The following is a 57671-nucleotide window of genomic DNA, read 5'->3' as shown; positions in this document are numbered from 1 at the left end:
GATTTCCCGAAACAGCTGCGCAGGCGCCGCTCCGCCCGTCGTCAAATAATGGGTCTTGTCCGTCTGATCGTACCCCAGCCAAATCGCCGCCGTCAGCTCGGGAGTGAAGCCAACGAACCAGGCGTCCTTAATGCCATTCCGGCCGATGGCCCCGAATTCGGCCGTTGCGGGCAGCTGCGTCGTCCCTGTCTTGCCCGCGGCGGGACGGCTGCCGATTGCGGCGGCGATCCCCGTTCCTTGCGCGACGGTCTCTTGAAGCAGCCTCGTCAGCGTATAAGCGTAGACCGGCTCCGTCAGCTTGGTCGGCTGCGGCTTGGCCTCGACGAGCGTATTGCCGTCCTTGGTCGTAATCTTGATGATGGCGTGGGCGTTCTGCATCACGCCCTGATTGGCTATGCCGCCGTATGCCTGAGCCATCAGCAAGGGCGAGACGCCTTCGGACAAGCCGCCGAGCGCGAGGCTTAAGTTGCGGTCCGCCGGAGGCAGATCGATCCCGGCTTTACGCACGTAGTTCATTCCAGCGTCGATGCCGATTTCATTCAGCAGCCAGACGGCCGGAATATTCCACGAACGCAGTACGGCCTCCCGAAGCGAGACCTCGCCCCTCGTTTGTCCGTCCCAATCCTTGGGACGGTACCCGGAAATGTCGAGCTGCCCGTCATATAAGATCGACTCCGGGGTATAGCCAAGCTCAAGCGCAGGCCCATAGACCGCCAGCGGCTTAAACGCCGAGCCGGGCTGCCGCTTCAGCTCGGTGGCCCGGTTGAAGCCGCGGTAGGTCTGATCCCCTCGCGCGCCGACGATCGCACGGATGCCGCCGGTTCGCTGGTCCAGCACGACCGCTCCGCTCTGCATCAGGCGGTCGGGAGAACTTTGCGGGAAGAGCGCATCGGTGCGGTACACCTCTTCCGCCGCTTGCTGCACCTTAAGGTCCATTGCCGTATGAATCCGCAGGCCGTGCGTCAAAATCTGCTGCTCCGTAAAGCCGTAAAGCTTCTCGGCTTCATCCATGACATAGTCGACGTAAGAAGGATGCCGCCCCTTCAGCGACTCTCCGTTGTTCGGCTTTAGCGCAATCGGCTCGGTGACGGCCTTGTCGTAGGCGGCGTCGCTAATGAAATGCTGCTCCTTCATCAGCGATAGCACGAGGTTGCGCCGCTCCAGCGCCTTGTCCGGATGCCGCGCCGGAGAGTAGAGCGAAGGAGCTTTGGGCAGACCGGCCAGCACGGCCGACTCGGCAAGCGTCAGCTGCTGAACGGATTTGCCGAAGTATTGCTGCGCCGCCCCTTCGACGCCCCAGCGCCCTTCACCGAAGTAAATGCTGTTCAGATACAGCTCCAAAATTTCGTCTTTGCTGTAAGCAAAGTTGATTTTTATCGCGTAGCCGAGCTCCTTGAATTTGCGTTTGAACGATTTGTCCGAGTCGAGAAACAAATTTTTGGCAAGCTGCTGCGTGATCGTGCTGCCGCCTTCCTCCATCGCTCCGGCTTTCAAGTCGCGGACCAGCGCGCGGCCGATCGACCACACGTCGAAGCCGGCATGATCGTAAAAACGCCGATCTTCTACCGCAACGACGGCATTCCGCAAATCCAGCGGAATTTGGCCGATCGGCACCGGCACGATTCGGGAGGAGGACAGCTGTGCCACCGGCTGCCCCCCGGCATCCATTACGAAGCTCGGCTCGGGGAGCGGATGCTCCAGCTTGCTGATATCCAGATCGCGCACCCATACGGCGGCAGCGCCAAGACCGGCCGCCCCGGCCGCAAAGCAGAGCAGCCCTGCCGTCCACAGCCACCGCCGTCCCCGGAAACGGCGCGTTTTCTTCGCCTCTCGCGCTGCGGTGCTGCCACTGCTGCCTGGCGCAGGCTCCTGCGCCTCTCGAACCGCAGCATGGGGATCGCTGGCCGCGTATTCCCGTTCCTTCCGCGCCGCTGCTCCGCCACCGTCGCCCGGCGCAGGCTCTCGCGCCTCGCGTGCCGCGGGTCGGAAATCGCCTGCGGCCTGTCGGCGGCTCGCATCCTCTTGCCCCGCACTGCCTGCTCTGCGCCACATGGACCGTGCTGCCTGCCGCGCTTCGTCCGCCGCGCGGCTTCCTCCACCGGAGGCTCTATACGACTGCCCCTCGCCCGTACCCTCACGTTTCGGCGAAGAGCCCGTGTCTGACTTTGTTTTCGACCTCCAACGAAACATCCGGGATAAGCTCATGGCTGATGGTCCCCCTTTTTGTTTGCCACGGAATGTTCGCTGCTTCGGCGTAAATGAACCAATCTAATAACCTATTCGCGCCGTACGCCTTGTTTCAGCAGGTGGACACGCAAAAAAGGAGCCTCCAGAGGGAAGCTCCAAGCGATCCGATATGTTCCTCCAAGCGATCTCATTGCATGGGGTCCGGGATCATGCCCTTTTCCATCACCTGCGAATTCGTCGGGAGGCTTGCCATCACTTTGCCAAGCTGTCTGACCTCCTTCTCGTTGTTGGCCATCTTGCCGTTCATCGCTTTGCCGATCGGCGTCGATTCGGTCGGCTTCGTCTTGGCTGGGCCGTATTCCATATATTGCTGAAGCTCCGCCAACATCTCTTGGGCTGCGGTGGCAGCCGAAACGGGTATATTGTCCTGCGCAACGAAGCCAGCCTCGTTCAAGTCAACGCGGGTCTGGCCGTTCTCCTGCGTGTGCGTATAGATACGGTACGGATATTCCTGCAGTGAAGCGGAATCGCGAAATGTCAATTCGTACGTGCTTCCTTCCCGGGACGGCAGTTCGGTGAATCCCATCGTTTTGAGCGTGGCGTGCACATGGGAAAAGGGCTTGGTGATCGACGGCAGCGTTTTTTTGCGGGTCATAGAGCAACACTCCTCGATTCGTTATTTTCTGCCGGACGGCATGGCGCATCCGTGTACTCTTTTATTACACCGTTTGGATAAGGATGAAACTAAATATGGTACTAGATCGTCATTCTTCTTCGAATAAGTATAGAAGGACTGGGGGGTGTTGGTATGCGCGGCAAATCGCTGCGGTTTATTTTATTTCTTATGGTGGCGGTGACCTTATCGGCTCTGGTGTACGGGTGCGCGTTTTCCGATAACAACAGCTTTGTCGGTTCCAGCATCAACGAGCAGTTTCCCGTGCCGGCGGAGGCGCGCAAATCGGACGTTCCGTTCTCCAAGCCGGGAGTCGTCTATGTCCGCTACAACATGAAAGGGATCGAAGAAAAGGAAAGTATTCCCGACTTCTACGCGAATGAGATTCGCAAGTGGGGGTGGAAGGAAGACAAGGAGGAGCAGGCGGGAGCCCTGCGCGTTTTTGTAAAGGACCGCAAAACGATGCATATCGTGACGCACACCGGCTTTTTCACTTTGTTTACCAAAAAAAGCTCCGCAGGGCCGCACACTGCGGTTACCGGTTCGCCGCGAGCCGCGGATTCCAAGCCGCAAAGCCAGCCGGAGCGGTAAAACCCTGCGGCCACGGGCCGTACTGAATGTGAGGATTCACGCTATAGGGTAAATGCTTGGCGGCTCCATCCCCGTTAATCTCATTTTTTGCAACGAAAAACCCGCATGGTATAATGAAGCGATAAAGTCAGGACAAGCGGAGTGAGAACGATGAGAATCAACAAATACATTAGCGAAACCGGGGTTTGCTCCCGGCGCGAAGCGGATCAGCTGATCGAGGGAAAGCGCGTCACGATTAACGGCCAGCTGGCCGAGCTCGGAAGCCGGGTGAGCGAAGGGGACGACGTGCGGATCGACGGAAAACCGGTCAGCGATAAGACAAAGCACGTCTACATTGCGCTCCATAAGCCGGTCGGCATCACCAGCACGACGGAACGGCACGTCCGCGGCAATATCGTGGATTTTGTGGGTCACCGTGAGCGCATTTTCCCGATCGGAAGGCTGGATAAAGATTCCGAAGGATTGATTTTGCTTACGAACGACGGCGATATCGTCAACAAAATATTACGCTCCGAGCACGAGCACGATAAGGAATACATCGTAACGGTGAACAAACCGGTCACGCCGATGTTTTTGCAGGGAATGGCGAGCGGCGTGCGGATTCTCGGAACCGTCACCAAACCGTGCAAAGTGAGCCGCATCGACGACCGGACGTTTCGGATCGTGTTGACGCAAGGACTGAACCGTCAAATCCGACGGATGAGCGCCGCCTTCGGCTACGAGGTTCGCCGGTTGAAGCGGGTGCGCATTATGAACATCAAGCTGGCCGGGCTGCCGGTAGGGCAGTGGCGCGATCTGACCCCGGAAGAGCTGGACAAGCTGACGAGCGCCATCGGGCATCAGCCGTAAGCTTTATGCTACACGTTGAATTTGTAGCCGATTCCCCGCACGGTATGGATGTATTTCGGATCGGTAGGGCTCGCTTCGATCTTCTTGCGCAGGTTGCTGATGTGAACGAGCAGCGTGCGCGTGTCGCCGTTGCTGTCCACGCCCCAGGTCAGTTTATACAGCTGTTCGAGCGGGAGTACCTTGCCGGGCGAGCGGGCGAGATGCAGCAGCAGGTCGAATTCCTTGGAAGACAGCGGCACAAGCCCGCCGCTTGCTTTCACGGTCCGGCTGAGCAGATCGATCTCCAGTCCCGGAAACGACAGGTACTGGGAATCTTCCTTGTGTTGCTCGAGCAGCTGGCTGCGGCGCAGATGCGCTTTGACCCGGGCGACGAGCTGGCCGGGACTGAACGGCTTCGTCATGTAATCGTCCCCTCCGATGCTGAACCCCAGAATGATATCCATATCCTCGCTTTTGCAGCTTAGAAATAAAATCGGCGTATTGTAGGACTTCCGGATTTGCCGGCATACTTCGATGCCGTCCATTTCGGGCAGCAAAATGTCGAGAATCACCAGATCCGGATGGTGCTCCCGCACCATGGCAAGCGCTTCCGCTCCATTCCCGGAATGCAGTACGTCATACCCCTCCTTACGCAAATAAAGACTGATTAACTCAACAATCTCGGCTTCATCGTCGACGATGAGTATTTTTTCTCCAGGCATCGATTTCTCCTCCAAAAGATGATGCGGCGAAACATGATGTTTCTTTGAAACGATCAGAATCATACCTCACCGGACTCGATACCGGATTCTGATATGGAAGAAATAAACGTCCCGAAATCCTCCAAAAGTGAGCCGTTTATCCCGGTTTCCAAAAAATGCAGTTTAAGGTACGATAGGAGAATGGAAGCCCATTTGAACAACAGGAAGAAAGTGGTATCCATTTCCAGAAAGTATTTCTATTATTATAAATGGTTTTGGGTGTTTATTTCCATAGTTTTATTGGCCGCCGGTATCGCCGGTATCGGCTATTGCCTTTCCTCAGCCGAGAAGTCCGAGCCCCGTGCCGTTCAAGGGGTCATGGACCTGGGGCGCTACGGCTTGGAATCTCATGGAACGGTCCGGCTGGACGGCGAATGGAAGATGTACTGGATGCGCTTGCTGACGCCGGAAGAGCTGGCCTCCCCGGAGCATGCCGCGGGGGAGCGGGCGACCCTGATCGCTCTCCCCGAGGTATGGAATCGTGTCCATGTGGACGGCGTGCAGCCGGGCGGATCGGGTTATGCGACCTTTCACTTGAAAGTGATGCTGAATGGCCCCGCCTCAGACCTGGGGCTGAAGCTTCCATACATCCGGACGGCCTACAAGGCCTGGGTGAACGGCGAGCCGCTCGCAAGCAGCGGCACGGTCGGAGAAGACATCCTGACTTCCAAGCCTCTGTATACCCCGAATTTGATCCGGTTCCGTCATGCAGGCGGGCCGCTGGATATCGTCATTCAGGTTTCCAATTACCACCACCGACTCGGGGGCATCTGGAAGCCGGTCGAGCTCGGCACATGGAGCGCGCTCGACAGCAAGCTCCGGAGAGAGCTTGCGATCGAGACGTTTGTGATAGGAAGTCTGCTGTCGATGGGGCTGTACCACATCGGTTTGACTGCCCTCAGGCGCAAAGAGAAAGGGTCGCTGTATTTCGGTCTTTTTTGCTTTTTGATCGGCATACGGGCCTTTTTTACGGGCGAAGGCGTGATGTATTATTTTATCCCCGAGGTGCATTGGCTGACGGAGCTGCGCATTGAGTACGTATGCTTTTACATGGGCGTACCCGTCATGATCATGTTCATGCACTCGCTGTACCCGCAGGAGGTGCGCCCCGGCATCGTCCGGACGATTCTGGCGCTTGGCGTAGCGTTCTCGGCCGCGGCATTTTTGATTCCGCCTCCATGGGTGACCTATACGACGCCGGTGTTCCAGCTCATTACGCTGCTCACCAGCGGATGCCTGCTGTTCGGCCTGGGACGAGCCCTGCTTCACAAAAGAGACGGGGCTCTGTTCGCCGCGATCGGCGCGGGCGCTTACGTCGCCACGGTGATACTGGACATTATGTACTATAACCAGTGGATCAAGCTTGGCGAGGTATCGGCGTATGGCTTGCTTGTCTGCGTGTTCATGACCTCATTCATTCTGAGCGCCAAATCGGCCAAGGCTTACGTGGAAGTGGAGACGCTATCGCGGCAAATGCGCGAGATGAACACCGGTCTGGAGCACAAAATTAGCGAGCGGACCGCCGAACTGGAACGCATCAACCGCAGTCTGGAGCGGATGAACGACGACTTGGCGCGAATGGAAACGTCGAGGCGGCACCTGCTCAGCAATATCTCGCACGATCTGGGAACGCCGATGACGCTGATTCAAGGGTACGTGGAAGCGCTCATCGACGGCGTCGTCTCGCAGCCCGACCAGCAGCAAAAGTATTTAAAGCTCATCCACAACCGGATTACGGGCTTGAACCGGCTCATCGCCGATTTGTTCCAGCTCTCGAAGCTGGAGGCCAGACAGATGGATTTCGACATCCAGCCGGTGAACGCGGCCGATTTTATCCGCTATTTCGACGAGCGCTATGAGCTGGAGCTAGCCGGCGCCGGGCTTAAGTTTGAGACGGTCGCCTACTCGCTGCGGCCCGAAGCCCACCGGCAGGCCGTGGTCAAAATCGACGTCGACCGCATCAATCAGGTGCTGACCAACGTGATTTACAATGCGGTCAAGCATACGCCGCGCGGCGGGCTGATCCAGCTTCATTTTATTGTGGACGAGCATTCGCTTGTCGTGCGGGTGCAGGATAACGGCTCGGGCATCGACCCGGAAGACTTGCCGCATATTTTTGACCGTTTCTATAAAAAAGACAAGTCCCGCAACACGGCCGGCGGCGGCAGCGGCCTCGGGCTGGCTATCGCCAAAGAGATTGTCGACTACCATGGGGGCCGGATCTGGGCGCAGAGCCACGTAGGTCAAGGCGCCTGCATCGCCTTCATGCTGCCCCTCGCGAAAGGGGGTGAATAGAGACTCGTACGTCAACGCCGCCAGAAGCGAATCGCATGCGCGACGCTTAATCGCCGGAGCCTGGGGGATGCAGCAGCGAGCTGCGGTAATCGGTCGGCGAGAGCTGGTAGTGCCGCTTGAACTGCTTCGAAAAGTACAGCGGGTCCTGGAAGCCGACCGAAGACGCGATCTGCTCCACGGTCAGCTCCGGGCGCTCCCGCAGCAGATGGCGCGCTTTGTCGAGCCGAAGCCGGAGCAGGAACGTCACGGGCGTCAGCCCGGTCTGCCGCTTGAACAGCGTCGAAAGATACGCGCGGTTGTAGCCGAGAGACTCGGCCATCAGCTCGATCGTGATCGGCTCCGCATACTGCTTGGATAAATATTGCAGCGCCCGCTGCACCGTTTGCCCGGCGGCGGTCGCCTGCTCCGGCTCGTCCCCGCGTAGGGGGTGAAGCGCTTCCGCGAACTCGGCGAACAGCAGGTGCAGGCAGCCGTTTGCTTTCAGATTGGCGCCTGCGCCGCGGTGCTGAAACGCCAATTGCACTTGGCGGAACAGGGCGCCGATCGAGCGCTTTCGTCCGGTATGGACGACCGGCTGGTGCGAGCTCAGGCCCGTATCCAGCAGCAAGCGCCCGGCGAGCTGCCCTTCGAAGGCGACCCAGCGGTAGTGCCACGGATCAATCGCATCGGCCATGTAATTGACCAGCTTTCCCGGCTCGATCAGGAAGCTGTCGCCGGCGCCGAGCTCGTAGGTCTGTCCCTGGCAGACGTAGGTGCCTTTACCGGATAGCACATGATGCAGCAAATAATAATCGACCACCTTCGGTCCGGGCTTATGCCCCGGCTTCGTCTGGCTGTGGCCGGCGAACAGGACGGTCAAAGGGCTGTCTTCCGGCGCGGGGTACGGGTTGGATACGACAAAGTAGGTATCGGGACGTTTGATGGGCCCGGACACGGCGCGATTCGCCTCCTTTTGGGGCATTGGGGCATTGCCCCGGATACGTTCAGTATAGCACGAAGGAGGGCGTCTTGTGCGTTCATGATCTAACATTTTTCCATGCCGTTCTGACATCGTTCCATAGTGAAAACCGATGGTCCGGTCTATACTTGAGGCAAAGCTTACTACAGAAAGTTCGCTATATCGAACGTGTCTTCTTAAATCCATAACGAGGTGAACCGTCATGACGGAAGTCAAAGCATTGCAGGAGCAGTTTGTCGAGCTGTACGGAGGAGATCGCTCCAATCCGATTCGGGCGTTTCATGCGCCGGGGCGCGTCAATCTGATCGGAGAGCACACGGATTACAACGGAGGCTACGTTTTTCCGGCCGCGCTGACGTTTGGCACGACGATGCTGATCCGGAAGCGGGAGGACGATCAGGCGGGCTTCGCTTCCACCAACTTTCCGCTGCGCAAGCATATTTCCATTCAGCAGGTCGAATTTCGCGCCGAGGACGATTGGATCAATTATCCGAAGGGCATTATCCGCGAGCTGCAAAAGCGCGGGCTATCCGTCGGCGGTTACGATATTTTGTACAGCGGGGCGATTCCGAACGCCTCCGGCCTGTCCTCCTCGGCTTCTATCGAAGTGGTGACGGCCTACGGTTTGCTCGCGATGGAAGGGCAGCCGACGGACAAGGTGGAGATCGCGTTGCTGTCGCAAAAGGCCGAGAACGAGTTCATCGGCGTGCAGTGCGGCATCATGGATCAGTTTGCGGTAGCGATGGGCAAGGAGGAGCATGCGATTTTGCTCATGTGCGATACGCTGGAATACAAGCATGTGCCGTTCGTCAGCGGCGAATACAAGCTGGTGATCGGCAATACGAACAAAAAGCGCGGGCTCGTCGACTCCGCCTACAACGAGCGCCGTTCGCAGTGCGAGCAGGCGGTGAAGCATTTGGCTGCCGAATATCCCGGCCTGACGCTGCTCGGTCAGCTGTCGCTGGAGCAATACCGGAGCGCGCAGCATCTGATTCCGGACGCAACGGTGCGCAAGCGGGCGCAGCACGTCGTCGAGGAGATTGACCGGGTGTTGCAGTCCATCGAGGTGCTCGAACGGGGAGACTTGGCGGCGTTCGGCCGGCTGATGATCGGCTCGCATAACTCGCTGCGCGACTTGTACGAGGTGACCGGCGTCGAGCTGGACACGATGGTCGAAGCGGCGCTTGCCGTTCCCGGCGTGCTTGGCTCGCGGATGACGGGCGCCGGCTTCGGCGGCTGCACGGTATCGTTGGTGCATCAAGACAGCGTGGAGCGGTTTGTCGGCGACGTGGGCCGCGTGTATAAGGAGAAAACCGCCTTGACCGCGGACTTCTATGTGTGCGACATTGGGAATGGCGTGCAGGAGCTGCCGCTTTAGGCATGATCGTCCGGCGATGAACGGACGGAATCAAACATTCGGATGGACGGAAGGAGAGGCTTAACTATGGCCATTATGGTAACCGGAGGCGCGGGCTACATCGGCTCGCATACGGTAGCTGAGCTGCTGGAAAAAGGCGAAGAGGTCGTTGTTGTCGACAATTTGCAGCAAGGACACCGGGAAGCGGTGCTTGGCGGCAAGCTGTACGTTGGGGACATTCGCGATGCGGACTTTTTAGACACGGTATTCCGTGAAAACGACATCGACGCCGTCATTCATTTCGCAGCAAACTCGCTCGTCGGCGAAAGCATGCAGGCGCCCGGCAAATATTATCATAACAACGTCTACGGGACACTCTGCCTGCTGGAGAAAATGAACGAATACGGCGTCAAAAAAATCGTGTTCTCGTCCACGGCGGCGACGTACGGCGAGCCCGAGAACATTCCGATTCTGGAGTCGGACCGGACGCTGCCGACGAACGCTTACGGCGAAACGAAGCTCGCCATGGAGAAGATGATGCGCTGGTTCGATACCGCGCACAGCATCAAATACGTTTCGCTGCGCTATTTCAACGCGGCCGGCGCGCACGAAAGCGGCCGGATCGGCGAAGACCATTCGCCGGAGACCCATCTGGTGCCGATCATTCTGCAAGTGGCGCTCGGCAAACGCCCGCATATCTCGATTTACGGCGACGATTATTCGACGCCGGACGGCACATGCATCCGTGACTACATCCATGTGAGCGACCTTGCGGACGCCCACATTCTCGCGGTGGAAAAGCTTCGCGCAGGCGGGGACAGCAGCGTGTATAATCTTGGCAACGGCAAAGGCTTCTCCGTCAAAGAAGTGATCGACATCGCGCGCGAAGTGACGGGACATGCGATTCCGGCGGTCGTCGAAGCCCGCAGAGCCGGAGACCCGGCGGTGCTTGTCGCCTCCTCGGAGCGCGGCAGAACGGAGCTCGGCTGGAAGCCGAAGCGGGATAGCCTGCAGCAAATCATCGCCTCCGCGTGGGCTTGGCATCAAGCGAATACGGACGGCTACGGCAAGTAAAATCACGGGTGCAGGCGCTCGGACCGAAGGCCGGCCGATCCGAAGGAGTGGAGAACAATGGAACAAAGACAGATGGAAACCGAATTCGGCTCCCCCGACCGGAAGGCGGCCTATCGGGTCGAACGACTGCTGCAATTTGGCCTGAAGCGCGGACTGCTGGAGCCGCTGGATGTGTATGCGGCCCGCAACGGGCTGCTCGATCTGCTGTGTATCGGCGAGCCGTACGAGGGCGAGCTGAACGAGCCGATAGCGGACAGCGCAATGGAGCTGCTGGAGCCGCTGCTCGATTACGCGGCCGAATTGGGCCTGCTTGAAGAGAACAACACGACGGTGCGCGATCTGCTGGATGCCCGCTTGATGGGACAGCTTATGCCTCGGTCATCCGAGCTTGTGCACCGATTCTGGACGACCGCGAAGTCCGCTGGCATCGAAGCGGCGACGGACTTTTTCTACAAGCTGTGCATCGATTCGAACTACATCCGCATGGACCGGATCGGCAAAAACATGTATTGGCTTGCGCCGACGGAATATGGGGATATCGAAATTACCGTAAACCTGTCGAAGCCCGAGAAAGACCCGAAAGAAATCGCGATGCTCCGAAACGCGCCGCAGAGCCATTACCCCAAATGCCTGCTGTGCATCGAAAACGTAGGCTATGCCGGCAAGCTCAATCATCCGGCGCGCCAGAACCTGCGGGTCATTCCGGTGGAGCTGGCCGGGGAAGCGTGGTACTTTCAATATTCGCCTTATGTATACTACAACGAGCACAGCATCATTTTCGACCGGGAGCACCGGCCGATGAAGACGTCGAAGGAGACGTTCGAGCGCCTGCTTGATTTCGTGGAGCGCTTCCCGCATTATTTTATCGGCTCGAATGCCGATCTGCCGATCGTCGGCGGATCGATCCTGAACCACGATCATTTTCAAGGTGGACGGCATAAGTTTCCGATGGAAAAGGCGGGCGTCGAGGAGAGCTTCAGCCATCCGGATTATCCCGGCTTGAAGATCGGCATCGTCAAATGGCCAATGTCGGTCATCCGCCTCTCCGCTCCTAACCGCGATCCGTTGTTGAAGCTCGCCGCGGCGATTCTGGATGCGTGGAAATCTTACAGCGACCCGTCGCAGGACATCTTCGCGTTTACGGAGCAGGCGGGCGTCAAGATGCCGCATAACACGATCACCCCCATCGCCCGCAACAATGCGAACGGGGAGTACGAGCTCGATCTGGTGCTGCGCAACAACCGGACCAGCGAAGAGCATCCCGATGGTATTTTTCACCCGCATAAGGAGCTTCACCACATTAAGAAAGAGAACGTCGGCTTGATCGAGGTGATGGGGCTCGCCGTGCTGCCGGGTCGTCTCAAGGACGAGCTGGAGCTGGCGTTCAGGCTGCTGACCGGGGAGGAGAAGCTGGACGGGAAGATGACGCGCGATCCGTCGCATCCGCTGCACAAGCACGCCGAATGGCTGGAGGAGCTTGTCGGCCGTTACGGTACGGCTATGCCGGAGGAGAACGCGAGGCAAGCGCTCCAGACGGAGACGGGGCGCAAGTTCGCGGACGTGCTGCGTGACGCGGGCGTGTACAAGCGCAGCGAGCAGGGAATGGAGCGGTTCCGGGCGTTTTTGCGGCACCTCGGCGTGCGGGCTTAAGGCGGGAACGGAAGACAGCCCGTGATGACGAAACCTAAAAAGACCCCCATCCGGGACGCCGTGTTGACGGAGTGCCGAATGGGGGTCTTGCGCTTCTGAATGGCATCAGGCCTGTCCGGCCCGGGAGTCTTCGTCGCCGGAAGGCTGGCGCGTTTTCGGCTCGATCTCGATCAGATCGGGCTTCCGGGTGATCTCTTCGACCTCGATGCCGTTTTTGGCGAGCGTGTTGGTCAGGAAGTTTTCATCCTGCGCCGGGAAAATGTACGCCGGATGCCGATCGGTGTTGCTAAGCAACTGTTCGGCCACCTGGAGCAGCTTATCCATCGAGAACGGCTTGCGCAAAAACTTCTCGATATCCCTCTCATGATAATCCTGCGGTGGCTCCAGAGCCGTGGATACGATCACCGGGGTCCGGTAAAACTTCGGATGGCGATACAGCTCGCCGATGAAATTCCAGCCGTTCTTCGTTCCCTCCAAATGAATGTCCACGATACACAGTCTCGGACCGCCCTCTTCGATCCGGTGCAGGGCGAGAACACCTTCCTCGGCCGAACGAACGTGCATCGTCGGGATATGCAGCTTGGCGAGCGCTATTTGAATCAGCTTCGCCAAATTATCGTCATCCTCCAAAATCATAATGCTGTTGTCCGCCGTTCCGACCCGGTAAGCTTGAAGCGTCACCGTGAAGGTCGTACCTGCGCCCATCTCCGATTCGAATGCGACTGTCCCTTCGTGTCCTTCGACGATTTCCCGCACGATGGATAGTCCGAGGCCCGTTCCGCCAATCTGCCTGCGGTCGGAATTGTCGACGCGGTAAAATTTGGAGAACAGCTTATCCTTGGCTTCCTCCGGGATGCCGAGTCCGTAATCCTGGATCAGAAATTGTACGGCTTGGCCATCCTGCCGGAGCGTCAGATCGACGCGGTCCGCCTGAGGCGAATACTTGATCGCGTTGCTGAGCAGATTGTGCGCCACCTGCTTCAACCGGTCCGCATCGCCGCGCACCCATACTTCATGCTGCGGCAGCTGCAGCGAGATGTCGTGGCTTTGCTTGCCCTGCCATTGCTCGACCACCTCTTGCAGCAACCCTCCCAGCTCCACCGGGGCAAAATGATAAATTTGCTTGCCGGATTCCATCCGCTGCAGATCCAAAAAGTCGTTGATCAGCGCCGAAAGCCGGGTCGCCTCTTTATAGACGGTTTGCAGGTAACGCTGCTGCTTCTCCGGCGTAAGCTGGCGATGAAGCAAAATCTCGATGAAACCGAGGACGCTCGCAAGCGGCGTCCGCAGCTCGTGCGAGACGATGCTGATGAATTCGTTTTTCATTTCGTCGGCTTTTTCTTCCTCGGTCCGGTCACGGAACACGAACAGGAAGCCGAGCTCCTCGCCGTGGCGTTCGACCATCATTCGGATAGCGTACAGCTCCACATATCTTTGCTGGTCCTCCCCGTCGGTGAAGGAGAAGCGCTCCGTCAGCTTGTTCGAGTTGCCGCGCAGCAGACTGCGGATCGATTGGGAAACGCGGGCGAAGCTTGGCGAGCTATCGAGCAACTCCTGACTGATCTCGTCGATCGACTCGCCGGTGCGTCCGCTCAGCCGGAGGAAATCGTGCATGCGATGGTTGAAAAACATCAGCTTCCCTGAAGCGTCGCACATCATCATGCCCTCGTGGGTCGATTCGAGGATGTTGTTGATCAGGTCGCGCTGCTCCTTCATGGCTGCTTTCTCTTGTTGAAGCTGCTCGTAGAGCGCCTCCAGACGGGCGGATTGACGGTGGCGCTCCTCGTTCATTTGCTGTGACAGGAAGGCAAGTCCGAATTGGCGGATGAGCCCTTTGGCCAGCCGCGTTTTTTGCTCGTCCGGCGATGCTAGATATCCGGTCAGCAGCAGGAAGCCGGTCGATTCATGCTCATCGTTGAACAGCGGATAATACCGGTCTATCGCGTGGGTGATGCTTTGATGGAAGCCGCCTTCCTGCGCGGTGGCTTGACGCACGCTCTCCAGCGGCATTTTCTCCTTCAGGACGCGCCGCGCCATGCCGAACAGCTCGCTTTCCAGCATGGCGGGCAGCGTCGACGGATAGCCGATGGAATAGGCGACCTGATAAGCCGCTTCCGTCCCGTCGCCACCCGCCGTTTTCAAGACAAGCAGAGCCGCGTCGAGCTGCAGCGTTTCCAGCAGCGCCGGGAGGGAAGCGTTCAAAAAGTCGGCTATGTCCGTCGACCCGGCCAGCTTTTCCTGATAGCTGCTGATGGCCTCCAGTTCCAGCTCGCGCTGCGATAGCTTCTCCAGCGTCGCTTCCTGCTCCTCCTGCTGGGCAACGATCTCTTCGTTCTGCACCTCTAAGCTTTCCGCCATGAACCGGTACGTTTCCTCGCTTTTGCGCAGCGCCGCTTCCGCCCGATTGGCCCGGTTGAAGAGAAAGAGTGAGAACAGGCCGACGATAATGGCGATCCCGCCTCCAATCAAAACGATGACACGCCCCCGTTTATCTGCGGTTCGAGCCGATGTATACGCTTCCGTTGCAATGAGATCGATCTCGGCGGTCAGCTTCGTATGAATTTGGCGAAAGCGGTCCATCTGGTTTTTGCCCATAGACACCCGCTTGATCGCATCGGGCAGTTTCCCGGCGCGAATCAACTCGATTTGGCTGGAATAATGCTCCTGCAGCCGCTGAATTTGCGGAAGGGCATCGCCTTCCATGACACTGCGCAGGCCGGGGTATGTTTTTTGGAGCGCTGCCATAGCAAGCAGGTCGTCCTGCATCTGGGCTTTGCCGAAATCGTAGGGCTCCAAGTATTTCTCGTCTTGCGTCACTTCGTAGCCCCGCAGCCCGGATTCCATATTGACCAGGTCGGCCAGTAAGCTTTCGGCCAAAATGTTTAGCGGAATCACTTCGTTAACGATTCTGTTCAATTCCTTTTCCGTACTGGAGGATGCGACAAAGCTGGAGACGCTGATCATCACGAGCAGGAAAACGACGATGATAACGTAACCGAGTGAAATTTTTGAGCGTGTCATGTTCATGGCGGAGCCACCTTCTCGGTATGTAGACATTTTTTGTACGTTCCTAGTTCGACAAAAGCAGGGTAAATCCTTTATAACGAACGGTGCTTTTTCGAGCCGGAACGCAAAAATTTATTGTTGTTTCGCCGAAAAGGGAAGCTTATGTCAGCGTGAGTCGAAGGATGTCAGGAAGTGAGAGAAAAGGGGAAGGAGGCGCGTCTTCAAGCCGCATGCTGGAGCTGGCGTCCTTGCTTGATTCCGATGAGGTGCGCCGCATTAGATGGTCCGGTAGAGGAGACGCCTGCCTGGGCGGCGAACGGCGGAGCGGCTCAGGCGCGCTCCACCCATTCGCTGCGCAGGGAGAACAACTCTCTCAAGTCGTCCGTCGACAGCTCGGTGATCCACTGTTCGCCGGTGCCGACGATTTGCTGGCTAAGCCCGAGCTTCTTGTCGATCATCTCGTCAATGCGTTCCTCCAGCGTCCCCAGCGTGACGAATTTGTGTACCTGCACATGGCGCGTCTGGCCGATCCGGAAGGCGCGGTCCGTCGCCTGGTTTTCCACGGCGGGATTCCACCAGCGGTCGAAATGGAACACATGATTCGCCGCGGTCAGGTTAAGTCCGGTGCCGCCAGCTTTGAGCGACAGCAGGAAGATGCCGGAATCGTCCTCCTCCGGCGGCGCTTCGCCTTGGAACGTTTCGATCATGCGGTCCCGCTCCGCCTTGGAGCTGCCTCCGTGAAGAAAGGGCACTTTGCCTCCGAACTCTTCTTCCAGCGCCCGCCGCAGCAAGTGCCCGGTCTCCACGAATTGGGTGAAAATGAGGCACTTGTCGCCTTCCTGCCGCAGTTCCTGCACCATTTCCAGCAGCCGTTCGACCTTGTTCGACCGTTCGCGCCACGGAGCCGGGACGGCATCCTTGGCGAGCAGCGCCGGATGGTTGCAGATTTGCTTCAGCTTCGTCAGCGCGGCGAGAATCATCCCGCGGCGCTCCATAGCCGATAGCTTGTCGATCCGCTCGAACATGTCTTGAATATAGTTCTCGTACAGCGTCGCCTGCTCGGCCGTTAGCGAGACGTACGTTTTGTACTCGTACTTTTCCGGCAGATCGAGCTGAATGGACGGGTCCTTTTTGACGCGCCGCAGCAGGAAGGGCCGAATCAGCCGTTGTACCTTGGCGATCAGCTCCTTGTCCTGCGTACGCTCGATGGCGCCGACGTACCGCTGGGTGAAATCGCGCAGCGTGCCGAGATAGCCCGGGTTGAGAAAATCAAAGATCGACCATAGCTCAGTCAGCCGGTTCTCAATCGGGGTCCCGGTCAGGGCGATCCGGTGCTGCCCGTTGAGCTTGCGGATCGACTGCGCCTGTTTCGTATAGGCATTCTTAATGTTCTGCGCTTCGTCGAGGCAGATCGATTCCCATGAAACGGAGCCCAGCTCCGTCTCGTCCAGATGCGACAGCGTGTACGTCGTCAGCACGAGGTCGCTGTCGCCGCAGCTCTCGACGAAGCGGTTTCCTTTGGCCCGGGCCGGCCCATAATGCAGATGCACGCGCAGGTCCGGCGCGAAGCGCTGCAGCTCCTTCTGCCAGTTGCCCAGCACGGACGTCGGGCAGATCAGCAGGGAAGGGGCGGCTCCGCCGGTCTGCGCCGTATCGGCCGCTTGAGTATCGGCGGCCAGCTGTTGCTCCCGGAGGTGCAGCAAATACGTGATCATCTGGATCGTCTTGCCGAGCCCCATGTCGTCGGCCAGACAGCCGCCAAGGCCGCATTCGCGCAAGAACACGAGCCACGAGATGCCTTCCACCTGATACGGCCGCAGCTTGCCGCGGAAGCTGTCGGGCGGCTCTAGCAGCGGAGGGCGCTTCGCGTGGTTGAGCAGATCGACAAGCTCCAGAAGCTGCTCGTCAAGCTCGACTTCCATGTTGATCGTACGGTGGAAGTCTTTGTCCTCTTCGCCTTCGCTGGAGCCGAGCAGATGAAGCTCTAGCACGTCCCGGAACGACAACCCCTGCTTTTTCTCCACCTGATGTATGACGCGCTGGAGCTGGGCGAGATGTACGGGGTCAAGCTGTACCCACTGCCCGTGGATTTGCACGAGCCGCCGGTTTTGCTCCAGCAGCTCGCGGAACTCGGCTTCGGTCAGCTCGACGTCGCCCAGCGCGATTTTCCAATCGAACTGCATGAGCTGGTTCAGGCCGAACATCGACTGCGGGCCGGAGCCGACTGACGATTTGATCTTCGCTTTGAGGCGCGGACGCCATTTGCGGATGCGTTCCCACCATGCGGGCAGGATGACCGAATAGCCCGCTTCCATCAGGCGCAGGCTGCCTTTGGCCAGCAGGTCCCACGCCTCGTCCGGCGTCAGCGCGCTGCGCAGCCCGGCTTCGCCCTCGGCCAGCCACGGCAGCATGCGCCGCCATTTCGCCGCATCGCGCGCTGCGCGGCCGAGATGCGGTCGCCACTCGGCGGGGAGCGTCTCTGCCGCGGCGTTGTCCGCGGGCGCTTTCGCTTGCGCCGTTATGCCGCCTGCCGCATCGCTCGCGGCCTCGTCCGCGGTCGTCCCGCCGGATTCCGGCTCCGCCGCGGCCCAATCGGCGACGGCGGACGGGGCCACCTCGTGCTGCACGTCCTTGTCGCTGCGGTCCTGCAGCACGACGTGCAGCGGCCACGCGCCGCCGGGCTCCGCCGGCTCTTCGAGCTTCAGGCACGTGCGGAACGGCGTGCCGTCGGACTGCCAGCCGATGGAGATGAGCCAGTCCTCTTCGTCCATCCACAGCTCGGCTGCTTGCCCGCCCCCGCGTCCAAGCAGCGGAAACGAGCGTTCCAGCTGCTCCAGACTCTGGCGCATAACGCCGTCTTCCTGAATCCACGCCGGAATGAGCTGGTCCAGCCAATGCTGCGCAACCGGCGAGGCGGACCAAGCCGCTGCTGCTTCGGGCAGCTGGAGCTTCCAGCCGAGCTCTCCGGCCTTCCACTTGGCGAAATCCGGCATGAAGCGGCCGTGCGTCAGCGCTTCCTTAACATAGGGCGCAAGCTGCGTCAGCTCTTTCAGCTCGCGGCCGAAGGCGAGCCGCTGGTGCCGGACGATACCCGGCGCCGCAAAATAGTCAAGCGCTTCCAGCACAGGCAGCAGCAATCCTTCGACGTTCTGCGACTCGACGACTTCGATGAACGTTCCGTAGAAGGAAGGCTCGTGCCAAGCGAACAGCCAGTCCCGCAAATCATAAGCGTCGCAGACGCCGCCGTTATAGCGGGCGCCCCATAGGAAGAAGCCGCCCTGCGGCGCCCAGCGCACATGGACGTGGGTGAGGCCCGTATCGGTCATGGAATCCATTTTCCTTTCCTTAGCTCTTCCTGCAACGCGCGCAGGCGCGAATATTTCATCGCCAGCCGGTAAATGAAATCTTCCCAGTCGTTCGACCGGTTCAGTTTTGTGTACAGGGCGTGCAGCTTTTTCAGCAAGTGAACGGCTTTTTTGTAGGCTATCCGGTTTTTCTCCGCGATGCCACGCTCTACCGCCTGGTGAAACAGAGGCAGCATCAGCGACGGGTCGTGCGTTTCGACCGTTTGCAAATCCAGCGAATACAAATCCAGCGGCGAGACGCGATTCGAGAGCTGCAAGTCGATCCAAGCCTTATAGCGCTCCGCCTGCATCAAGTAAGCCGTATAGAAACCGTACGTCCGCGGCAGCAGCGCGACCATGACCGACACCCACTCGCCGTCGTCGGTCTGCCGCTGCACCGCCTCCATCCAATATTGGCAAAACTGCCGCAGCTCCTCCTGCTGGGCCCGCTGCACGACCGGCAGCAGCCAGCGCAGCCAGGCCAGCATTCGGTCCCACGCTTCTTCCTCGTAGCAGCGGTGCAGATACAGGAAGTAGTCTCGCGCTTCCCGCTTGGTCAGCGCTTCGAGCTTCTGCCGCGCCGCGTCGTCGTCGCCTTCGATCACGGCAAAATGCGCCTCCGCCAGCAGCAGCGCATCCCGTCGCCTCGGCATCAGATCGGACGCTTCCAGCATGAGCCGCAGCCGGGCGCGCTCCTCCGCCATCCACACGGGATAGCTTGTCATCCGCCACCAGATGCTGCGGTATACGGTAGACCACGACAAAGGCGATTCCTTTCCCGACAGCGCCGCTTCCGCCAGCAGGCCGAGCGTCTCCTTCCAGGAAGCCGAAGCTTTGTCCGCCAGCAGGGCGACATCGAGCCGGGGCACAAGCCGCAAAAGCTCCTCCAGACATTGGCGGCTGACCGTCCGGCAGCCCGTTTCAATATAATAAGAAAGGTAAGACGTTTTCGTCTCCTGATAAAATTGTTCGATTTTCCGCATCACGAAGAACAGCACATGAAGCGCGTACAGATCCCGCAGCGGCTGCTCCCAGCTTTTGCCGTAGGACGGCAGCTTTTCCTTGACTGCGCTGTAGAACAGCTCGATCGACTGCTGCTGGTTAAGGGAAAAGCCGTAAAACTGCTGGTCGAAAAACTTGTGCCACTGGGCCGGCGTATGATCCGGAGCCGGAGGCTCGAACCGGTCCTGCCGCTTCTCCGCAGCCTTGGAGACTGCCGTCTGCTTGGCTTGCTGCCGTGAACGCACGGCGATAGACTGCTTGAGATGCTGCAGCAGCAGCTCCGGACGGCCGAACGGCGCGTACAGAGCAAAAGCGACTGCGGCCATATGCTTGCAGTTGTCCCCGTCCGGGCAGCTGCATTCGCTTTTGCGGAACTGGTCCAGATCGAGGATCACTTCGTAGCGCTTCGTACCGCGCACCAAAGCATGCACTTCCACGCCATGCTTCAGCTCAAGCTCCGCCACTTGTTCCTTGTGGTAATAAGCCCATCCGCGCTCAAGCCTGGACGGGTCGAAATTGTCGCGCAGATGCCCGATCAGTTCGTTTATTCGATTTTTCGGAATCTGCAGCTTCAGCATGTTTCGCCCACCGCCCTTTTAGTCTATCCTTATAGTGTACCAGATTTTGCATCGAAATGCGTGTCGGCTCAAGACCGAAATTCGACTTTTTTCCTTGTACACGGCTTTATGTCTGCGGTTGCGGGCGGTCCGGTTTCCGAGTACAATGAGTCAAAAGGATTGCCAAACAGGATTGCAGTTGCCGTCCGCCCGGCCGCGAGCCGCCGTCTCTTCGGAGAGCATGGACCTGCGGACACGGCGAATCCGATACGCGGAAACGACGGTGGCAACGGGAAAGGCGGAGAACGATGGGCATTAAATTCGGCAGGGAATACCGCGACATTATCGACGATTTCACGAATGCGCTGCAAGAAATCGAACGGTGCCACGAGTTTCTGGACATGTCGGCCGAGGACTGGGACGAATTGAACGAAGGCGAGCGGATGGAGTGCATCAAGACGCTGGCCGACGATTTATTTTACGGGCTCGGAACGGAAGCTCAGATGAGCGTCGGCGACTGTACCGTCACGCACGACCCGAAGCGGCATGTCATTCGCATCGATCAAGGGGAAGCGCTAACAAGGGTCATACGCTTGGTATAAGGGAGGCGGCAGGGCATGGGGAGCAAGCTGACGGCGGAAGAAGTGAAGGCGAAGCTATCCGGCCTTGCGGGCTGGACGGTGGAAGAGGGGAAGTGGCTGGTGAGAAAATACCGCTTCCCCGCCTTCGCAGACAGTATCGCGTTTGTGAACCGGATTGCGTACATCGCGGAAGCCATGAACCATCACCCGATGATCGCCATCGATTATCGGATGGTGACGTTCCGCCGATGAACTCCGATCTTAGCCCGATTGATTCAAAAATTCGCGAATTTGCGCGATATGATGCCGGTCATGCCAGACGAAATCTGGAATGTATTCCGAGATGACGAACGGTTTGCCGTCCAAGTCCGGAAACGAACGGCGGAATTCCGTCTCGGACAACCCTTCCAGCGTATCCACAAGGCGGCTGCGCCATAATATGAGCTCCACTACGAGCTTGCCTCCGGATTGATTCCGTCCGTATTGCGCCGCCCGGGCGTTAAACGCTTCGAAATCCAGATGCTTCAGCGTCAGCGGCTTCCCTTCCGCGATTTTGCCGATTGCCGACTCGTAGAACCGCGAAACTCGGCAAGCCGTTCGGCCTTCGGTCGTTCGTTATTCCCCATTGTCTTGTCCTCCTTTGTTCATTGTATCCGTCCATACCATGCAGTGAAACTCCCCGGTTCCTTCCGGCGTCGGGCGTTCATACGTATCCATGATGACAAAACCGGCCCGCTCGTAAGTTCGGATGGCCCGTCGATTCCACGTCAGCACTTCCAGATCGATTTCGTTGTCGGGCGCGCTGCGTTTGGCCTCGCGGACGATGGCGCGAACAAACGCCTCACCGCTGCCTTGGCCGCACAAGTCCGGCCGCAGTCCAAGCCCGAGGCGCGTGACGCCGACCATCGGAAAAAACTGCGCAAAGCCGCACAGCTCCCCGGCTTCGTCAAGCACGGCCCGGTACTGCGCTTTACGGATGCGCGGATCGGCGAATTCCTCGCCGCGCGCAATCATTTGCTCCCACGAGTTCCAATGGTACAAATCGTAGGGAGTCGGATAACTCCATGTACAGACATCGGGTCCGTGATCTTCCTGCATCGGAACGAGATGAAAGCTTTTCGGTTCGTTTTGCATTGTCCCTCCTGCTTGTTGCGCCGACGATTGCGCTTCCGCCGGGCATTTTTCCGTTGTATACTGATAACTATACCGTATTTCATCCCATCTAAGGAAGTGATTGGTTTGAAACATATTGTAAGCCAACCGTGGCTCTTCGAACATGGTACGGACGATCACATCGTCATCGCGGACTGCCGGTTCACGCTAGGGAAGTCGGAATCGGGGAAGCAAAGCTACGACATCGATCACATTCCCGGCGCAGTATATTTTGACCTGGAGCGAGACTTATCGGGCCCGATCAAGGAGCACGGCGGCCGACACCCGCTCCCTGACGTGCAGGAGCTTGCGGCGAAGCTGGGCCAAGCGGGCATCCATGCCGGCTCCACCGTCGTCGCTTACGACGATCAGGGAGGAGCGATGGCTTCGCGCCTGTGGTGGTTGCTCACCTACCTTGGTCACGACAAGGTGTATCTTTTGGACGGGGGCTACAGCAAGTGGAAGGAAGCGGGCTACCCCGTCACCGACGAGCCGCCGATCTTGCGCGAGGCCGCATTTACGCCCCGCGTGCGTGAAGACTTGGCTGTCAGCGTCGAGCAGGTCAAGGAACGGCTGGGCAAGCCCGGCGTGGCTTTGATCGATTCCCGCGAAGCGAAGCGTTACCTTGGCATCGAGGAGCCGATTGACCGGGTAACTGGACATATTCCCGGCGCGAAGTCGTATTTTTGGAAGGACGCCTTGGACGAGACCGGCGCTTGGAAGAGTGAAGCCGCGCTGGCCGAGCGTTTCGACGGGCTCCGTCAGGCGGAGGAGATCATCGTCTACTGCGGCTCCGGCGTTACGGCTTGCCCGAATGTGATCGCGCTAAGCGAAGCGGGGCTGAACAATGTGAAGCTGTACCCCGGAAGCTGGAGCGATTGGATTTCGTACGAGGGGAATCCGATTGCGACGGGGGAAGAGTAAGAGCCGAAAGGCCGCGTCGGACGCGGGTTGGAGGGCTGTGACAGGTTATGAGCAAGTGACCTGTCGCAGCCCTCTTTGGGCTTTTCTGTCAACAGTTTGCAAACAAGAACCCGACGAAAGCAGTTGCAAGCGGCACGGAGCCAGCCATAGCAGGGTAGTCGGGTCAGGTGGTTGTTGAACGCTTGGAGGCTTTGCTTCCGGTCATCCACAAGCGGGTTTGGCTTCGCCGTCCGTGCCGAGCAGGAGTTTGATCGCCTTTGGGAACACTTTGGGAGTGGTCGCAACGGAGCCAGAGTCGTTCCGCCGCGCAAACCGTCACGACTGGGATCCGTACGGAGCAAGAGTCCTCCCGGAGTCCAACACCGCCGGAACCAAACGGAGGAACAGCAAGAGCAAGCTAGATTCAGCCACAGCATGGGTGCTCGCTTGGCTTCTCTTGCTTGCTCTTGGATTATTATTCAGCCACTCCCCCTGCAAGGCATCGCTTTTGTTGCTGTTGGGGATTGCCGGGGTACGCTTGGGGTACGTCGGGGGTAACATTGCCTCATGATCGCTCGTGACGGCTTTGGCGCTTGGGGTATGCTAGGAGTCTGTCCGACGAAACAGGAAATCACCCATGCCGTCTCGAAACCGGCAACCTGTCACAGCCCCTAAACCCGCGTCCGACGCGGCCTCTCGGCTCTTATTCTTCTCCCGTCGCGATCGGGTTCTCGCTATATGAAATCCAATCGCTCCAGCCTCCCTCATGAGGCTGGTTTTCGCTTCAGGAGCAGCTGCGCAAGCAATTCCAACTGGCCTTCGATGGAAATCGGATCGAAATAAGAAAAGCTTGCTTTATCCAAGACATGAACCTGGCCTTGCCAAACTGCCGGAAGACTGTGCCAAACCGGGCTGTTCTCCACGTATTTGATCCCCTCTCCTTCATCCGCAACGAAAAGGTAATCGGCATTTCCCGCATATAGCGGCAGCTTGTCAAGCGGCAGATTCTGAACAATTTGCAGACCGCTGTCAATCGCTTCGCGTTGTACGGGGTCGGGAATACTGAGCTTCAGACCACGGTAAATTGGCCAACCGCCGCGGCCGTAATTGTCGCCGAACACCGAAAACCGCCGGCCTTCCCGCTCGAATCTCACGATAGCCGCCGTCGCTTGACCGCTCACGATCCCGGCCAGCTTTTCCCTCACCGCCGCCGCCCGTCGCTCAAACCGCGATTGCAGCTCACCGGCGGCATGCGGCTTATTGATCAATTCCCCGATAAGCCTGGTATCTTCGTAAATGCTGCGCCGCCCGTCGTAAGGAAGCATGACGGTAGGCGCTATTTTGGACAAAGACGCATAGTCTGCAAGGTTGTGGTCATTAATTAGGATTAGGTCCGGCTCGAGCTGTGATACGGTTTCCAGCGACGGCACGCATCCGATATCCACGATGTCCTTCTCCATCTCCTGCAAAAAGACGCTGCCACCCCACCATGTTAAATTCGCCCCGATCGGCTTCACGCCGATGGCCAATAATACATTGGCGTAATAGAGCGCAACGACTCGCAGCGACCGACGCGTATGGCGGACATATTGCCTCGGCGATTGCCCAACCATTTGCTTAAACCGCCGGCTAAAATAATAAACATCCTTAAAGCCTGCGCTCTGTGCAATTTGCTGCAGGCTTTCACTGGAAGTAAGCAGCTTCTTCTTGGCCTCGTTAAGCCGCAGCTCCGTCATGTAATCCAAGGGGCTCAGGCCGGTCAGCTGCCTAAATAGATGCGTATACTGGCGCGTTCCGATATTGGCTTGCCGGGCCAGCGCTTCTACGTTCACGGCGGCAGCGTCCAGCCGATGCAAACCGTCGATCGAGCGCCTGACTGCTTCCCTGGATTGCATCTTATCGCTTGGCGAATAATTGCTGCGATACAGCTCATAAAGAAGCTCTTGCAGTCGAAGATGCTGCTTGAATTGTGCAAGCTCGTCTTGCGGCGACCGGTGGCGGTAAAGCTCATCCAGCATGCCGGCAATTCTGCCGAACGGCTTCGCATTCAGCTCGCCGTGCGGCGTAAAGCTTAGTCCGGCAGCACCCGGCGATTCGCTACGCTCGGCACCGGCTTCCGCCGGCATCGCATGAAAGGCCAGCAGATACAGGCAAAGCCCCGAAGCATTGTCTGCTGACGCTTCAAGCAGCGTATTCGGATGAAGCAGGAAGCAGCTGCCCTTAATGACCCGATGACGCCTTCCGTCGATAACGGCGCTGCCGAAGCCCTGCTTTCCGGCGATAAGCACATAGGTTTCAGTGTGCAGTCTGTACGGCTTGCCTGCGTCAGTACAATGAATGTCCATGATATTCGACAAGGTGAACAGGTGGGACCGGAAAGGCAGGGACAAACGGCTCACCCGTATGCACATCCTTTTTAACTTATTGAGAAATATTATCATTTACACCATTGCTCTTATTTTATCCAATCCCTCTCCTATACGCAACAAAGCCGCCATGAAAAGGCGGCTTATGCAAAATAGTAAATTATTCGGCTTGGTGTTTCTGAAGCAAATCCACGATTAGATCCAACTGTGCGGAAATTGAGATGGGGTCAAAGTAAAAATATTGCTTGCCGTCCAACTCGATAACGCGGTTTTCCTTGACTGCGGGTAAGCTTTTCCACACGGAGCTATCTTTTACGACATCCAAACCAAAGCCTTCATTGGAAACGAAAAGATAATCGGCGTCCTGCACGAAATCCGTCAGCTGTTCGAGTGACAGTTCCTGTACGATTTGTTTGCCGCTATCCACGACAGCTTCCTTGATTTTGGCCGGATATTGCATCTGCAGGCCTTTATAGATCGACCAGCCGCCACGCCCGTAATTGTCTCCGAACACAGTGAATTGTCCGCCCTTGCTGTCGATCCGGATAATCGCCGCCTTGACATCGCCGTCCAGCACGCCGCCCAGTTTGGCGCGCGCTTCCGCGGCTTTCTTTTCGAAGTCGGCGGTCAGCTGGTCTGCAGCGTCCGGTTTTCCCAACATCTCCGCAAGCAGCTTGGCATCTTCGTATACGCCGCGATTGCCGTCGTACGGAATAAGTAAAGAAGGCGCGATTTTTGAAAATTGCTCATAATCCTCTGCATTTTGACTGTTCATAATGATAAGATCAGGCTCCAGAGCGGTAACGGCTTCAAGGGACAGGGGACCGCCGACATCCTTTATTCCCGACTCGAGATCCTTAAGGAAAGGACTTCCTCCCCACCAGGTAAGATTGGCGCCTACCGGACTCTCTCCCAATGCAAGCAAAATATGATGATAATACAACGCAACGATGCGCTTAGGCTGTGCGGGAATCTCGACGTCCCCGTTCACCGTGCTGACGGTTCGGGTGGAGGCTGCGTTCTCCTGGTTGCCCGTTTCCGCGGATGAGGTTGAGGAAGCGGGGGCCGGCGTGCTTTCGGGCGTGCTTGATGCAGCAGGAGAGCTTCCGCCATCAACGGCCTTATCGCTTCCGCAAGCGCTGAGAAAGACGACTGCAAGAAGGACCAAGAGGGCTCCGGCTACAAAAGGCTTACGAATAAAATGCATGTTCAAACTCCCTTATCTAGTGATAATGATTCTCATAATGAGCCCTATTATAACAAGGCGGCGCGCGGCCAACAATGGAGTTTTCGGAGCAAAAAAGACGAAAAATTATAAAAGCGATGTTACTTGTGCAAAATTGGTCTGCCACCCGATTTCAAACGGGCTTGTCCACCTTGCCCACTATTAACCTCAAGCTGCTGTTGAATAGAAAACCAAAAAAGGGACTGCGACAGGTCACATGCCCATAACCTGTCACAGCCTCCAAACGCTCGTTCGACGCAGCTTGTTGGCCGTCGTTTGCAATCCGATTTCCATTGAACTAGCGTATCCGTTTTTGTTCAATAATGTTTTTTTTCATTAGACTTTCTGTTTCCTGAATAAGATCGCGCATAAGATAATACCTATCTTAGGCCGAATCACGCCGTGTATGCGGGAACATTATGCGTAAGTATTGCAAGACTTTTTATGGGGGTTAGACATGGGATTATTAGTAGTTGGCGATGTGCATGGTTGTTTTCATACTTTTACTACATTAATTAATGAGCATTGGGATAGCGGTAAACAGATCTTAGTGCAACTGGGTGATTTATTGGATAGGGGGAAATTCTCTAAAGACATCGTCCGTTTCATAGTATAGAGGTAGCGATTTCAACCAAGGAATATAGTTAAACAGATCTAATGATTTTCTTTCAAATTGTTTTAATGTCTCTTCTCCGCATTGTTTTAACCAGTTCTCATTTCCTTCTTCTACATGTACAATAACTTCAAACTCATGATTTCCCTTAAGAAAGTAAACGTTATCGGGATTGTTTTTTTGCAACTCGATCGCATATAAAATTATCTCAGTGCTCCTTTTTACAATGGTAAAACAAAAAGAAACCGTTCCTTAGCAAATGGAAGTATCGCCCATCAGTTACAAAAAGATACGGTTTCTTGGTATATTCAATATACCATGGATCAATCACCTTGGCCATTACGTCGGCAGCTTGAAAAATCGGGTTACGCTGCAGGAGCAATATGAAACATTTGTGCTTCTGGAGGCTTATCACATCAACATTAGAACAACTTATTGAACCCATGCGGGAGCGCAGGTCTTATTATGCCGCAAGACCGGATGTCGTTGACGACATCTTAATGGCCGGGACTCAGCGCGCCCGCGGAATAGCCCAAGAAACGATGAAAGAGGTTCGGGAGGCCATGAGTCTCAACTACTTTGACTGAATTGCGACATGCGAAAAGCTTTTGTAACCTTTGTGCCCTCCTTCGGCACCTTATACTGGAGCGGCGATGAAAGGGGACGAAACTCACATGCTGCACTGGATTGAACAGGCAAAACAGGGAGACCGGGAAGCGTTTGACCTTATCGTCAGGCGATTCACAGCGATGGCTCATGCGGTGGCGTACGAGAGACTGCGTGACTCCTTTTTGGCGGAGGATGCCGTGCAGGAGTCGTTTGCGGAAGCTTTTATCCATTTGCGCAAGCTGAAGGAAGCGGAGGCTTTTCCCGGATGGTTCAAAACGATCGTGATTCGTCAATGCAACCGTCTGGTGCGGAAGAAGCGGCATCCGACGGTGCCGTTCGACCAAATGGTCCAAACGGCCGGGGGACAGCCAAGCGTACCGGATATTGTCGAAAGAAAAGAGTTGCAGCAATGGCTGCATGATTCCATAGCTGCTTTGTCGCCCGGCTTGCGTATGGCGGTCCAACTGTTTTATTTTCACGGCTACACTCTTCAAGAGATTTCCGCTTATTCAGGGACGCCTGTTCCGACGTTGAAAAAGCGGCTGTTCGATGCCCGCGCGAAGCTGAAAGGAACGCTCCCCGTAACCGACTTCGTCTCCGTATTTCATCAATTATACGAAGGAGGAAAACGAATGCTGCACATTGTCAATGGCGATGTCGTCGCGGAGAAGCTGCGGCAGGGCGTCGTTCAAGGCGATATTCTTGTATGGAGAGAGCTATATCCCGAAGGACCGGTATTTACCGATTCGATGGCGGGGGCCAACCGATCCGTCCGAGCACGCTATTTGGAGCAATCCATGGGAATTCCGAGTGCGGAATTTACACGTTCAAGCGAAGAGCAGGAGAAGGTACGCGCAGATTTTCGCAACTACGAGGAAATCGTGCTGTGGTTCGAACATGATTTGTTCGATCAGACGATGCTGTGCTGCTTGCTGCATTGGTTCGCGCAGCAGTCGTTAGGCGCTACGAAGCTAAGCCTGCTGTGTATTGGAGCCTTCCCGGGAATCGAGCTTTTTCGGGGATTGGGGCAGCTGTCCGTGAACCAAATGGCGACCTTGTCGGGCACTTGGCAAACCGTTGGCAAAGAACAGCTCGAACTGGGCAAAACCGTCTGGGAGGCTTACTGCGCCCCGGAACCGGACAAGTTAGTTGAGCTGCTTGAAGAGGGGGATACCTCTGCGCTGCCCTATGTGCAGGACGCCTTTCGGCTTCATTTATCGCGGTTTCCTTCGACCCGGAACGGACTTGGCATTGTAGAACAAACCACACTGGAGATGGTCCGCGGCGGCATGACTTCTCCGCTGGACTTGTTCGATCATATAGGAAATAAGCTTCATGGGCTGGGCATGGGAGATATTCAATATTGGCACCGTTTGGCTAAACTGTCGCAAGGTCCGCACCCCTTGCTGAAGCTCGAAGGCTTGGACGCTTTTCCCGGCTATAAGGACTCGGCGTCGTCGTTACGTCGAAGTACGGTTGCCTTAACGGAAGCGGGCAGAAAGGTGCTGGATGGGGAAGAGGATTGGATTGCTCTAAACGGAACCGATGAGTGGTACGGCGGCGTACATCTGCAGGGCCGATCGATCCCATGGCGCTGGGATGCGTCTCAAAACTCGCTCGTCCCATCGAAGGCCGCTGGCGGGCAGTGAGGGATACGCTCTAAATCCCCGAAGGCATTGACAGCGTACCGAGAGCTGAGAGGAGCGAATAGGGAATAAATCGAAAAAGCCGCAGGGGACGCGGATTGATAGAGCTGTAGCAGGCCGCCATCGGGCGACTGCCGCAGCTCTTTTTGCGTTTTTTCCCAGCAAGGCTTTGATAGTCTAATTCACCGGAAATTTTGACGATTTGTGTCGAAAATCACATTGAAATGTCCTGCTTTTACCAGATATTATAGAGTACATGCCGAATAGACGAGTAACCGTTGAGTGCACGTAAAAATTTTTTAGCGGGAGTGGAAGTTTGGGAATGCTGACAAATTCAGAGCTTCGCCGGATGGCGAGGGAAAGCTTGCAAGGGAACTGGGTGAACGCGGTTCTTGGCTTTATCATTTATGGAGCGATTCTTTCCATGTTGGTCAATATTCCGATTCTTGGACTGATCGGCGTCGGACCCTTGACGCTCGGGATGTACAGTTATTTCCTGGATACGGTTCGTGGTAAATTGACATCTGTCGAAAATTTATTTGACGGGTTCAATAAACGCCAGTTCGGGAATGCCATAGGCTTGAATATTCTATCGAACATCTTTATTTTCCTGTGGTCGCTTCTTCTTTTTGTACCAGGGATTATTGCGGCTCTAAGCTACTCCCAAGCGTATTTCATTATGCGCGATAATCCGGAAATAACGGCCACCGATGCCTTGCGTCAAAGCAAGGAGATGATGAACGGGCACAAGAGCCGGCTGTTCATGCTTTACTTGAGCTTTATCGGATGGTATCTGCTCGGGATAATTTCGCTCCTCATCGGCTTGCTGTGGGTGTATCCATACATCTACGCGTCGCGGGCCGCCTTCTATCAGGAATTGAAAAATCAAAATGTTGATACAATCTATGAGGAAGCGCCTCGCAGCTATACTCTCTAATTTGCCATAAATGGCGGCACAGCCCGGAGTGGGTCGACGTCGCAGAGCGTATCACAAAAACAGAGCTGTCTCCGTCGAATGACGGCAGGCAGCTCTGTTTTTGTGGCGCTCCAACAGGTGTCCATCGCAAATGACAGAAAGCCCTGCAGGCTTGTCTGGTCGGCTGTTCGATTGGAACGAACGCAGAACAGGCAAACGCTGAGGGCTTTCGAAGGTACGGGAAACTTCCGTTCAGGTCATTACTTTACTTGTCCGTCATCACTTGCTTGTACTGCTCGTCCGTCAGGACGCGCTTTGCTGTGACGTAACGCTTCGCGTAGTAGGATTCACTAAGTTTCGTAACGGTGACGCCTTGATCCGTAGCGGAGTGATAGAACTTGCCTCCGCCTACGTATACGCCTACATGGGAAATCCCTTTGCCGTCGGTGTTGAAGAACACCAGATCGCCGGGACGAAGCTGATCTTTGGTCACCTCGGTACCAAGCTCGGCTTGGCCTTTGGACGTATGCGGCAGATCGACGCCGAATTTGTCGAATACCCACGCAGTATAGCCCGAGCAATCGAAGCCTTTGGTCGTGGTGCCCGAGTATTTGTAAGGCGTGCCCATAGCCTCGTTAACCGCTGAGCTTAGTGGGGTTTCTGCAAAGACGCTGCCGACCGAAATGCTGCAAAACAGGGTTAAAGAAAATGCAAAACCTACAAGCTTTTTCAAAGAAGTTTCCCCTTCCGGTGCCTACGAGGTTAGCTTGAGGGTTCGGTTGAAGGTTCCCTATGATCACTCTACAGCGAGATCAATTCACCCAAAAATGGATCCCCCGTTTCCTGCGAACAGAAATTCGGCAAAATTTTCTTTTTTAATTCCGACTACATATATTCGAGTAAACATGACGTTTTCCTCCTATTGTCACATAATTGTCACATAATCAATGTTTATTTATGAAACTTTTTGCTTACAGGCCCCAAAAAACGTCATCTCCCGGCGCTTTCGGAAGATGACGTTCCTGTGTTTTGGCATTATTTTACGTTTAGCCGGGCTCCCGGCTAGGCCTTCTCCGCCCAAAGTGCATACTGCGTGCCGATCGCCCATACCTTGAAAAACATTTGCACCAGCCGGTACGCCTGCATGAGAACGAGCGCTGCGAAGCCCGCCCACCAGAAAGACGACACCATCACGGCGGCGGACAGCACAAGTGACAGAGAGGCGACCGCCAGCGCGGCCAGCGCGATGACCGGCAGATGCCGGAAAGCGAACAACAGCGTGTACAGTGCGGACCTTCCGTCCGCTTTGCCGATCTGCAGGAACAGGAACAACAGCTGCAGCAGGAACAGGTAGGCGGCGTACAAGGCCAAGGCGGGCAGCAGCGCTTGCCCTAGAGAAGCGTAGGATAGATGGATGGCGAATTGCTTCGCGGCGTGAGGTGCGAGCCAGTAAAGCGGGCCGAGCGACAGAGCGAGCTGGAGCGCATACAGCCCGAGGAACGGGAAGTACAGCTTGCGGATGCCGGCCACAAATCGGTAGCCTGCATTCAACTCCCTGTGCCGAAGGGAGTAGAAGACTCCTGCGTTCAGCGCGGGATGCAGCAGCATCCGGAGCCCAAGCAGGCCGAACCCCGTCCACAGGTACGGTACGATCAGGTCGGTTTTCATCAACTGAAACTGTCCCTCTACCCAGAACAGCCGCACCGATTCGCCGGGAAGCGCTCCGCCGGGATACCGGTGAAGGAGGGGAAGCACGACCGACTGAATGAGTTTATACAAGACGACGCCCCAGAGCAGATTGTACAAGAATAGCGCGAAGACGGCGAACGGCTGATGCCAGGCGATGGCCCAGCCCTTTTTGATCCGATTCCACATGTTCATCACCTCACCAGACGACCCAGCCGAATAAGGTCTCCAAAAATTTGACGATCCCCATGTTCCAGCGAACGGACAGCTTGGTGTCGACCACCGTTTTCATAAAGTTGTTGATCCGCTTGTTTTCCAGTACGATCGAATGCTGCGGGTCGAGCGATACCCAAGCGAGCGGAGAGGCGTGATTCAGCTTCATGATCACTTCGCTGTCGATACCGTCCCACGTCTTATCCAGCTCCGAGCCGTCGGCGAAGTGAAAGCGGATCGGCACATTGTGGTAGGTTCCGCCCAGCTTGCGCAACTGCACGCTGTTCTCATAGACGGGCGGTCCGTTTTCGGCTGCTTTCCGGACCTTAATTCCGGTGACGGCGTAGTCGACCATCATGCCGTTATAGATGTATTGATGGAAAAATTCCTGCCAGCTTGTTTTCGTTACGTCCTCGACCGTCTTTTGAAAATCGGCCGTCCCCGGATGCTTGAACTTCCAGCGCTGGAAATAGGTGCGCATAATTTTATCCATAGTCTCCAGCCCGGCCTGCCGTTCCATCGCCTTAAGCACAAGCTTGGCGCGGGTGTAGACGTTCTCGGCGTATTGATGGTGTCCGCCGTAGTGCCATGAATGCAGCTTGAGCGCCGCCGGATTCGTAATGTAGCTCGATTCGACGAGCAGGTTCGGGCGTACGCCGTATTCCGCCTCCATGATCCGGTCTTCGGCATACGAGGTGAAGCCTTCGTCGAGCCACGCTTCCTCGAATTCATTGCTGGCTACCATCCCGTACCAGAACTGATGGCCGATTTCGTGCACGACGACCCGTTCAAGCTCCAGCGTCGGGTTTTCTTCAGCAGCTCCCCAGGCGGTCACGAGCGTCGGATACTCCATGCCTCCGGCGCCGTTGCCGTCTGCGGGCGGCACGACGATCGACAAGGTCGAATACGGATAGCTGCCGTACCATTGGGAGTAGCGGGCGAGCGCTTTTTTGGCGGCGGTCATGTAGCGGGCCTTGAGACGCTCGTGCTTCGGATCGAGATACAGCTTGATGCGGACGCCGGGCAGATGGGGAGTCGCGTAGGGCTCTTCGAAAAAAACGAAATGCGGCGAGGCCGACCAAGCGAAATCATGCACGTCATCGGCATAGAAGGTGTAGGTTCTCGTTTTGCCGTCGTCGGCGACAGGTTTGGTGGGAAAGCCGGTGGCCGCTACGGTATAAGCGGAGGGAACCTTCAGCTTAACGTCGAAGATGCCGAAGTCCGCATAAAATTCCGAGTTGCCGTGATACTGGTGCAGGTTCCAGCCTTCGTCCGCCCGCCCGCGGACACCTTTGGGTTCGTAGACGGCCACTTTCGGAAACCATTGGCCGGCCATGACGAAATCTCCGGCATACCCCATCCGGGCGAACACCTGCGGCAGCTTGACCGAAAAATCGGTGCGCAGCGTCACCTTCTCGCCGGGTGCGACCGCTTTGGGCAGCGGCACCTTGATCAGCGTTCTGTCATCTTTGTTGCCGTCGTCCGGCTGGACGTATTCGATCCGGTCGCTGAGCTCGATTTCGTTGCCGTCCAGCGTCTTGATCGAGCTGACGGTCATGCCTCCGAAGCTGCCTTCCTTGCTCGCGTCCTGCCGCAGCTTTCCGCCGGACTCCTTCATGAAGGTCGATTTCTTCGATTCGAAGGCGTTCGGATACAAATGAAAATACAATTCCTGAACGGGGACGCTCCCAGGGTTTTTCCAAGTCAATGCCGAAGTGCCGCGGATCGATTTGCCCTGGGCGTCCAGCTCCGCACTTAGATGATATTCCACGATTCGCTCGCTAAGCGGCTTCGGAGCGGGCTTCTCCGCTGGGCGTGCAGGCAAGCTTGGCGGAGCGGGCGGAGGCGCGGCCGGCTCGTTCAGACGCGCGCTGGCCGGGAGCGCCCCGCCGGAGGGCAGGAAGATGCCCGTAGACGAGCCGTCCGCTTGTCCTTTGGCGGAAGGCCAGCGGGGCGCGGCGACGACGGCGCGCCCCGTCATCGAAGGGACGGGCTTGAGCATCGTCAGCGGGTTCGCCGGTTCGTCTGCAGGAAAGACGGAAGGCATGGCGGCATCTGCCGGCAGCATCCATCCCGCTGCCGGCTTGAGCGGCTGCGGGCCGGATTCCGGCAGGACGTTCGTCAGCAGCGTGGCCGTGAAGGTAAGAGCAAAGATCGAGCCCCATGTTGCGATTCGGTAGCCGAGTCGTAGTTTCATCCAATATTCACCCCGTTGACAAGCATCTACAGCATGTATATGTGGGGGGGACGAGGATTATTTCTACGGTACCGAAAAAGAATCGATAGCTCTTCGCATGAGCCGAACTTGCCGGGGGAGCCGCTTTTTAGTACAATTTTGATATCCGCAGTTCAGGCTGCCGCTTGGTTGCAGCGGCTCGGGATATTTTGGAATAGCTTATTATCACGTGAAACAGGTGGTGCACGGATGGATATAAATGAACAAAACACGCAGGCGGCGGACACGAAGAAGAAGCTGCCGACCTTGAACATCATCAGCAACAAGGAGACGAAACACCGCGGCTTCGGACAGGGCTCCATCGACCTGAGCCAGCTCTCCAGCGTCATTATCGACGGCGCGGAGGCGTATCTCGATCTGGGGGCGCTGCACGCGAAGAGCAAGGTGGAGAAAGGCATCAAGTTTACCGTAAACGCCGAGGAAGTGCCGAACGGCCGTCCGTGCTGGATCGTATGGGTGGCAGTCGATTTTAAGGAAGAGGGCAAGTACTATGCCGGCGTCACCTCCTGCGAGATGCGGGTCGATACCGAAGCGCGCAAGGGCTGGAAGCTGCTCGTCGAACATGTGAACCGGATGGATTATGCGCTTAAACGCCGCATCATGCTGGATAATCTCGGTCCGGAGCAAAAAGCGGCGCTGAAGCAATTGCTGGTCGATAACGATCCGGACATGTGGCAGCGTTCCGAAGCAGCGCTGCATGAAGCGCTAACCAATTAATTTTTTGTACATTATGTGACGGTTATTGAACCGTTTACAATAACGATGTATACTAATGGCTAGTATATGCATCATATACTAGGACAGCAAAAAGGCAGACCATAGGTCTGCCTTTTTGTGTTTCCGCTATCAGAAGGCTTTCCGCCCCATTTCCAGCCTCATTCGTCCCCCGGTTTTTAGTTGCTCCACCAGCGCTTCAGGTCTTCCCACCAGGAGCGCTTCTGCTTTCCTTTGCCGGCTTTGCCCGCGTCGCTCTTCCCGGGCTGCTGCGTGCAGTATTCCGTCGGCTCCGTTCCTTGAATGAACGTTTCCAGCCGCGAGCCCGGACAGTCGTCGTTCGCCAGCTTGCCTGTCGCCGGGTCGACGTAGACGCTCACGACGCCCTCCGGTACCGGGAACAGCTTCGGCGGCACCGATTCCAGCGTCCGCTCCGTAAACTCTGCGAAGAGCGGGGCGGCCAGGTGTGACTCGACGTTGTTGATGTTGCGCCCTTTGTCGTAGCCCACCCAGACGGCGGTCGACAGCTCGGGCGTATAGCCGACGAGCCAGGCGTCCGTGTCCGTCGTGCCGGTTTTACCCGCTACGGGGCGCTTGAGCACGCTGGACACGCGGCTGCCTGTGCCGCCTTGATCGAAGACGCTCTCCATCAACTGCGTCAGCACATAGGTATATGGGGGCTCAATGACCGTTTCCTGTTTCGGATTCGCCTCGTACAGCACCCGCCCGCGGCGGTCCTCGATGCGCACGATAGCCGTCGGCTCGACGCGCACGCCTTGGTTGGCGAGGATACCGAAGGCCGAAGCCATCTCGTAAGGGCTGACGGGGAACGTGCCCAGCGCGAGCGAAGGCATCGGCTTCATCGGACTCGTGATCCCCATCCGGCGGGCCATGTCAATGACGCGGTCCGGCCCCGCTTCCAGCACCGAATGCACGGCGTAGATGTTGTCCGATTTGGCGATAGCCGTCCTCATATCGATCCAATCGTAATAGGCGCTGCCGAAGTTGTTCGGCGTATACGTTTGCCGTCCCTGATCGTAGGTGAATGTCGTCGGCTCGCTTTTGAAGCGAGTGCCCGGAGTGAATCCTTTTTCCTTCAGCGCCGTCAAATACACGATCGGCTTGAATGACGACCCCGGCTGCCGTGTGCTGGACAGTGCCCGATTGTATTGGTTTTGGGCGTAATTGCGTCCACCGACCATCGCTTTGACGTACCCGGTCCGCGGATCGATGGCGACTAGCGCCGCCTGCAGCTCCGGATATTTTTCCAGCTGCTTCGCTACGACCTCCTCGGCAACGGCCTGCGCCTTTAAGTCCAGCGTCGTATAAATCCGCAGGCCGCTTTCGACGAATTCCTTGTCTTCGAGGCCAAGCAGATCGGCTGCCGCACCCCGCACATAGTCGCGGAAGTAGGGAGCCGTCACCGCTTTTTTATGCTCCTCCAGCGGCAGAATGTGCAGCTTCTCTTTCGCCGCTTGGTCCGCCTCGCTTTGCGGGATGTAACCGGCTTCCACCATCGTCTGCAGCACCGTTTTTTGCCGGTCGAGCGCACTGTCCATATCGTAATAAGGCGAATAATAACGCGGTCCTTTCGGGATGCCGGCGAGCAGTGAGCTTTCGGCCAGCGTCAGGTCCTTGGCCTCTTTCCCGAAGAAGAGCTTCGCCGCCGCCCCGATGCCGTACGTCGCATGCCCGTAATAAATTTGATTCAAATATTGCTCCAAAATTTGGTCCTTGCTCATTTGCAGTTCCATCTGCACGGCGTAATACGTTTCCTTGATTTTGCGGCTCCACGTCCGCTCGTGCGACAAGTACAGATTGCGCGCGAGCTGCTGCGTGATCGTGCCGGCCCCCTGCACCTTGGACATATGCTGCAGGTTGACCCAGGCCGCCCGAACGATCCCCTTCGGATCGAACCCGTAGTGCTGGTAGAACGTGCGGTCCTCCACGGCCAGCGTCGCTTCGAGCAGCTTCGGGGAAATGTCCCGCAGTGATACGCTCTGCCGGTTTTTCACCGCGCCGTACGCTTCGATCAATTCGCCGTGCACGTCGTACATCTCCGACGCCGTCTCCGTCTTGGATACGGGAAGCGCCTGCGAGCGCATGAACAGCAGCAGCACGATCATGATTCCGGCGCCAAGCAGCAGGCACGTAAACGAAAACGACAGCCACGCTTTAAGTCGCCGGGCGAAGCGGAACGCTCCACTGTCTTCCGGCGCAGGCTGTTTTTTGGGCACGTCCGACACGTTCCGTCAGCTCCTTCCGTCTTTCCGCCGATGCGTTTCGTCTCTATTCCCAGTATGGAAAAACATAGCATCGCCTATTCACGCGGGATAAGCGGAAACGTTAAATTTTTTCGTAAAACGGGCGGAACGCCCCTCTTTGTATTTGCAATTTTGGGGAGATACTCTATAATACAATTTGACATGCCAGAGACAAGCTGAAACCTTGGAAAAAGCAGATGTCCGCCCGTCTTCCGGCCCTTGTACGGCCGGCCCTAACGAACCGAACGAAAGGTGGAATTACATATGGAATTATGGTACACGGAGAAACAAACCGATAACTTCGGCATTACGGCGAAAATCAGCAAAACGCACGTCACCGAAAAAACCGACTTCCAGGATCTCGCGATGATCGAAACGGAAGAATGGGGCACCATGCTCGTGCTCGACGGTATGGTCATGACGACCGTGAAGGACGAGTTCGTCTACCATGAGATGGTTGCGCATCCGGCGCTCTATACGCATCCGAATCCGAAGCACGTGCTCGTGGTCGGCGGCGGCGACGGCGGCGTGATCCGCGAAGTCATGAAGCACCCGGAAGTGGAAAAAGCGGTGCTGGTCGACATCGACGGCAAAGTCATCGAGTACTCCAAGCAGTACCTGCCGACCATCGCAGGCGAACTGGACAACCCGCGCGTGGAAGTGATCGTGAACGACGGCTACATGCACATTCACGATCATAAGAACACGTACGACGTGATTATGGTCGATTCCACCGAGCCGGTCGGTCCGGCGGTGAACCTGTTCACCCAGGGCTTTTATAAAGGCATCTACGACGCACTGAAGGAGGACGGCATTTTCGTGGCCCAAACGGATAATCCGTGGTTCAAAGCGGATCTGATCCAAAACGTCAACCGCGACGTGAAGCAAATTTTCCCGATCGTCCGCGTCTACTGCGCGAACATCCCGACGTATCCGAGCGGCCTCTGGACCTTCACCATGGGCAGCAAAAAGCACGATCCGCTCGCCGTCGACGAAACGAAAATTCCGGAGATCGACACGAAGTACTATTCGCCGCGTCTGCATAAGGCGGCTTTCGTATTACCGAAATTCGTGGAAGATTTGACGAAGTAAGCGGAGGAGACCAACGACACATGAAACTCGATCAAAAATATTCCGGCAACGTGTTCATTCTGAGCTCAGACGACTATGCGGCGTCCCGCGCCGTCATCTACGGTATGCCGATGGATTATACCGTCAGCTTCCGTCCCGGCTCCCGGTTCGGCCCTTCGCGCATCCGCGAGGTGTCGATCGGTCTGGAGGAATACAGCCCGTATTTGGATAAAAGCCTGGAAGACATCACTTATTTCGACGCAGGCGACTTGCTGCTGCCGTTCGGCAACCCGGGCCGCAGCCTCGATATTATCGGCGAATACGTGCGCGGACTTCTGGCCGACGGCAAATTCCCGCTCGGCCTTGGCGGCGAGCATCTCGTTTCGTGGCCGGTCATCCAAGAAGTATACGCGAAATATCCAGATCTTGCACTTATTCACATCGATGCGCATGCCGATCTGCGCGAGCAGTACGAGGGCGAGCCGTTGTCCCACTCGACGCCGGTCCGCAAAGCAGCGCTGCTCATGGGCGGCAAGAACGTATACCAATTCGGCATCCGTTCCGGCTCCCGCGAGGAATTCCAATTCGGACGCGAGAATATCAACTTCCATCCGTTCGAGGTGTTGGAGCCGCTCAAGAAGGTGCTGCCGGAGCTGGCTGGACGTCCGGTTTATTTGACAATCGACATCGACGTGCTCGATCCGATGTGCGCCCCAGGCACCGGTACCGCCGAGGCGGGCGGCATCACGTCCAAGGAGCTGCTCGCGGCGATTCATGCGATGGCCGCCTCTGAATTGAACTTCGTCGGCGCCGATCTCGTCGAAGTGGCCCCGGCCTACGACCCGACGGAGCAGACCCAGATCGTCGCCAGCAAGCTGATTCGCGAAATGCTGCTCGGCTTGGTGAAGTAATCGAACAACGCGGAAGTGCCGCCGCCATGTTGCCCCCTTACGGGAAGCATGGCGGCTTTTTGCGTTGGTTTCCCGCCCGGTACTAGGCGAAGTTAGTACTTATCCCTCCCGTTGGCGCGGCCTACAATAGAGCCAACAAGAGAGGGGGCTTACGTTTGAATGCGGCAAAATCATTAGCGGCAACAACAAAACCTGCGTTTCCGGTAATCGTCCTGCTGGCGTATGGGGTATTCTGGGCATGGATGGCGATAGCGCCGGCAAACCGGTTCGACTGGCTGCTGGAAAATTTGCTGGTCTTTCTGTGCGTGGGGGTGCTGATCGGAACCTACCGATGGTTTCCGCTCAGTCACGGTTCTTATGTGGGGATTGCTTTGTTTTTGGCGCTTCATACGTACGGGTCGCACGGCTCCTACGGCGCGACGCCGATCGATCCGCTGCTGCAGCTGCTGTTCGGCGGGGGGCGTCTGCCTTATGACCGGCTGGTGCATCTGGCTTATGGAGTGCTGCTGGCCGGGCCGATCCGGGAGGCGCTTATGAGGCTCGCGGGCTTGAGAGGATTTGCAGCGGATGCGCTTGCCGTCGCCGTCGTGCTGGCCACCGGCGCATTTTACGAATTGATCGAGATGTGGGTCGCCGGATTGGTGGCCCCGGAGATGGGCGCGCTGTTTCTCGGATCGCAAGGCGATCCGTGGGACGCGCAGCACGATATGGAGCTCGAACTGTTCGGGGCTATGGCGGTATTGGGGCTGGGGGCTTTGCTGCGCCGCTTTACCCTTTTCGCAAAGTAAACACCGTGAGCTCCGGACGGCATAGAAAGCGGACGGGATGCGTGGAAACGCCGATGCCCCGGTTGACGAACAACTGCAGTTTGCCAGCGCCAAGAACGTAATGCCCGAGGACATATTTCCTTCCGAATTTCGGCGTCATCACATGCCCGTAGAACGGCAGTCGCACTTGACCTCCGTGGCTATGTCCTGACAGCTGAAAGTCCACCGAATAGCGTACGGCAATATCAGCAAAATCGGGGCAATGCGACAGCAAAATGACGAAGTCCTCCGGTTTAACGCGGGCCAGCGCTTTGTCGATGTCTGGATTTCCTTTCCATTGGTCGTCTACGCCTGCCATGACCATGCTGCTTCCCTGATGTTGAATCCGGACCATCTTATTGGTCAGGAGCTCGAAAGCAGCGCTTTTTAATAGAGATCGGACTTGCCGGGGTTCTTTAAAATCGTGGTTACCCAGCACTGCATATTTACCCAGCGGAGGCTTAAGCTCCGAGAGTACGCGGGCGTAGGCGTCACCGTCGGGTCCGACGGTATGGTCCACCAGATCTCCGGTAAAGCATACGATATCCGGTTGAATCCGGTTGATCAGTCCGATCAGTTCCGACAAGTCCTTCGTATCAAAATGAAAGCCGAGGTGCACGTCGCTGAACTGGACTACTTTTATTCCGTCCATCTGTTGGGGCAGTCTTGCGAAAGAAAGTGTATATTCTGTAACTTCCAGCCATTTCGGCTCGGCGTAACGGGCATATCCGTAGGTGGCCCCGGGCAGGGCAATGAGTCCGGCGGCGGTTAACGTCAATGTTTTCAGAAACGATCTTCTTGACAACTTTGTATTGAGGTTGCTTTCGTTGAAATCCATGGGAATAAGCAATCTCCTCGGGATGGATTGATCGGCGGTCCTTTGCAACTGCCGAAACTTACTATTACAGACGTAGGAAGGCTTCATTTGGTTTCCATAAACGGAGGCCGATCATGCTGACTATACCATCTTAGCAAGAATAAGGAATCTTGCAAACCGCCGCCTCTTGCCCGGTCCGGGCTTGTCCGGGAACGGAAGAAGTCCTGTCCGCGGACTTCTTTTTTTTGTACAATAGGAAGATCACAGCAGGACGGGAGAGAAAGCGAAATGACGGAAAAACAGCAGCCCGGCGCCGGCAAGCGGGCCGTACGCATTACGCTGGAAAGCGACAGCGGCGGGGAACGGATCGTGAGACAGATGATAGGCGAATGGTTCCCAAAAGGACGGCACGCGTACCTCCGGTATGCGGAGCCTCCGGAAGCGGAGATGGGCCGTACGGTAACGACCGTCCGGGTGGAACAGGGGGAAGTGCGGATTATCCGGCACGGGGACGTATCTTTCGAGCAGACGTTCGCTCCGGACCGGCGGCATTACGGCTATCTTCGGACCTCTCAAGGGCGGATTGAGTTGGAGACGGTCACCCAAACGCTGGATGTTGCCGCAGAAGGACCGGACACTCTGCTTGACGTCCGCTGGAGCTATGAGCTGTCGGTGATGGGGCAAGCGCCCGAACGCTGCAGCATATGTCTGACCGCCGTCCCCGTACCGGAGTGAACGTTTATTTGGATACGGCGGATACGCTTCGAAAGGCGTGAATTTCCTTGGCGCCGATTATCGTTTTGCGCGATTTTATGATATAGCGGGCATGCTTGCGTAGCAAATTTTTAATTCGCAGCGGCTTGAGACCGGGCCTTCTCGCAAGCATCAGCGCGATAACCCCCGTGACATGGGAGGTTGCCATGGATGTTCCGCTGAGCTCGTGATACTTGCCCCGCAGCCAGGTGGAGTATACTTTTTCCCCGGGCGCATAAATGTTAATCTGTTTGCCGATATTGCTGAAGGGGGCAATCCGGCCTTTGCGGGTCGTCGCTCCGACGGCGATCACTTGCCGCAGCCGGGCGGGGTAGTCGACCTCGGCCTGATTGCCTTCGTTGCCCGAGGAGGCTACGACGATGATGCCGCTCCGGTAGGCGCTGAGCACCGCCGCTTCCAGCGCTTTGCTGTACGTTTTCATACCGAAGCTCATATTGATGATATCGACGCCGCTGGAGACGCACCAGTCAATGCCTCCGATAATATCGGAGACGAACGCCCCGCCGTGCTGATCGAAAGCCTTTACCGGATGAAGAATGGCCTGCGGCGCCACGCCGATAATGCCCCGGTGCCGGGTGTACGCCGCGATCGTACCCGCGATATGCGTGCCGTGGCCGTTGTCGTCAACCGGCGGCAGCTGACGGTTCAAAATATTGACGCCTCGCGACAAACAATGGCGAAGATCGGGATGCGTATAATCCGCGCCCGTATCGATGACGCCGATGCGGATTCGTTCCCCGCGCGATTTGTTCCACGCCTGCGGGGCCCGAATATGGCGGATTCCCCAAGGGATGACGGCCTTGGCGGGCGATTTTTTTTCTTCGCCGGAAGGCAGAGCGGACGAAGCATGGCCCAGGGCATGCAGCTTGATGCGCGTATCCGGTTCGATTGAGCGGATAAAAGGGGCCGAAACCGCTTCGCTGCCGGTCCGAAGCGTGCAGGAGATGGCGCGGATAAGACGGAGCGGCTGAATCAGATGCAGTAGGGGCAGCGATTTCCGTTGCTGGCCGATTTGCCGGGCGAAAGCGGCATAGTCCCGGACGTTCAGAAACCGGATAATATGCCGCTTTTCGGTACCCTCGGGGCCTTCCATGGCTTCGTGAAGCCATGACACGAACGTCGACGGATTCATGTCGTTCCCTCCCACAGGCTCGGAAATTCCTTTTTGTATCGTATGAGGGACCGAAAGCTTCCGTATGAGCGCATGGCCTTATTCAAAAAATAATTAGGTGCGTGACCGTGTCAAAGCGAAAGCGGGCACATACCATAACTAGGGGAGGGTCTGGCACTCCTCCGTCTTTCATTCAGCAGGGGCAAAAGACAGCGGGCGACGGGTTCCTTGTCTTTTGCGGGTACAGTCGGAACAAGGATCACGCCTGCAGCGGATGGCGCCGAGCGCGAAGGAGCTGCCGTTGCGGTCCTTGTTTCCATTTCGGGAAATGCCGCGCGGCCAGTTGCTTTTTTACATAAAATAAGGTTTACTTATTGATGATAGTGGATAGTTTAGTGGTAGTTAAAGACGTTGGAAGGGATGTGCCCCGAAATGAGTGCTCAAAACTTACTGCTTAAAATCGGCGCAGAGCAAGCCAAGGAAATGCCTATGGTCGATCTCGCCTTTGAGCTTCTGAAAGCGGCCAATACGCCGTATTACTATCGGGATTTGATGACGGAGATTGCCAAAATCAAAGGTCTGTCCGATGACGAAGTCATGCAGGTCATTGCGCAATTATATACGGAGATTAATATCGACGGCCGCTTTGCGTGCGTCGGCACCAATCTGTGGGGATTGAAACGCTGGTATCCTGTCGAGAAGTCCGAGGATACGGTGGGCAGCGGCAAGCGTCCGCGCATCATTAACGACGAGGATGACGATCTCGACGACGAGGAACTGTACACCGAGGAAGAAGACGTGTTCGTCGAAGAAGAATACGATTCGTTCGATACGCCTCGCGACGACGATTTTGACGCGGAAGAAGAAGCTGAGGAAGAAACCGAGTTTTTCGAAGACGAAGAACTCGAGGAAGAGAACCTGGGCGACGCGTTGGACGGGGAAGAGTCTGAAGAGGACCCGGAAGATTTGGGCGATGACGACGATCGTACAGACGACCAGGACGATAAGGGCGACAAGGGCGACAAGAAATAAAATAGGCTTGTCCTTGACAGCCGGGATCGTTCAGAGTAAACTATTTTCTGGGCTTTAGATGGAACATTACGAACCTTAATGACTTTTGATGAAAAAGTGCCCCCTATTTACGGGGGCTTTTTCTTTTTTTTGTTGGAAAAATTTGATAAGTTTTCGTAACTTATCGCTTCGTATCAACCTTGATAAACGTGCTTATCCTTTTAAGATAAGGACGTCGGAGCCTTTTATCTTGGATCGGGATGCAAAACTTTTGGGAGGTATTACAGATGACAAAGTACATTTTCGTGACCGGAGGCGTCGTTTCCTCCTTAGGCAAAGGCATCACGGCCGCATCGCTTGGAAGACTGCTCAAAAACCGCGGACTGAAGGTCACGATCCAGAAGTTCGATCCTTACATTAACGTGGACCCGGGAACGATGAGTCCTTACCAGCATGGGGAAGTGTTTGTCACCGACGACGGCGCGGAAACAGATCTTGACCTCGGACATTACGAACGTTTTATCGACATCAACCTGTCGAAAAACAGCAATGTCACTACGGGGAAAGTGTATTCCTCCGTCATTGCCAAAGAGCGCCGCGGCGAATATTTGGGCGGGACCGTTCAGGTCATCCCGCACATTACGAACGAAATCAAGGAGCGGGTATTCCGCGCCGGACGCGAAGCGCATTCGGACGTCGTCATTACCGAGATCGGCGGTACGGTAGGCGATATCGAGAGCTTGCCTTTCCTTGAAGCGATTCGTCAGATCAAGAGCGACATCGGCCGTGAAAACGTCATGTATATTCACGTCACACTCATTCCTTATTTGAAAGCGGCTGGCGAAGTGAAAACGAAGCCGACCCAACACAGCGTCAAAGAGCTGCGGAGCATCGGTATCCAGCCGCATGTGATCGTCTGCCGGACGGAGCATCCGCTGACTGAGGATATGAAGCGCAAGCTGGGGCAGTTCTGCGATGTCGATCCGGGCGCCGTGATCGAGTGCATCGACGCCGAGACTCTATACGAAGTGCCGTTGATGCTGCGTGAGCAAGGGCTTGACGACATTGTCGTCAACCACCTGAAGCTGTCCACGAATGAACCGGATATGACGGAGTGGGAAAACCTTGTAGGCCGGGTGAAGTCGCTTAAGACGATGACCGAAATTGCGATTGTCGGCAAATACGTCGCTTTGCACGACGCTTATCTCAGCATTGTCGAAGCGCTGGGCCACGCCGGAATCGACTGCAATACCGAAGTTAAGATCCGCTGGGTCAATGCGGAGGAAGTATCCGACCATAACGCGGACGAGCTGCTTTCCGGCGTTCAAGGCATTTTGGTGCCTGGCGGCTTCGGCGACCGCGGCATCGAAGGCAAGGTGACGGCGATCCGTTACGCGCGCGAGAACAAAATCCCGTTCTTCGGCATTTGTCTCGGCATGCAGGTGGCCGTTGTCGAATACGCCCGCTCGGTGGTAGGACTCGAAGGCGCGAACAGCTCGGAAATTCATCCGACGACGCCTTATCCGGTCATCGACCTGCTTCCAGAGCAGAAGGATATCGAGGACCTTGGCGGAACGATGCGCCTTGGCCTGTATCCTTGCAAGCTCAAGGAAGGGTCGCTCGCGATGCGCTGCTACGACGACGAGCTCGTTTATGAGCGCCATCGCCACCGGTACGAGTTCAACAACGAGTACCGCGACCGCATCGAAGCGGCCGGCTTGCAGATTTCCGGCACAAGCCCGGACGGCCGTTTGGTCGAGATTATCGAATGCCCGGACCATCCGTGGTTCCTGGCCGTGCAATTCCATCCGGAATTCACTTCGAGACCGAACCGTCCGCAGCCGTTGTTCAAGCATTTCGTACAGGCGGCACACCATCATTCCAAATAAATCGCTGTGCGCAGCGACCCAGGCAGGAGACGTATCCGGCATGAACCGGACGCGCCTCCTGCTTTTTTGTACCCCAAGAAGCGAACGGTTTGTGCAAGTCTGCTTAATTTGTAAAAGTTTTCAACTTTTTTTGGCGATACGGCAGGAATCTCGGGGACGATAGCGAATACTGTTATTGCGGACATAACAGAACGGGATTTTCAACCTCAGGGAAACGGAATAGGAGGATACCACGATGAAAAAGAAGCTGCTCATAGTTGACGATCAAAACGGCATCCGCATCCTGTTGATGGAAGTTTTCAGCAGCGAAGGCTACGAAACTTATCAGGCTTCCAACGGAAAACTCGCACTCGAGATTGTAAGAAACGTATCGCCCGATCTGGTCTTACTCGATATGAAGATACCGGGCATGGACGGTCTCGATATTCTCAAGCACATTAAAAGCATCGATGCGTCGATCAAAGTCATCATGATGACGGCATACGGCGAGCTGGACATGATCAAGGAAGCGACCGATCTGGGCGCGATCATGCACTTCACGAAGCCGTTCGACATTGACGAACTGCGCCAAGCCGTCAACCAGCAGTTGCGAACTCCTAACAATAACTCTTACGCCGTAGGATCCTGATGAGGGTCCTCTTTTTTTTGATCGTTCCCGGAGCTTATTGTCTTCGGCAGAGTGTGCGATAGATTATTAACGTTTGTCGCGATCTATGATATAATGGGCCAGTATGACAAAAGAGTACAGTACAAGGTACAAGCACTCTGGCACGGTCATTAACGACACAGGAGGAGAGAACCACCATGCCACTCGTTTCAATGAACGAATTTTTACCTAAAGCAAAAGCAAACAAGTTCGCCGTAGGTCAGTTCAATATGAATAACTTGGAATTTGCCCAAGCCATTACAGAAGCGGCGGAAGAATTGAAATCCCCGTTTATTTTTGGCGTATCCGAAGGCGCGCTGAAGTATATGGGCATCGAATTTACGGTAGCCATCGCGGAAGCAGCCGCGAAGAAATCCGGTCTTCCGATCGCCTTGCATCTCGACCACGGCAGCAGCTTCGAAGTTGCGATGAAATGTATCCGCGCGGGCTTCAGCTCCGTCATGTTCGACGGCTCCCATTATTCTTTTGAAGAAAATATCCGTCTGACGAAAGAGGTCGTAAAGACTGCGCATGCGATGGGCGTATCCGTCGAAGGCGAGCTCGGAACGATCGGCGGCGTAGAAGACGACATTAGCGTAGATGAGTCCGATGCCAACCTGGCGAAGCCGGAAGAAGCGATCCGTTTCTACGAAGAGACAGGCGTCGACTGCCTGGCCATTGCTGTAGGTACGGCACACGGCATGTATGCCGGCGAACCGAACATCCATTTCGATATTATCGAGAAGGTGTCCAAAGCGATTCCGGTACCGGTCGTATTGCACGGCGGCTCCGGCGTACCGGACGAAATGATCCGCAAGTCCATTGAAGCCGGCGTAGGCAAAATCAACGTGAACACCGAGAATCAAGTGGCTTGTACGCAAATGATCCGCGAAGTTCTTAATAAAGACGCGAAAGTGTACGATCCTCGCAAATACCTCATTCCTGCCCGCAAAGCCATGGTTGAAGTGGTGAAATCCAAAATCCAGCTGTTCGGGAGCGCCAACCAAGCTTAATCGACCACAGCGGGAAATACATCGGATTTCGGTGTATTTCCCTCTCTTCTTTTGTAAACGTAGGCACGGAACCCAACTTAGATGAGTTTGCACCTGACTGGTAATGCGTTAAAGCAGTGAAGTGGGAGGAAGAACAACGAATGGAGAAATTGATGATCGCCGGTGGGCGCCCGCTGCGGGGAACGGTTCAAATCAGCGGGGCCAAGAATAGCGCGATTGCGCTTATTCCGGCCGCCATTTTATCGGAAACGGCCGTTACGCTCGATAACTTGCCTGCGCTTAGCGACGTGGCGATTTATACCGAGCTGCTTCAGGAACTCGGCGCATCCGTAGAATGGAGCAAGGATCAGATGATGATCGATCCGAGCCGGCTGTTATCCCGGCCGATGCCTAACGGGAACGTGAAGAAGCTTAGAGCTTCCTATTATTTGATGGGGGCCCTGCTTGGGCGTTTCGGCGAGGCGACGATAGGATTGCCTGGCGGCTGCAATTTCGAACCGCGGCCGATCGATCAGCATATCAAAGGTTTTGAGGCACTGGGGGCACGAATAACGAACGAAAACGGCGCCTTGCACATCCAAGCGAAAGAATTGCGCGGAGCCAAAATTTATCTGGACGTCGTCAGCGTAGGGGCGACGATTAACATCATGCTTGCGGCCTCGCGGGCCAAAGGCGTCACGACCATTGAAAATGCGGCAAAAGAGCCTGAAATTATAGATGTAGCTACACTTTTGAATTCCATGGGCGCCAAAATCAAAGGCGCAGGAACCGAAACGATCCGGATCGAAGGCGTCGATGCGCTGCACGGCTGCCGTCATTCGATCATTCCGGACCGCATTCAAGCAGGTACTTACATGATTGCCGCAGCGGCGACGCGTGGCGATGTCATTGTCGATAATGTCATCCCAAAGCATATGGAAGCCTTGACTGCCAAATTACAGGAAATGGGCGTACATATTTACGAAATGGACGAATCGATCCGTGTAGTCGGACAGCCAGAATACGAAAGCGTGGACGTGAAAGCGCTCGTATATCCTGGATTTGCGACCGACCTGCAGTCCCCGATGAGCAGTCTGCTTACGCAGACCCGCGGAGTCAGCATTTTGAGCGACTATGTGTACAGCAACCGGTTCAAGCATGTCCCGGAGCTGATGCGTATGGGGGCCAAGATCAAAGTCGAAAGCCGTTCCGCCGTCATCGAAGGCAGTCCGCTTAGTGCGGCTAAAGTCAAGGCGACCGATCTTCGTGCGGGCGCATCGCTGGTTATCGCCGGACTAACGGTCGAGGGCGGCGTTACGGAAATTACCGGCGTTGAATATATCGACAGAGGCTACGATCATCTGGTAACCAATTTGTCGAATTTAGGAGCGGAAGTTTGGCGGCAGAACGACTAGGAACGGTATAGATTGCTCCAAAATTGGGTAAGGCTAGAGTATATTTTGCGCTGACTTGAAAATTTAATAGTTTGGTGGTTGAAAAATTATGGATATGCATCTTGCTCAGCTTGAAGCGCTTAAGCTCACGGAGCTTTACAAGCTGGCTAAAAAACATCAAATCCCGTACTACGGCCAAATGAAGAAAAAAGAACTCATTTTTGCCATTCTACGCGCACAGGCCGAACAAAGCGGCTTGATGTTCATGGAGGGCGTGCTCGACGTTCTGCAAGAAGGTTTCGGCTTTTTGCGGCCGATCAACTATTTGCCGAGCTCGGAGGATATCTACATCTCTGCTTCGCAGATTCGCAGATTCGACCTGCGTTCCGGCGACGTCGTATCCGGCAAATGCCGGCCTCCCAAGGAGAACGAACGTTACTTCGGGCTGCTGCACGTGGAAGCCGTCAACGGCGAAGACCCGGAAACGGCCTCGGAACGGCTGCATTTCGCAGCGCTTACTCCTCTTTATCCGCAAAGGAAACTGGTTCTGGAAACCTCTCCTACGAAACTATCCACCCGTTTGATGGATCTTCTGGCTCCTGTAGGCTTTGGCCAACGCGGCTTGATCGTAGCCCCGCCGAAAGCGGGAAAAACGCTGCTGCTCAAGGAAATCGCCAACAGCATCTCGACCAATCACCCGGAAGTCAAGCTGTTCGTTCTTTTGATCGACGAGCGTCCGGAGGAGGTTACCGACATGCAGCGCTCCGTCAACGGGGAAGTGATCGCTTCTACCTTCGACGAGGTGCCGGAAAATCATATCAAGGTCGCGGAGCTTGTGCTGGAACGCGCACAGCGGCTTGTGGAGCATAAGAAGGATGTCGTTATTTTGCTGGATAGCATTACGCGTCTGGCGCGGGCTTACAACCTCGTCGTACCGCCGACGGGCCGGACGTTGTCGGGGGGGATCGATCCCGGGGCCTTCCATCGGCCAAAACGTTTCTTCGGCGCCGCGCGCAATATCGAAGAAGGCGGCAGCCTGACGATTCTCGCGACAGCCTTGATCGAAACCGGCTCGCGGATGGACGACGTCATCTATGAAGAATTTAAAGGAACCGGGAACCTGGAGCTGCATCTGGACCGCAAGCTGGCGGAACGCCGCATTTTCCCGGCTATCGATATTCGCCGCTCGGGCACGCGCCGCGAAGAGATGCTCCTGACGAAAGAAGAGCTCGACAAGGTATGGGCGATCCGAAAAGGAATGAACGATTCGCACGATTATATCGATGCGTTCCTCAAAAAATTCGCCGAGACGAAAACGAACCAAGAGTTTCTGGACACCCTCGATCCGAACGGCGGCAGCCCGCAATCGGGCGGAAGCGGCGGCACATCCCGTCGGGTCAAGCACTCCGTCTCGTAGAAGGAGGACCTTATGAATCTGGTTTATGCGGACCGTAACGGCAACCTGTTCGACCATCCGGAATACACCGGCCTTGGCCGCAGCGGCGAGCTGGTAACGGAAATGATGGAAGACGAGCTGATTCCGCTGCCCGAAGGAGCCACGCTCGTCAGCTTGCCGGATACGCGCCCGATCGGCGTTCATAAGCGGTCGGGCGAAATGCAGGTGGTGCCGGGGGACTTCACGGCGGTCGGAGCCTTGCTTCCGCAGAGCTTTACCCGTCTGCTGTTGCCGGGGTACGTGAAGGCCGATAAATCCAAAGTGCTGCCTCTGTTCGGCTATACGGCGGTCGTCTGGAAAGACGGCGGCTTCTACGTCGCAGCCGAGGCCTGCGACGATCCGGAGCGTTGGAACCCGCGCAACTGCGATCCCGACGAATTGGAGCTCGGAGTAAAGCGAATTCTTGGAGAGTACAAGGACAACCGGTTGTTTCAGCATTTGTCCAATTGTGCCCTTGGATACGAGTGCCTGACGGCTTCCAATACGTTTTTGAACCGCTGGGAAGGGGCTGTTCCGGTCTCGTTCTCCTGTAATGCAGGCTGCTTCGGCTGCATCTCCGAGCAGCCGGAGGACAGCGGGTTTCCGGCGCCGCAGACCCGGATGAACTTCAAGCCCTCGACGGAAGAAGTCGTGCAGGTCATGCTGGAGCACTTGAAGACGCCTGAGAGCATCATCAGCTTTGGGCAAGGCTGCGAAGGCGAGCCGTCCACCCAAGCCAAGACGATCATCGAAGCGATCCGCGAAGTGCGGCGCCGCACGGATCTGGGCTACATTAACATCAACACGAACGCCGGCTTGACCGATCATATTCGCGGCATCGTGGACGCCGGGCTCGATCTGATGCGCGTCAGTACGATCAGCGCGCTGGATGACCACTACAATGCCTATTACAAGCCGCGCGGGTATACGCTGCGCAATGTCGAGAAATCGCTTCGCTACGCTGCCGACAAAGGGGTTGTGACGTCGATCAACTACCTTATTTTCCCCGGGGTCACTGACCGGGAGGAAGAGATCGAAGCGATGATCGAATTCGCCCGCCGGACCGATCTGAAGCTGATCCAGCTGCGCAACCTGAACATCGACCCGGAGAGCTATTTGAGCCTCATTCCGGCGGCCCGGGGGGAACGGTACGGCATGAAGCAAATGCTGGATATTTTCCGGGAGGAGCTGCCGGATGTTGTGCTCGGGTCGTATACGCACATTCCGGACGAGTTGGCGGAGTGACGCAAGAAACAGTTGCAGCGCGGCTAGCAGACGTGCTATAATCGCTCATGTGTGTTTAAATGATAACTCTGATTCACATGGTGTTTCAGGGCAAAAGAGGTGAAAGGGCAATGAAAACAGCGATTCATCCGACTTATCATCAAACGACGATTACTTGCGCATGCGGTAACACGTTTGAAACGGGGTCCATTAAGCAAAATCTTCGTGTAGAGATTTGCTCCGCTTGCCACCCGTTCTTTACCGGGAAGCAAAAATTTGTGGATGCCGGCGGTCGCGTCGATAAATTCAAAAAGAAATACGGCATGTAATTTGTTGCCAGCAGCATAACGGCATAAGCGCGCCTCCTGTGGCTATCCTAAGATCATTCGATCTTAGAGCTGCAGGAGGTGTTTTCATTTGTTAAGATCGCTTGCCGTTCTGTTGAGCGCAGCTTTGGCGTTGTCCGGGCTTGCGGCGTGCCAGCAGAAGTACAGCAAAAATTCCGCGACGCATACCCGGGACGGAGCACTCGGGATTACCGAGACCAACCCGAATATGCCGCTTAGCGCCAGCTACCGCACGTATCCCGACGATCTGCGCGTCATGCAGAATGCGATTAGCCAGCAGTTTCCGAACGTCAGCATCGCGAGCATCAGCTTGAACGGGCCGACCGCTTACGTTCGTTTGAATGCTCCAGCCCATACCCCGCCGGATGAAATCGAACGGATCCGGCACGGAGCTACCGAAGCCTTAGCCGCCGCCGCGCCGAGATACAATGCTAATGTTACCGTTACTGCTAAATAACCCCTTGAGGTTGCTATTTGGACACGAATCGACTATACTTATGTATGCCGTGCTAGACGGGGAGGTAGCGGTGCCCTGTAACCCGCAATCCGCTGTAGCGGGGTCGAACGCCTATTCGCGGTATTGCGATGTAAGGTTTGGGTTTTAAAGTTGGTGTTGAGAGTCGGGTCCTCCGCAATGGATGCTTGTGAATTTGGTCAGGTCCGGAAGGAAGCAGCCATAAGCAGGAAGTTTCATGTGCCGGAGGGTGGCCTAACTTGAGCTGACGATAAAAATTCCGCTTGGATCGTAATATCAAGGTAGGTGCGCGGTTTCCTTCATAAATAAAAACATAACACCAAGATCAAGAGCTGTAAAAGCTTGTCGAACTTGGTGTTTTTTTTGTATTTGCAAGAAGGAAAATGAAAATATTAGGAGAATTGTATACTAAAGTTAACCATGCTAAGTAAACCATAATCATACACCCATTGCGCTCGGGTATCCGCTGATAAATGGGGGGAGGAAGACAATGCGGCTCGAACTGACCTTGCTTCAACGCTTTGCCGGCATATTCCTTAGGGACGTCAATCTGGGAGTGATGCTGATCAATACCGAATTTGAATTGATCGATATCAGCGACATGGCTTGCCGTGTATTGGGGTTAGAAAGAGAAGAGGTACTCCATCAAGCGCTGGATTCCATCTTTGCCGGTTTGCCTGCCGAGCACTGGCTGATGCAGCGGAGTATATTGAATGGGATGGTCGTACGCAATCGTGCCTTATCTTGGACCAACAACCAGGAGCGATACGAGCTGTTGGTCGATTCCAGTGTACTTCGGGATGAAGACGAACGGATCGTCGGAGCATATATTATTTTCAAGGATGTCACCAACCTGCGTTCCCTGGAGGAACAGGTACAGCGCAGCGACCGTCTGGCGATGATCGGCCAGATCGCCGCAGGCACGGCCCACGAAATCCGCAACCCGCTCACGTCGATCAAGGGCTTTTTGCAAGTACTGCGCAAAACGTTTCAGGAGCAGGGCATGGAACGCGAGGACGGGTATACCATGGTCATGCTCAAAGAAATCAATCGGATTAACGAACTGGTCAACGAATTTTTGCTGCTCGGCAAACCGAAGCATGTTACATACGGTGAAGTGGACATCTCCGAAGTGCTGCGGGACATTTTACCTATTATCAATAACGAAGCGATCCTGCATCGGGTCGTCGTTCAATATGAGTCGCTCTATGGACTGCCGCATGTGATCGCGGACCGTGAGATGCTGAAGCAGGTGTTTCTCAATATCGGCAAAAATGGAATCGAAGCGATGGGTGAAGGGGGTATTTTAACGATAAGCGAGAAGATCAATGTAGAGGAACGCTCAGTCAATATCGAGATTCATGATACAGGTCCGGGTATCCCCGCCTATGTGATCGATAAAATTTTCGATCCGTTCTTTACGACCAAAGCGGAAGGAACGGGACTGGGCCTGTCGGTTTGCCATCGGATCATTCACGATATCGGAGGGCACATCCGGGTATCGTCCAAAGGGTACGGCACGACGTTTATCGTCAGCATTCCGTTTCCTTAAAAGCAGCGTGGCTTCAATCCTCCTTCCAAGTGTAGTATAATAGACGACAAACAATCATTGGAGAGGGCAAGATGGCACATATCGCCTTATATCGAACATGGCGGCCGCAGTCGTTCCACGATATGGTCGGCCAAAAGCATATTGTCCAAACCTTACAAAACGCGCTTCGCGAAGGGCGGTTCAGCCACGCCTATTTATTCAGCGGTCCCCGTGGAACCGGGAAAACGACCACGGCCAAAATATTGGCCAAAGCCGTCAACTGCTTGAACGGTCCGGGCGTAGAGCCTTGCAACGAATGCGATGCGTGTGTACGTATTACCGAAGGCACGGTCATGGATGTCGTCGAGATCGATGCCGCCTCCAACCGCGGCGTGGATGAAATCCGCGACATCCGGGATAAAGTGAAATATGCGCCGACCGAAGTGCGCCAGAAGGTGTATATCATCGACGAGGTGCATATGCTGACGACGGAGGCGTTCAACGCGCTGCTCAAGACGTTGGAGGAGCCGCCGGCCCATGTCATGTTTATTTTGGCTACGACAGAGCCTCACCGGCTGCCTGCCACGATTATTTCGCGCTGTCAGCGGTTCGATTTTCGCCGTGTGTCGCTTGAGGAGCAGGTGGAGCGGCTGCGTCAAGTGTGCGCCGACGAACGGATCGAGAGCGACGATGACGCGCTGGCATTCATCGCGCGGCTATCCGATGGCGGAATGCGTGATGCGCTGAGCTTACTCGATCAGATCATTGCATTTTCAGGCGCCCGGGTGACGTATGACGACGTATTGTCGATCACAGGCGGGATGGCTTCGGATCAATTCGAGCGCTTGGTGATGGCGATACAAGATCGGGACGTAGGCGCCGCTTTGCGGTTAATCAATACGTTCATGCAGGAAGGCAAAAGCGCCGACAAGTGCATGGAGAACCTGATTTATTATTTCCGCGACCTGTTGATGGTCAAAATGGTTCCCGGCTCGCAGGCGCTCACCGAGCGCATTCTCGACGTGAAACGGTTTGCCGAGGTGGCGCAGCGGTTTTCAGCCGATGCGTTGATTGCCATGATCGATACGTTGAACTATTATCAGACGGAGATGAAATATTCCGTTCAGCCGCAGACGCTGCTGGAGGTCGCGCTCATGAAGCTTTGCAGCCAGGCGGGCGCTTCGTCCGCTCCGACAGGCGGATCGAGCGCAGACGGGGCGCCGGCCTCGGAACGACAGGACGGGGTAGTCGGACAGCTGATGAACCGCATTCAGCGGTTGGAAGAACAGCTTGCGCAACTGCTGAAGCAGGGAGTCGCCCCCGCAGCCTCAGGTCCCGTATCCGGTGTGAGCTCGCGTCCGGCGTCTGCGCCTGCCGTCACCAAAAAGATCGAGAAGCTGGACGCTTACCTGCAGGGCAGGGATGATCCGGCTTTCCGCAACGTCGTTCAGCAGTGGAGCCAGGTGCTTGGGCGGGTGAAAGAGCTCAAAATCACCGTTCATGCGTGGCTTGTGGACGGGGAGCCTGTCTCCGTTCATGACAGCAACGTACTTGTAAGTTTCAAGAGCGCGATGCACCGGGAGACGACCGAAAAACCGGCCAACAAGCAGCTGATCGAACAGGTGTTGGCCGAAGTTTACGGTCAGCCGTATCGTCTCGTGACCATGATGCTGAGGGACTGGAAGGCTGCCGCCGATCAGGCGAAGCCGAGCGACGGGCCGAAGGAGGAGCTCCTGCTCGTTCCGGAGGACGAAGGGGCTTCCGGCGGCGTGAAGGAAGAATGGATCAACGAGGCCATTCAATTGTTTGGGGAAGATTTGGTTAAAATTAAAGAAGATTAAGCGACGAGGAGCGTGTCTTTCATGAACAACATGAATCAGATGATGAAGCAAGTGAAAAAAATGCAGGAGCAAATGCTCAAAGCGCAGGAGGATCTCGCGAACCGAACCGTAGAAGGAACGGCCGGTGGCGGCGTCGTCAGCATAACGGTAAACGGTCAAAAGAAAGTTACCGCTGTTGTTATCAAACCGGAAGCGGTCGATCCGGACGATGTGGAAATGCTGCAGGATCTCGTCCTTAGCGCCATCAACGACGCAATGGCCAAAGCTGAAGAAATGGCTGGCAAAGAAATGTCCAAATTAACCGGCGGTATGAATATCCCGGGATTGTTCTAATCGAAGCCGGATCAAGCCCCAGAACCTACTCTGGGGTTTTCAACTTTAATGCGTGAGGAGCCAATCGCTTGTTTTATCCGGAACCGTTAGCCAAACTGATCGATTCCTTCTCCCGTCTGCCGGGAATCGGACCCAAAACGGCGGGGCGTCTTGCTTTTCATGTGCTGCGCATGAAGGAAGACGATGTCATCGACTTTGCCAAAGCTCTGGTCAATGTCAAACGCAATCTGCACTATTGTTCCGTATGTTGTAATATTACCGATACCGATCCCTGCCGTATCTGTCAGGATAAAAGCCGGGACGCTTCCGTCATTTGCGTCGTGCAGGAGCCCAAAGACCTGGTTGCCATGGAGCGGACCAAGGAATTTCACGGCTATTATCATGTTCTCCACGGGGCGATTTCTCCGATGGAAGGCATCGGTCCGGACGAAATCCGGATCGCCGATCTTCTGAAGCGGCTGAGCGACGAGCAGGTGCAGGAGCTGATTCTGGCAACGAACCCGAATATCGAAGGCGAAGCGACAGCGATGTATCTATCCAGGCTTGTTCGTCCGTTCGGCCTCAAGGTGACCCGGATTGCGCACGGATTGCCCGTCGGAGGAGATCTGGAGTATGCGGACGAGGTAACGTTGACCAAGGCGCTGGAAGGCAGAAGAGAGCTGTAATTAAACATTGATTTGATACCACAAGAAGCCGGCTTGCAGTCGTCCATTTGCGTTTACGCACACGGGATCGCTGTAAGCTCTCGAGGCATGATTCACGCGGTTCGCCGCGTGGATGCTTTTGAGAAGGCTTCTTTTTAGTTCTAACCCGGCTAAGCTCCCTATAGATATTTAAGTAGCAGGACAAACCTGGAGACTTGAATCGGGAGGTTAGCGGGAATGAAGCTTTGGAAATGGGAAATAGGAAACAAGAAAGACCGCTTGCAGCGCGAAGCCGTTGAGCAAGACCGTCTGCTGCTGGTGGAAGAAATCCGTAAAGCCCATACGGAATGGGAAGTAGCGCAGAGACGCTTTGATTATGTCATTGAAAAAGAACAGATCGATTATGCCATCTTTGCCCTCGAAGCGGCGGAGAAACGATTCGAAATGCTGCTGAAGCAAGCCAAAAACCAGAATATCTCGGCTAGAGAAGCATGTGCCGCCCGTTCGATGGAGGTGTCTTCGTGAAATCGTATTTGCTATGGAGCGTGCTCGTCGGGTCTGGTATATTGTTAGGATTGGTCATGCTGCGTAATCGGTATGCGTTTCAATGGCTAGGTATGATTTGCCTGCATATTGCATTTGCTTCGATTTTGTTGTATATTCTAAATCTGTTCAGTTCATACACGCATTTGGAGCTGCCACTGAACGCAGTGACGGTTGGGACCGTAAGCGTTCTGGGCTTGCCCGGACTTGCCGCATTGGCGGCGCTGAAATTGTGGGTTGTTGGGGTTTAAACCTCGGCTCCAAAAAATAGTCTAAAAAAAATGCTTGCAATCTACTGGGCGAATGTGATATATTATAAAAGTCGCCGCTAAACGAGACGACAATAACCGACAAAGCTGCATAGCCTAACGGTACGGCTTTTGTCGACGGTGATTGCCCTTTGAAAACTGAACATTGAGTGAGTGTCATAAAGAGAATGAAAATTCTCGTCAGTAGTAAATTTTGAGCT

49 protein-coding genes, 1 other RNA gene, 1 pseudogene and 1 riboswitch (1 of these 52 running past the window's edge) are annotated in these 57671 nt (G+C 55.9%); of the genes and pseudogenes, 34 read left to right on the top strand and 17 right to left on the bottom strand.

The features are described 5' to 3' along the window. Both NLX71_RS18550 and NLX71_RS18545 read right to left on the bottom strand, forming a co-directional pair. Positions 1-2205, bottom strand: partial view of a transglycosylase domain-containing protein gene (locus NLX71_RS18550; RefSeq protein ID WP_254365287.1) — the 5' portion only. Its footprint begins 198 nt before the window's first position; 2205 of the gene's 2403 nt are visible here — the first part of the coding sequence; the start codon lies at positions 2203-2205; its stop codon lies beyond the left edge, outside the window. 169 nt (positions 2206-2374) lie between these two features. Further along, a complete protein-coding gene (locus tag NLX71_RS18545) occupies positions 2375-2842 on the bottom strand; it encodes a hypothetical protein (RefSeq protein ID WP_254365286.1) in 468 nt (155 codons plus the stop codon). Between the two features lie 153 nt (positions 2843-2995). On the opposite strand from NLX71_RS18545, the gene NLX71_RS18540 reads away from it, so the two are divergent. Continuing rightward, a complete protein-coding gene (locus tag NLX71_RS18540; RefSeq protein WP_254365285.1) occupies positions 2996-3451 on the top strand; it encodes a hypothetical protein in 456 nt (151 codons plus the stop codon). Positions 3452-3601: 150 nt separating this feature from the next. Then, positions 3602-4300 (top strand): 23S rRNA pseudouridine(2604) synthase RluF, encoded by a 699-nt coding sequence (gene rluF, locus NLX71_RS18535; protein WP_254365284.1) that lies wholly within the window; start codon positions 3602-3604, stop codon positions 4298-4300. An 8-nt stretch (positions 4301-4308) separates the two neighbouring features. Here the strand turns inward: rluF and NLX71_RS18530 are convergent, their stop codons facing one another. Then, the gene (locus NLX71_RS18530; RefSeq protein ID WP_254365283.1) at positions 4309-5001 is read right to left on the bottom strand and encodes a response regulator transcription factor; all 693 of its coding nucleotides are present in this window, start codon (positions 4999-5001) and stop codon (positions 4309-4311) included. 93 nt (positions 5002-5094) lie between these two features. Between NLX71_RS18530 and NLX71_RS18525 the strand changes: the two are divergent. Both NLX71_RS18525 and NLX71_RS27100 read left to right on the top strand, forming a co-directional pair. Continuing rightward, positions 5095-6816: pseudogene (locus NLX71_RS18525) on the top strand (7TM diverse intracellular signaling domain-containing protein); the annotation flags it as partial. 18 nt (positions 6817-6834) lie between these two features. After that, a complete protein-coding gene (locus NLX71_RS27100; protein WP_375377941.1) occupies positions 6835-7335 on the top strand; it encodes a sensor histidine kinase in 501 nt (166 codons plus the stop codon). 46 nt (positions 7336-7381) lie between these two features. On the opposite strand, the gene NLX71_RS18520 is transcribed toward NLX71_RS27100, so the two are convergent. Next, complete coding sequence (locus NLX71_RS18520) at positions 7382-8269, bottom strand: AraC family transcriptional regulator (RefSeq protein WP_254365281.1); 888 nt, start codon at positions 8267-8269, stop codon at positions 7382-7384. A gap of 226 nt (positions 8270-8495) precedes the next feature. Here NLX71_RS18520 and NLX71_RS18515 point away from each other — a divergent pair, with 226 nt between their 5' ends. From NLX71_RS18515 to NLX71_RS18505, 3 genes are all read left to right on the top strand, one after another. Next, positions 8496-9671 (top strand): galactokinase, encoded by a 1176-nt coding sequence (locus NLX71_RS18515; RefSeq protein WP_254365280.1) that lies wholly within the window; start codon positions 8496-8498, stop codon positions 9669-9671. A 66-nt stretch (positions 9672-9737) separates the two neighbouring features. Next, positions 9738-10724, top strand: coding sequence for a UDP-glucose 4-epimerase GalE (galE, locus tag NLX71_RS18510; RefSeq protein WP_254365279.1), 987 nt, complete (start codon positions 9738-9740; stop codon positions 10722-10724). A 57-nt stretch (positions 10725-10781) separates the two neighbouring features. Continuing rightward, positions 10782-12374 carry a UDP-glucose--hexose-1-phosphate uridylyltransferase gene (locus NLX71_RS18505; protein ID WP_254365278.1) on the top strand — a complete coding sequence of 531 codons (1593 nt, stop codon included), beginning with the start codon at positions 10782-10784 and terminating at the stop codon, positions 12372-12374. 105 nt (positions 12375-12479) lie between these two features. On the opposite strand, the gene NLX71_RS18500 is transcribed toward NLX71_RS18505, so the two are convergent. From NLX71_RS18500 to NLX71_RS18490, 3 genes are all read right to left on the bottom strand, one after another. Beyond that, positions 12480-15401, bottom strand: a complete 2922-nt coding sequence (locus NLX71_RS18500; protein ID WP_254365277.1) for an ATP-binding protein — start codon at positions 15399-15401, stop codon at positions 12480-12482. Between the two features lie 308 nt (positions 15402-15709). Continuing rightward, entirely contained in the window at positions 15710-18715 is a 3006-nt protein-coding gene (locus tag NLX71_RS18495) for a DEAD/DEAH box helicase (RefSeq protein WP_309248967.1), read from the bottom strand. Further along, the gene (locus NLX71_RS18490) at positions 18703-20304 is read right to left on the bottom strand and encodes an SWIM zinc finger family protein (RefSeq protein ID WP_254365275.1); all 1602 of its coding nucleotides are present in this window, start codon (positions 20302-20304) and stop codon (positions 18703-18705) included. The genes NLX71_RS18495 and NLX71_RS18490 overlap by 13 nt, the downstream gene beginning before the upstream one ends. Positions 20305-20591: 287 nt before the next feature. On the opposite strand from NLX71_RS18490, the gene NLX71_RS18485 reads away from it, so the two are divergent. Both NLX71_RS18485 and NLX71_RS18480 read left to right on the top strand, forming a co-directional pair. Then, the gene (locus tag NLX71_RS18485) at positions 20592-20885 is read left to right on the top strand and encodes a hypothetical protein (RefSeq protein WP_254365274.1); all 294 of its coding nucleotides are present in this window, start codon (positions 20592-20594) and stop codon (positions 20883-20885) included. A gap of 15 nt (positions 20886-20900) precedes the next feature. Further along, positions 20901-21116: a 4a-hydroxytetrahydrobiopterin dehydratase gene (locus NLX71_RS18480; RefSeq protein ID WP_254365273.1), complete on the top strand. Its 216-nt coding sequence runs from the start codon at positions 20901-20903 to the stop codon at positions 21114-21116. Positions 21117-21125: 9 nt separating this feature from the next. Here NLX71_RS18480 and NLX71_RS18475 read toward each other — a convergent pair whose 3' ends face one another. Together NLX71_RS18475 and NLX71_RS18470 are read right to left on the bottom strand one after the other, a co-directional pair. Further along, entirely contained in the window at positions 21126-21314 is a 189-nt protein-coding gene (locus NLX71_RS18475) for a DinB family protein (RefSeq protein WP_254365272.1), read from the bottom strand. A 165-nt stretch (positions 21315-21479) separates the two neighbouring features. Beyond that, entirely contained in the window at positions 21480-21998 is a 519-nt protein-coding gene (locus NLX71_RS18470) for a GNAT family N-acetyltransferase (protein WP_254365271.1), read from the bottom strand. Positions 21999-22103: 105 nt separating this feature from the next. On the opposite strand from NLX71_RS18470, the gene NLX71_RS18465 reads away from it, so the two are divergent. Continuing rightward, positions 22104-22940, top strand: coding sequence for a sulfurtransferase (locus NLX71_RS18465; protein ID WP_254365270.1), 837 nt, complete (start codon positions 22104-22106; stop codon positions 22938-22940). Between the two features lie 743 nt (positions 22941-23683). Here the strand turns inward: NLX71_RS18465 and NLX71_RS18460 are convergent. Together NLX71_RS18460 and NLX71_RS18455 are read right to left on the bottom strand one after the other, a co-directional pair. Then, positions 23684-25318: a helix-turn-helix domain-containing protein gene (locus tag NLX71_RS18460; protein WP_254365269.1), complete on the bottom strand. Its 1635-nt coding sequence runs from the start codon at positions 25316-25318 to the stop codon at positions 23684-23686. Between the two features lie 127 nt (positions 25319-25445). After that, the gene (locus tag NLX71_RS18455) at positions 25446-26492 is read right to left on the bottom strand and encodes an ABC transporter substrate-binding protein (RefSeq protein WP_254365268.1); all 1047 of its coding nucleotides are present in this window, start codon (positions 26490-26492) and stop codon (positions 25446-25448) included. Between the two features lie 475 nt (positions 26493-26967). Between NLX71_RS18455 and NLX71_RS18450 the strand changes: the two genes are divergently transcribed. From NLX71_RS18450 to NLX71_RS18440, 3 genes are all read left to right on the top strand, one after another. Beyond that, a complete protein-coding gene (locus tag NLX71_RS18450; protein ID WP_254365267.1) occupies positions 26968-27126 on the top strand; it encodes a metallophosphoesterase in 159 nt (52 codons plus the stop codon). Between the two features lie 671 nt (positions 27127-27797). After that, positions 27798-29381 carry a sigma-70 family RNA polymerase sigma factor gene (locus NLX71_RS18445; RefSeq protein ID WP_254365266.1) on the top strand — a complete coding sequence of 528 codons (1584 nt, stop codon included), beginning with the start codon at positions 27798-27800 and terminating at the stop codon, positions 29379-29381. Between the two features lie 319 nt (positions 29382-29700). Beyond that, the gene (locus tag NLX71_RS18440; RefSeq protein WP_254365265.1) at positions 29701-30315 is read left to right on the top strand and encodes a DUF975 family protein; all 615 of its coding nucleotides are present in this window, start codon (positions 29701-29703) and stop codon (positions 30313-30315) included. A 244-nt stretch (positions 30316-30559) separates the two neighbouring features. Here NLX71_RS18440 and NLX71_RS18435 read toward each other — a convergent pair whose 3' ends face one another. From NLX71_RS18435 to NLX71_RS18425, 3 genes are all read right to left on the bottom strand, one after another. Next, a complete protein-coding gene (locus NLX71_RS18435; RefSeq protein WP_254365264.1) occupies positions 30560-31027 on the bottom strand; it encodes a C40 family peptidase in 468 nt (155 codons plus the stop codon). A gap of 3 nt (positions 31028-31030) precedes the next feature. Then, positions 31031-31167, bottom strand: a riboswitch (cyclic di-AMP (ydaO/yuaA leader). A 189-nt stretch (positions 31168-31356) separates the two neighbouring features. Next, positions 31357-32169 carry a hypothetical protein gene (locus NLX71_RS18430; RefSeq protein WP_254365263.1) on the bottom strand — a complete coding sequence of 271 codons (813 nt, stop codon included), beginning with the start codon at positions 32167-32169 and terminating at the stop codon, positions 31357-31359. Between the two features lie 10 nt (positions 32170-32179). Next, positions 32180-34195: a M1 family metallopeptidase gene (locus tag NLX71_RS18425; protein WP_375377940.1), complete on the bottom strand. Its 2016-nt coding sequence runs from the start codon at positions 34193-34195 to the stop codon at positions 32180-32182. Positions 34196-34618: 423 nt separating this feature from the next. Between NLX71_RS18425 and NLX71_RS18420 the strand changes: the two genes are divergently transcribed. Further along, positions 34619-35146 carry a YwhD family protein gene (locus tag NLX71_RS18420; protein ID WP_254365261.1) on the top strand — a complete coding sequence of 176 codons (528 nt, stop codon included), beginning with the start codon at positions 34619-34621 and terminating at the stop codon, positions 35144-35146. 176 nt (positions 35147-35322) lie between these two features. On the opposite strand, the gene NLX71_RS18415 is transcribed toward NLX71_RS18420, so the two are convergent. Further along, positions 35323-37389: a transglycosylase domain-containing protein gene (locus NLX71_RS18415; RefSeq protein ID WP_254365260.1), complete on the bottom strand. Its 2067-nt coding sequence runs from the start codon at positions 37387-37389 to the stop codon at positions 35323-35325. Positions 37390-37671: 282 nt separating this feature from the next. On the opposite strand from NLX71_RS18415, the gene speE reads away from it, so the two are divergent. The 3 genes from speE to NLX71_RS18400 all read left to right on the top strand — a co-directional run bounded on the left by speE (position 37672) and on the right by NLX71_RS18400 (position 40177). Beyond that, positions 37672-38499 (top strand): polyamine aminopropyltransferase, encoded by an 828-nt coding sequence (gene speE / locus NLX71_RS18410; RefSeq protein WP_010500307.1) that lies wholly within the window; start codon positions 37672-37674, stop codon positions 38497-38499. A 20-nt stretch (positions 38500-38519) separates the two neighbouring features. After that, positions 38520-39389, top strand: coding sequence for an agmatinase (gene speB, locus NLX71_RS18405; RefSeq protein ID WP_254365259.1), 870 nt, complete (start codon positions 38520-38522; stop codon positions 39387-39389). A 155-nt stretch (positions 39390-39544) separates the two neighbouring features. Continuing rightward, positions 39545-40177 carry a DUF2238 domain-containing protein gene (locus NLX71_RS18400; RefSeq protein ID WP_254365258.1) on the top strand — a complete coding sequence of 211 codons (633 nt, stop codon included), beginning with the start codon at positions 39545-39547 and terminating at the stop codon, positions 40175-40177. On the opposite strand, the gene NLX71_RS18395 is transcribed toward NLX71_RS18400, so the two are convergent. Beyond that, complete coding sequence (locus tag NLX71_RS18395; RefSeq protein ID WP_254365257.1) at positions 40158-41033, bottom strand: metallophosphoesterase; 876 nt, start codon at positions 41031-41033, stop codon at positions 40158-40160. The two genes, NLX71_RS18400 and NLX71_RS18395, sit on opposite strands and share 20 nt — an antisense overlap. A 267-nt stretch (positions 41034-41300) precedes the next feature. Here NLX71_RS18395 and NLX71_RS18390 point away from each other — a divergent pair, with 267 nt between their 5' ends. Then, the gene (locus tag NLX71_RS18390) at positions 41301-41747 is read left to right on the top strand and encodes a YwiB family protein (protein ID WP_254365256.1); all 447 of its coding nucleotides are present in this window, start codon (positions 41301-41303) and stop codon (positions 41745-41747) included. A gap of 4 nt (positions 41748-41751) precedes the next feature. Here the strand turns inward: NLX71_RS18390 and NLX71_RS18385 are convergent, their stop codons facing one another. After that, on the bottom strand, positions 41752-42918 hold the full coding sequence (locus tag NLX71_RS18385; protein WP_254365255.1) for a S8 family peptidase: 1167 nt from the start codon (positions 42916-42918) through the stop codon (positions 41752-41754). Between the two features lie 411 nt (positions 42919-43329). Between NLX71_RS18385 and rpoE the strand changes: the two genes are divergently transcribed. The 16 genes from rpoE (at position 43330) to NLX71_RS18305 (ending at position 57453) form a co-directional block, all read left to right on the top strand. Beyond that, complete coding sequence (gene rpoE / locus NLX71_RS18380) at positions 43330-43929, top strand: DNA-directed RNA polymerase subunit delta (RefSeq protein ID WP_254365254.1); 600 nt, start codon at positions 43330-43332, stop codon at positions 43927-43929. Between the two features lie 266 nt (positions 43930-44195). Next, positions 44196-45797, top strand: coding sequence for a CTP synthase (locus tag NLX71_RS18375; protein ID WP_254365253.1), 1602 nt, complete (start codon positions 44196-44198; stop codon positions 45795-45797). 235 nt (positions 45798-46032) lie between these two features. Then, positions 46033-46425, top strand: a complete 393-nt coding sequence (locus NLX71_RS18370) for a response regulator (RefSeq protein WP_010500317.1) — start codon at positions 46033-46035, stop codon at positions 46423-46425. Between the two features lie 176 nt (positions 46426-46601). Further along, a complete protein-coding gene (gene fba / locus NLX71_RS18365) occupies positions 46602-47456 on the top strand; it encodes a class II fructose-1,6-bisphosphate aldolase (protein ID WP_254365252.1) in 855 nt (284 codons plus the stop codon). A 140-nt stretch (positions 47457-47596) separates the two neighbouring features. Next, positions 47597-48850, top strand: a complete 1254-nt coding sequence (locus tag NLX71_RS18360; RefSeq protein WP_254365251.1) for a UDP-N-acetylglucosamine 1-carboxyvinyltransferase — start codon at positions 47597-47599, stop codon at positions 48848-48850. Positions 48851-48938: 88 nt separating this feature from the next. Beyond that, the gene (rho, locus tag NLX71_RS18355) at positions 48939-50246 is read left to right on the top strand and encodes a transcription termination factor Rho (protein WP_254365250.1); all 1308 of its coding nucleotides are present in this window, start codon (positions 48939-48941) and stop codon (positions 50244-50246) included. Positions 50247-50258: 12 nt separating this feature from the next. Continuing rightward, positions 50259-51509 carry a radical SAM family protein gene (locus NLX71_RS18350; protein WP_254365249.1) on the top strand — a complete coding sequence of 417 codons (1251 nt, stop codon included), beginning with the start codon at positions 50259-50261 and terminating at the stop codon, positions 51507-51509. Between the two features lie 110 nt (positions 51510-51619). Next, positions 51620-51817, top strand: a complete 198-nt coding sequence (rpmE, locus tag NLX71_RS18345; RefSeq protein WP_254365248.1) for a 50S ribosomal protein L31 — start codon at positions 51620-51622, stop codon at positions 51815-51817. 88 nt (positions 51818-51905) lie between these two features. Further along, positions 51906-52292 carry a hypothetical protein gene (locus NLX71_RS18340; protein WP_254365247.1) on the top strand — a complete coding sequence of 129 codons (387 nt, stop codon included), beginning with the start codon at positions 51906-51908 and terminating at the stop codon, positions 52290-52292. A gap of 47 nt (positions 52293-52339) precedes the next feature. After that, an RNA gene (gene ffs, locus NLX71_RS18335) (signal recognition particle sRNA large type) lies at positions 52340-52603 on the top strand. Between the two features lie 197 nt (positions 52604-52800). After that, positions 52801-53862, top strand: a complete 1062-nt coding sequence (locus NLX71_RS18330) for an ATP-binding protein (RefSeq protein WP_254365246.1) — start codon at positions 52801-52803, stop codon at positions 53860-53862. A 71-nt stretch (positions 53863-53933) separates the two neighbouring features. Next, a complete protein-coding gene (dnaX, locus tag NLX71_RS18325) occupies positions 53934-55682 on the top strand; it encodes a DNA polymerase III subunit gamma/tau (protein WP_254365245.1) in 1749 nt (582 codons plus the stop codon). Between the two features lie 21 nt (positions 55683-55703). Continuing rightward, complete coding sequence (locus NLX71_RS18320) at positions 55704-56015, top strand: YbaB/EbfC family nucleoid-associated protein (protein WP_254365244.1); 312 nt, start codon at positions 55704-55706, stop codon at positions 56013-56015. A gap of 68 nt (positions 56016-56083) precedes the next feature. Next, entirely contained in the window at positions 56084-56680 is a 597-nt protein-coding gene (recR, locus tag NLX71_RS18315; protein ID WP_254365243.1) for a recombination mediator RecR, read from the top strand. Positions 56681-56896: 216 nt separating this feature from the next. Continuing rightward, a complete protein-coding gene (locus NLX71_RS18310) occupies positions 56897-57184 on the top strand; it encodes a DUF2508 family protein (RefSeq protein WP_254365242.1) in 288 nt (95 codons plus the stop codon). Then, a complete protein-coding gene (locus NLX71_RS18305) occupies positions 57181-57453 on the top strand; it encodes a pro-sigmaK processing inhibitor BofA family protein (RefSeq protein WP_254365241.1) in 273 nt (90 codons plus the stop codon). The genes NLX71_RS18310 and NLX71_RS18305 overlap by 4 nt, the downstream gene beginning before the upstream one ends. The last annotated feature ends 218 nt before the right edge of the window (positions 57454-57671 follow it).

Origin of the sequence: Paenibacillus sp. MZ04-78.2 (assembly GCF_024213375.1) — a bacterium.
Lineage (GTDB): Bacteria > Bacillota > Bacilli > Paenibacillales > NBRC-103111 > Paenibacillus_G.
This window is presented reverse-complemented; position numbering and strand designations above follow the sequence as displayed.

Excerpts from the sequence above, each read along its gene's own strand:
- NLX71_RS18545 (WP_254365286.1), bottom strand. The coding sequence starts at position 2,842 with ATGACCCGCAAAAAAACGCTGCCGTCGATCACCAAGCCCTTTTCCCAT.
- NLX71_RS18540 (WP_254365285.1), top strand. The coding sequence starts at position 2,996 with ATGCGCGGCAAATCGCTGCGGTTTATTTTATTTCTTATGGTGGCGGTG.
- rluF (WP_254365284.1), top strand. The coding sequence starts at position 3,602 with ATGAGAATCAACAAATACATTAGCGAAACCGGGGTTTGCTCCCGGCGC.
- NLX71_RS18530 (WP_254365283.1), bottom strand. The coding sequence starts at position 5,001 with ATGCCTGGAGAAAAAATACTCATCGTCGACGATGAAGCCGAGATTGTT.
- NLX71_RS27100 (WP_375377941.1), top strand. The coding sequence starts at position 6,835 with ATGGATTTCGACATCCAGCCGGTGAACGCGGCCGATTTTATCCGCTAT.
- NLX71_RS18515 (WP_254365280.1), top strand. The coding sequence starts at position 8,496 with ATGACGGAAGTCAAAGCATTGCAGGAGCAGTTTGTCGAGCTGTACGGA.
- galE (WP_254365279.1), top strand. The coding sequence starts at position 9,738 with ATGGCCATTATGGTAACCGGAGGCGCGGGCTACATCGGCTCGCATACG.
- NLX71_RS18505 (WP_254365278.1), top strand. The coding sequence starts at position 10,782 with ATGGAACAAAGACAGATGGAAACCGAATTCGGCTCCCCCGACCGGAAG.
- NLX71_RS18500 (WP_254365277.1), bottom strand. The coding sequence starts at position 15,401 with ATGAACATGACACGCTCAAAAATTTCACTCGGTTACGTTATCATCGTC.
- NLX71_RS18495 (WP_309248967.1), bottom strand. The coding sequence starts at position 18,715 with ATGGATTCCATGACCGATACGGGCCTCACCCACGTCCATGTGCGCTGG.
- NLX71_RS18490 (WP_254365275.1), bottom strand. The coding sequence starts at position 20,304 with ATGCTGAAGCTGCAGATTCCGAAAAATCGAATAAACGAACTGATCGGG.
- NLX71_RS18485 (WP_254365274.1), top strand. The coding sequence starts at position 20,592 with ATGGGCATTAAATTCGGCAGGGAATACCGCGACATTATCGACGATTTC.
- NLX71_RS18480 (WP_254365273.1), top strand. The coding sequence starts at position 20,901 with ATGGGGAGCAAGCTGACGGCGGAAGAAGTGAAGGCGAAGCTATCCGGC.
- NLX71_RS18470 (WP_254365271.1), bottom strand. The coding sequence starts at position 21,998 with ATGCAAAACGAACCGAAAAGCTTTCATCTCGTTCCGATGCAGGAAGAT.
- NLX71_RS18455 (WP_254365268.1), bottom strand. The coding sequence starts at position 26,492 with ATGCATTTTATTCGTAAGCCTTTTGTAGCCGGAGCCCTCTTGGTCCTT.
- NLX71_RS18450 (WP_254365267.1), top strand. The coding sequence starts at position 26,968 with ATGGGATTATTAGTAGTTGGCGATGTGCATGGTTGTTTTCATACTTTT.
- NLX71_RS18445 (WP_254365266.1), top strand. The coding sequence starts at position 27,798 with ATGCTGCACTGGATTGAACAGGCAAAACAGGGAGACCGGGAAGCGTTT.
- NLX71_RS18440 (WP_254365265.1), top strand. The coding sequence starts at position 29,701 with ATGCTGACAAATTCAGAGCTTCGCCGGATGGCGAGGGAAAGCTTGCAA.
- NLX71_RS18430 (WP_254365263.1), bottom strand. The coding sequence starts at position 32,169 with ATGTGGAATCGGATCAAAAAGGGCTGGGCCATCGCCTGGCATCAGCCG.
- NLX71_RS18425 (WP_375377940.1), bottom strand. The coding sequence starts at position 34,195 with ATGCTCAAGCCCGTCCCTTCGATGACGGGGCGCGCCGTCGTCGCCGCG.
- NLX71_RS18420 (WP_254365261.1), top strand. The coding sequence starts at position 34,619 with ATGGATATAAATGAACAAAACACGCAGGCGGCGGACACGAAGAAGAAG.
- speE (WP_010500307.1), top strand. The coding sequence starts at position 37,672 with ATGGAATTATGGTACACGGAGAAACAAACCGATAACTTCGGCATTACG.
- speB (WP_254365259.1), top strand. The coding sequence starts at position 38,520 with ATGAAACTCGATCAAAAATATTCCGGCAACGTGTTCATTCTGAGCTCA.
- NLX71_RS18395 (WP_254365257.1), bottom strand. The coding sequence starts at position 41,033 with ATGGATTTCAACGAAAGCAACCTCAATACAAAGTTGTCAAGAAGATCG.
- NLX71_RS18390 (WP_254365256.1), top strand. The coding sequence starts at position 41,301 with ATGACGGAAAAACAGCAGCCCGGCGCCGGCAAGCGGGCCGTACGCATT.
- NLX71_RS18385 (WP_254365255.1), bottom strand. The coding sequence starts at position 42,918 with ATGAATCCGTCGACGTTCGTGTCATGGCTTCACGAAGCCATGGAAGGC.
- rpoE (WP_254365254.1), top strand. The coding sequence starts at position 43,330 with ATGAGTGCTCAAAACTTACTGCTTAAAATCGGCGCAGAGCAAGCCAAG.
- NLX71_RS18375 (WP_254365253.1), top strand. The coding sequence starts at position 44,196 with ATGACAAAGTACATTTTCGTGACCGGAGGCGTCGTTTCCTCCTTAGGC.
- NLX71_RS18370 (WP_010500317.1), top strand. The coding sequence starts at position 46,033 with ATGAAAAAGAAGCTGCTCATAGTTGACGATCAAAACGGCATCCGCATC.
- fba (WP_254365252.1), top strand. The coding sequence starts at position 46,602 with ATGCCACTCGTTTCAATGAACGAATTTTTACCTAAAGCAAAAGCAAAC.
- NLX71_RS18360 (WP_254365251.1), top strand. The coding sequence starts at position 47,597 with ATGGAGAAATTGATGATCGCCGGTGGGCGCCCGCTGCGGGGAACGGTT.
- rho (WP_254365250.1), top strand. The coding sequence starts at position 48,939 with ATGGATATGCATCTTGCTCAGCTTGAAGCGCTTAAGCTCACGGAGCTT.
- NLX71_RS18350 (WP_254365249.1), top strand. The coding sequence starts at position 50,259 with ATGAATCTGGTTTATGCGGACCGTAACGGCAACCTGTTCGACCATCCG.
- rpmE (WP_254365248.1), top strand. The coding sequence starts at position 51,620 with ATGAAAACAGCGATTCATCCGACTTATCATCAAACGACGATTACTTGC.
- NLX71_RS18330 (WP_254365246.1), top strand. The coding sequence starts at position 52,801 with ATGCGGCTCGAACTGACCTTGCTTCAACGCTTTGCCGGCATATTCCTT.
- dnaX (WP_254365245.1), top strand. The coding sequence starts at position 53,934 with ATGGCACATATCGCCTTATATCGAACATGGCGGCCGCAGTCGTTCCAC.
- NLX71_RS18320 (WP_254365244.1), top strand. The coding sequence starts at position 55,704 with ATGAACAACATGAATCAGATGATGAAGCAAGTGAAAAAAATGCAGGAG.
- NLX71_RS18310 (WP_254365242.1), top strand. The coding sequence starts at position 56,897 with ATGAAGCTTTGGAAATGGGAAATAGGAAACAAGAAAGACCGCTTGCAG.